The sequence below is a fragment of the Desulforamulus aeronauticus DSM 10349 genome (assembly GCF_900142375.1).
In the GTDB taxonomy this organism is placed as follows: Bacteria; Bacillota; Desulfotomaculia; order Desulfotomaculales; family Desulfotomaculaceae; genus Desulfotomaculum; species Desulfotomaculum aeronauticum.
The window spans coordinates 1-56253 of sequence record NZ_FRAR01000014.1 but is presented as its reverse complement, the minus strand read 5'-3'; the positions used below and the strand labels follow the sequence as shown (position 1 = coordinate 56253).

The 56253-nt window shown below is 42.4% G+C and carries 64 protein-coding genes, 1 tRNA gene and 1 rRNA gene (1 of these 66 only partly in view); 35 read left to right on the top strand and 31 right to left on the bottom strand.

Annotated elements, in window-relative coordinates; genetic code table 11:
- Positions 1-622, bottom strand: the 5' portion of a protein-coding gene (locus BUA78_RS20860; protein ID WP_072913703.1) for a methyl-accepting chemotaxis protein. 230 nt of this gene lie to the left of the window's left edge; the window shows 622 of its 852 coding nt (coding positions 1-622); its start codon is at positions 620-622; its stop codon lies off the left edge, out of view.
- Between the two features lie 366 nt (positions 623-988).
- Here BUA78_RS20860 and BUA78_RS09490 point away from each other — a divergent pair, with 366 nt between their 5' ends.
- The 3 genes from BUA78_RS09490 (at position 989) to BUA78_RS09480 (ending at position 5177) form a co-directional block, all read left to right on the top strand.
- The gene (locus tag BUA78_RS09490) at positions 989-1741 is read left to right on the top strand and encodes a MerR family transcriptional regulator (protein ID WP_072913700.1); all 753 of its coding nucleotides are present in this window, start codon (positions 989-991) and stop codon (positions 1739-1741) included.
- Positions 1742-1928: 187 nt separating this feature from the next.
- Positions 1929-3560 carry a methyl-accepting chemotaxis protein gene (locus BUA78_RS09485; RefSeq protein WP_072913697.1) on the top strand — a complete coding sequence of 544 codons (1632 nt, stop codon included), beginning with the start codon at positions 1929-1931 and terminating at the stop codon, positions 3558-3560.
- A 246-nt stretch (positions 3561-3806) separates the two neighbouring features.
- Positions 3807-5177 carry a VanW family protein gene (locus BUA78_RS09480; protein WP_238456782.1) on the top strand — a complete coding sequence of 457 codons (1371 nt, stop codon included), beginning with the start codon at positions 3807-3809 and terminating at the stop codon, positions 5175-5177.
- Positions 5178-5371: 194 nt separating this feature from the next.
- Here the strand turns inward: BUA78_RS09480 and BUA78_RS09475 are convergent, their stop codons facing one another.
- The 4 genes from BUA78_RS09475 to BUA78_RS09460 all read right to left on the bottom strand — a co-directional run bounded on the left by BUA78_RS09475 (position 5372) and on the right by BUA78_RS09460 (position 8784).
- The gene (locus tag BUA78_RS09475; protein ID WP_072913696.1) at positions 5372-5875 is read right to left on the bottom strand and encodes a GNAT family N-acetyltransferase; all 504 of its coding nucleotides are present in this window, start codon (positions 5873-5875) and stop codon (positions 5372-5374) included.
- Positions 5876-5943: 68 nt separating this feature from the next.
- Positions 5944-6020: transfer RNA gene (locus BUA78_RS09470), tRNA-Pro, on the bottom strand.
- Between the two features lie 141 nt (positions 6021-6161).
- Positions 6162-6947, bottom strand: coding sequence for an exodeoxyribonuclease III (xth, locus tag BUA78_RS09465; protein WP_072913694.1), 786 nt, complete (start codon positions 6945-6947; stop codon positions 6162-6164).
- A gap of 310 nt (positions 6948-7257) precedes the next feature.
- Positions 7258-8784 carry a Ppx/GppA phosphatase family protein gene (locus tag BUA78_RS09460; RefSeq protein WP_072913880.1) on the bottom strand — a complete coding sequence of 509 codons (1527 nt, stop codon included), beginning with the start codon at positions 8782-8784 and terminating at the stop codon, positions 7258-7260.
- A gap of 322 nt (positions 8785-9106) precedes the next feature.
- Here BUA78_RS09460 and BUA78_RS09455 point away from each other — a divergent pair, with 322 nt between their 5' ends.
- Both BUA78_RS09455 and BUA78_RS09445 read left to right on the top strand, forming a co-directional pair.
- Complete coding sequence (locus BUA78_RS09455; protein WP_072913877.1) at positions 9107-9775, top strand: phosphatase PAP2 family protein; 669 nt, start codon at positions 9107-9109, stop codon at positions 9773-9775.
- 482 nt (positions 9776-10257) lie between these two features.
- On the top strand, positions 10258-10740 hold the full coding sequence (locus BUA78_RS09445) for a hypothetical protein (protein ID WP_072913691.1): 483 nt from the start codon (positions 10258-10260) through the stop codon (positions 10738-10740).
- 62 nt (positions 10741-10802) lie between these two features.
- Here BUA78_RS09445 and BUA78_RS09440 read toward each other — a convergent pair whose 3' ends face one another.
- Positions 10803-11426, bottom strand: coding sequence for a LysE family translocator (locus tag BUA78_RS09440; protein WP_072913689.1), 624 nt, complete (start codon positions 11424-11426; stop codon positions 10803-10805).
- Between the two features lie 376 nt (positions 11427-11802).
- On the opposite strand from BUA78_RS09440, the gene BUA78_RS09435 reads away from it, so the two are divergent.
- Positions 11803-11988: an aspartyl-phosphate phosphatase Spo0E family protein gene (locus tag BUA78_RS09435; RefSeq protein ID WP_139257313.1), complete on the top strand. Its 186-nt coding sequence runs from the start codon at positions 11803-11805 to the stop codon at positions 11986-11988.
- Positions 11989-12171: 183 nt separating this feature from the next.
- On the opposite strand, the gene BUA78_RS09430 is transcribed toward BUA78_RS09435, so the two are convergent.
- Both BUA78_RS09430 and BUA78_RS09425 read right to left on the bottom strand, forming a co-directional pair.
- A complete protein-coding gene (locus BUA78_RS09430) occupies positions 12172-12495 on the bottom strand; it encodes a YnfA family protein (protein ID WP_072913683.1) in 324 nt (107 codons plus the stop codon).
- Positions 12496-12511: 16 nt separating this feature from the next.
- Complete coding sequence (locus BUA78_RS09425) at positions 12512-12859, bottom strand: YnfA family protein (protein ID WP_072913681.1); 348 nt, start codon at positions 12857-12859, stop codon at positions 12512-12514.
- A gap of 222 nt (positions 12860-13081) precedes the next feature.
- Between BUA78_RS09425 and BUA78_RS09420 the strand changes: the two genes are divergently transcribed.
- Together BUA78_RS09420 and BUA78_RS09415 are read left to right on the top strand one after the other, a co-directional pair.
- Positions 13082-13585, top strand: a complete 504-nt coding sequence (locus BUA78_RS09420) for an outer membrane protein assembly factor BamD (protein WP_072913679.1) — start codon at positions 13082-13084, stop codon at positions 13583-13585.
- A gap of 119 nt (positions 13586-13704) precedes the next feature.
- Positions 13705-14709 carry a PstS family phosphate ABC transporter substrate-binding protein gene (locus tag BUA78_RS09415; RefSeq protein WP_072913875.1) on the top strand — a complete coding sequence of 335 codons (1005 nt, stop codon included), beginning with the start codon at positions 13705-13707 and terminating at the stop codon, positions 14707-14709.
- 41 nt (positions 14710-14750) lie between these two features.
- On the opposite strand, the gene BUA78_RS09410 is transcribed toward BUA78_RS09415, so the two are convergent.
- Positions 14751-15251 carry a DUF2269 family protein gene (locus tag BUA78_RS09410; protein WP_072913673.1) on the bottom strand — a complete coding sequence of 167 codons (501 nt, stop codon included), beginning with the start codon at positions 15249-15251 and terminating at the stop codon, positions 14751-14753.
- A 469-nt stretch (positions 15252-15720) separates the two neighbouring features.
- Here BUA78_RS09410 and BUA78_RS09405 point away from each other — a divergent pair, with 469 nt between their 5' ends.
- Positions 15721-16179, top strand: coding sequence for a hypothetical protein (locus BUA78_RS09405; protein ID WP_072913661.1), 459 nt, complete (start codon positions 15721-15723; stop codon positions 16177-16179).
- Between the two features lie 73 nt (positions 16180-16252).
- Here the strand turns inward: BUA78_RS09405 and lepB are convergent, their stop codons facing one another.
- Positions 16253-16780 carry a signal peptidase I gene (gene lepB, locus BUA78_RS09400; RefSeq protein WP_072913656.1) on the bottom strand — a complete coding sequence of 176 codons (528 nt, stop codon included), beginning with the start codon at positions 16778-16780 and terminating at the stop codon, positions 16253-16255.
- Positions 16781-16862: 82 nt separating this feature from the next.
- Positions 16863-17219: a DUF5362 family protein gene (locus BUA78_RS09395; protein WP_084082365.1), complete on the bottom strand. Its 357-nt coding sequence runs from the start codon at positions 17217-17219 to the stop codon at positions 16863-16865.
- Between the two features lie 168 nt (positions 17220-17387).
- On the opposite strand from BUA78_RS09395, the gene BUA78_RS09390 reads away from it, so the two are divergent.
- Both BUA78_RS09390 and BUA78_RS09385 read left to right on the top strand, forming a co-directional pair.
- Positions 17388-18578 (top strand): DNA polymerase IV, encoded by a 1191-nt coding sequence (locus BUA78_RS09390; protein ID WP_072913873.1) that lies wholly within the window; start codon positions 17388-17390, stop codon positions 18576-18578.
- Positions 18568-18882, top strand: a complete 315-nt coding sequence (locus BUA78_RS09385) for a hypothetical protein (RefSeq protein ID WP_072913646.1) — start codon at positions 18568-18570, stop codon at positions 18880-18882. The genes BUA78_RS09390 and BUA78_RS09385 overlap by 11 nt, the downstream gene beginning before the upstream one ends.
- A gap of 47 nt (positions 18883-18929) precedes the next feature.
- On the opposite strand, the gene BUA78_RS09380 is transcribed toward BUA78_RS09385, so the two are convergent.
- The 3 genes from BUA78_RS09380 to BUA78_RS09370 all read right to left on the bottom strand — a co-directional run bounded on the left by BUA78_RS09380 (position 18930) and on the right by BUA78_RS09370 (position 21348).
- On the bottom strand, positions 18930-20357 hold the full coding sequence (locus BUA78_RS09380; protein ID WP_072913643.1) for an MFS transporter: 1428 nt from the start codon (positions 20355-20357) through the stop codon (positions 18930-18932).
- Between the two features lie 37 nt (positions 20358-20394).
- A complete protein-coding gene (locus BUA78_RS09375) occupies positions 20395-20613 on the bottom strand; it encodes a DUF1653 domain-containing protein (RefSeq protein WP_072913638.1) in 219 nt (72 codons plus the stop codon).
- Positions 20614-20712: 99 nt separating this feature from the next.
- Positions 20713-21348 carry a YkyB family protein gene (locus BUA78_RS09370; protein ID WP_072913637.1) on the bottom strand — a complete coding sequence of 212 codons (636 nt, stop codon included), beginning with the start codon at positions 21346-21348 and terminating at the stop codon, positions 20713-20715.
- A 128-nt stretch (positions 21349-21476) separates the two neighbouring features.
- Between BUA78_RS09370 and BUA78_RS09365 the strand changes: the two genes are divergently transcribed.
- A complete protein-coding gene (locus BUA78_RS09365) occupies positions 21477-21926 on the top strand; it encodes a hypothetical protein (RefSeq protein WP_072913636.1) in 450 nt (149 codons plus the stop codon).
- 75 nt (positions 21927-22001) lie between these two features.
- On the opposite strand, the gene BUA78_RS20215 is transcribed toward BUA78_RS09365, so the two are convergent.
- Both BUA78_RS20215 and BUA78_RS09360 read right to left on the bottom strand, forming a co-directional pair.
- On the bottom strand, positions 22002-22160 hold the full coding sequence (locus tag BUA78_RS20215) for a hypothetical protein (protein WP_175548996.1): 159 nt from the start codon (positions 22158-22160) through the stop codon (positions 22002-22004).
- Positions 22161-22165: 5 nt separating this feature from the next.
- Positions 22166-22690 (bottom strand): helix-turn-helix domain-containing protein, encoded by a 525-nt coding sequence (locus BUA78_RS09360; protein WP_072913635.1) that lies wholly within the window; start codon positions 22688-22690, stop codon positions 22166-22168.
- A gap of 182 nt (positions 22691-22872) precedes the next feature.
- Here BUA78_RS09360 and BUA78_RS09355 point away from each other — a divergent pair, with 182 nt between their 5' ends.
- On the top strand, positions 22873-23460 hold the full coding sequence (locus BUA78_RS09355) for a peroxiredoxin (RefSeq protein WP_139257322.1): 588 nt from the start codon (positions 22873-22875) through the stop codon (positions 23458-23460).
- A gap of 218 nt (positions 23461-23678) precedes the next feature.
- Here BUA78_RS09355 and BUA78_RS09350 read toward each other — a convergent pair whose 3' ends face one another.
- The 5 genes from BUA78_RS09350 to BUA78_RS09330 all read right to left on the bottom strand — a co-directional run bounded on the left by BUA78_RS09350 (position 23679) and on the right by BUA78_RS09330 (position 28823).
- Positions 23679-24281: an ABC transporter ATP-binding protein gene (locus tag BUA78_RS09350; protein ID WP_072913634.1), complete on the bottom strand. Its 603-nt coding sequence runs from the start codon at positions 24279-24281 to the stop codon at positions 23679-23681.
- Positions 24282-24293: 12 nt separating this feature from the next.
- Complete coding sequence (locus BUA78_RS09345; protein ID WP_072913633.1) at positions 24294-25220, bottom strand: oligopeptide/dipeptide ABC transporter ATP-binding protein; 927 nt, start codon at positions 25218-25220, stop codon at positions 24294-24296.
- Positions 25221-25346: 126 nt separating this feature from the next.
- Positions 25347-26204: an ABC transporter permease gene (locus tag BUA78_RS09340; RefSeq protein ID WP_072913632.1), complete on the bottom strand. Its 858-nt coding sequence runs from the start codon at positions 26202-26204 to the stop codon at positions 25347-25349.
- Positions 26197-27198 (bottom strand): ABC transporter permease, encoded by a 1002-nt coding sequence (locus BUA78_RS09335; protein ID WP_072913627.1) that lies wholly within the window; start codon positions 27196-27198, stop codon positions 26197-26199. The genes BUA78_RS09340 and BUA78_RS09335 overlap by 8 nt, the downstream gene beginning before the upstream one ends.
- An 11-nt stretch (positions 27199-27209) precedes the next feature.
- A complete protein-coding gene (locus BUA78_RS09330; protein ID WP_072913624.1) occupies positions 27210-28823 on the bottom strand; it encodes an ABC transporter substrate-binding protein in 1614 nt (537 codons plus the stop codon).
- Positions 28824-29382: 559 nt separating this feature from the next.
- Here BUA78_RS09330 and BUA78_RS09325 point away from each other — a divergent pair.
- Together BUA78_RS09325 and BUA78_RS09320 are read left to right on the top strand one after the other, a co-directional pair.
- Positions 29383-29562: a hypothetical protein gene (locus tag BUA78_RS09325; RefSeq protein WP_072913622.1), complete on the top strand. Its 180-nt coding sequence runs from the start codon at positions 29383-29385 to the stop codon at positions 29560-29562.
- Between the two features lie 96 nt (positions 29563-29658).
- Positions 29659-30252 carry a superoxide dismutase gene (locus tag BUA78_RS09320; protein ID WP_072913619.1) on the top strand — a complete coding sequence of 198 codons (594 nt, stop codon included), beginning with the start codon at positions 29659-29661 and terminating at the stop codon, positions 30250-30252.
- Between the two features lie 36 nt (positions 30253-30288).
- Here the strand turns inward: BUA78_RS09320 and murI are convergent, their stop codons facing one another.
- Positions 30289-31098 carry a glutamate racemase gene (murI, locus tag BUA78_RS09315; protein ID WP_139257320.1) on the bottom strand — a complete coding sequence of 270 codons (810 nt, stop codon included), beginning with the start codon at positions 31096-31098 and terminating at the stop codon, positions 30289-30291.
- 225 nt (positions 31099-31323) lie between these two features.
- On the opposite strand from murI, the gene selD reads away from it, so the two are divergent.
- The 9 genes from selD to BUA78_RS09270 all read left to right on the top strand — a co-directional run bounded on the left by selD (position 31324) and on the right by BUA78_RS09270 (position 40069).
- Positions 31324-32370, top strand: a complete 1047-nt coding sequence (gene selD, locus BUA78_RS09310) for a selenide, water dikinase SelD (RefSeq protein ID WP_084082364.1) — start codon at positions 31324-31326, stop codon at positions 32368-32370.
- 3 nt (positions 32371-32373) lie between these two features.
- Complete coding sequence (yedF, locus tag BUA78_RS09305; RefSeq protein ID WP_072913612.1) at positions 32374-32964, top strand: sulfurtransferase-like selenium metabolism protein YedF; 591 nt, start codon at positions 32374-32376, stop codon at positions 32962-32964.
- Between the two features lie 385 nt (positions 32965-33349).
- The gene (locus BUA78_RS09300; RefSeq protein WP_072913608.1) at positions 33350-33901 is read left to right on the top strand and encodes a tryptophan transporter; all 552 of its coding nucleotides are present in this window, start codon (positions 33350-33352) and stop codon (positions 33899-33901) included.
- Positions 33902-33920: 19 nt separating this feature from the next.
- On the top strand, positions 33921-34778 hold the full coding sequence (locus BUA78_RS09295) for an energy-coupling factor ABC transporter ATP-binding protein (RefSeq protein WP_072913605.1): 858 nt from the start codon (positions 33921-33923) through the stop codon (positions 34776-34778).
- A gap of 2 nt (positions 34779-34780) precedes the next feature.
- Complete coding sequence (locus tag BUA78_RS09290; protein WP_072913602.1) at positions 34781-35635, top strand: energy-coupling factor ABC transporter ATP-binding protein; 855 nt, start codon at positions 34781-34783, stop codon at positions 35633-35635.
- Positions 35619-36368, top strand: a complete 750-nt coding sequence (locus BUA78_RS09285; RefSeq protein WP_072913598.1) for an energy-coupling factor transporter transmembrane component T family protein — start codon at positions 35619-35621, stop codon at positions 36366-36368. Before BUA78_RS09290 ends, BUA78_RS09285 begins: the two co-directional genes overlap by 17 nt.
- A gap of 17 nt (positions 36369-36385) precedes the next feature.
- Positions 36386-38191 carry an indolepyruvate ferredoxin oxidoreductase subunit alpha gene (gene iorA, locus BUA78_RS09280; protein WP_072913870.1) on the top strand — a complete coding sequence of 602 codons (1806 nt, stop codon included), beginning with the start codon at positions 36386-36388 and terminating at the stop codon, positions 38189-38191.
- On the top strand, positions 38188-38778 hold the full coding sequence (locus BUA78_RS09275; RefSeq protein WP_072913595.1) for an indolepyruvate oxidoreductase subunit beta: 591 nt from the start codon (positions 38188-38190) through the stop codon (positions 38776-38778). The genes iorA and BUA78_RS09275 overlap by 4 nt, the downstream gene beginning before the upstream one ends.
- Position 38779: 1 nt before the next feature.
- A complete protein-coding gene (locus BUA78_RS09270; RefSeq protein WP_072913592.1) occupies positions 38780-40069 on the top strand; it encodes a phenylacetate--CoA ligase family protein in 1290 nt (429 codons plus the stop codon).
- Here the strand turns inward: BUA78_RS09270 and BUA78_RS09265 are convergent.
- From BUA78_RS09265 to BUA78_RS09255, 3 genes are all read right to left on the bottom strand, one after another.
- Complete coding sequence (locus BUA78_RS09265; RefSeq protein ID WP_238456789.1) at positions 40066-41202, bottom strand: hypothetical protein; 1137 nt, start codon at positions 41200-41202, stop codon at positions 40066-40068. The genes BUA78_RS09270 and BUA78_RS09265 overlap by 4 nt on opposite strands.
- Positions 41203-41438: 236 nt before the next feature.
- The gene (locus BUA78_RS09260; RefSeq protein ID WP_238456781.1) at positions 41439-41702 is read right to left on the bottom strand and encodes a hypothetical protein; all 264 of its coding nucleotides are present in this window, start codon (positions 41700-41702) and stop codon (positions 41439-41441) included.
- A gap of 139 nt (positions 41703-41841) precedes the next feature.
- Positions 41842-42930 carry an NAD(P)/FAD-dependent oxidoreductase gene (locus BUA78_RS09255; RefSeq protein WP_072913586.1) on the bottom strand — a complete coding sequence of 363 codons (1089 nt, stop codon included), beginning with the start codon at positions 42928-42930 and terminating at the stop codon, positions 41842-41844.
- A gap of 105 nt (positions 42931-43035) precedes the next feature.
- On the opposite strand from BUA78_RS09255, the gene BUA78_RS09250 reads away from it, so the two are divergent.
- The 3 genes from BUA78_RS09250 (at position 43036) to BUA78_RS09240 (ending at position 44465) form a co-directional block, all read left to right on the top strand.
- Positions 43036-43242 (top strand): hypothetical protein, encoded by a 207-nt coding sequence (locus BUA78_RS09250; protein WP_072913583.1) that lies wholly within the window; start codon positions 43036-43038, stop codon positions 43240-43242.
- Between the two features lie 8 nt (positions 43243-43250).
- The gene (locus BUA78_RS09245) at positions 43251-43478 is read left to right on the top strand and encodes a DUF2383 domain-containing protein (protein WP_072913580.1); all 228 of its coding nucleotides are present in this window, start codon (positions 43251-43253) and stop codon (positions 43476-43478) included.
- A gap of 276 nt (positions 43479-43754) precedes the next feature.
- The gene (locus BUA78_RS09240; protein WP_072913577.1) at positions 43755-44465 is read left to right on the top strand and encodes a hypothetical protein; all 711 of its coding nucleotides are present in this window, start codon (positions 43755-43757) and stop codon (positions 44463-44465) included.
- 55 nt (positions 44466-44520) lie between these two features.
- Here BUA78_RS09240 and BUA78_RS09235 read toward each other — a convergent pair whose 3' ends face one another.
- Both BUA78_RS09235 and BUA78_RS09230 read right to left on the bottom strand, forming a co-directional pair.
- Positions 44521-45834: a PhoH family protein gene (locus BUA78_RS09235; protein ID WP_084082363.1), complete on the bottom strand. Its 1314-nt coding sequence runs from the start codon at positions 45832-45834 to the stop codon at positions 44521-44523.
- Positions 45835-46065: 231 nt separating this feature from the next.
- A complete protein-coding gene (locus tag BUA78_RS09230; protein WP_072913571.1) occupies positions 46066-46542 on the bottom strand; it encodes a MarR family winged helix-turn-helix transcriptional regulator in 477 nt (158 codons plus the stop codon).
- 217 nt (positions 46543-46759) lie between these two features.
- On the opposite strand from BUA78_RS09230, the gene sdaAB reads away from it, so the two are divergent.
- The gene (gene sdaAB, locus BUA78_RS09225; protein ID WP_072913568.1) at positions 46760-47425 is read left to right on the top strand and encodes an L-serine ammonia-lyase, iron-sulfur-dependent subunit beta; all 666 of its coding nucleotides are present in this window, start codon (positions 46760-46762) and stop codon (positions 47423-47425) included.
- Positions 47426-47442: 17 nt separating this feature from the next.
- Positions 47443-48321 carry an L-serine ammonia-lyase, iron-sulfur-dependent, subunit alpha gene (gene sdaAA, locus BUA78_RS09220; RefSeq protein ID WP_072913565.1) on the top strand — a complete coding sequence of 293 codons (879 nt, stop codon included), beginning with the start codon at positions 47443-47445 and terminating at the stop codon, positions 48319-48321.
- Positions 48322-48409: 88 nt separating this feature from the next.
- On the opposite strand, the gene BUA78_RS09215 is transcribed toward sdaAA, so the two are convergent.
- Positions 48410-48628 carry a hypothetical protein gene (locus tag BUA78_RS09215; protein WP_072913562.1) on the bottom strand — a complete coding sequence of 73 codons (219 nt, stop codon included), beginning with the start codon at positions 48626-48628 and terminating at the stop codon, positions 48410-48412.
- A 328-nt stretch (positions 48629-48956) separates the two neighbouring features.
- Between BUA78_RS09215 and BUA78_RS09210 the strand changes: the two genes are divergently transcribed.
- Entirely contained in the window at positions 48957-49700 is a 744-nt protein-coding gene (locus tag BUA78_RS09210; RefSeq protein ID WP_072913559.1) for a class I SAM-dependent methyltransferase, read from the top strand.
- A 10-nt stretch (positions 49701-49710) separates the two neighbouring features.
- Here the strand turns inward: BUA78_RS09210 and BUA78_RS20855 are convergent, their stop codons facing one another.
- Entirely contained in the window at positions 49711-49836 is a 126-nt protein-coding gene (locus BUA78_RS20855; protein WP_274377388.1) for a hypothetical protein, read from the bottom strand.
- A gap of 226 nt (positions 49837-50062) precedes the next feature.
- On the opposite strand from BUA78_RS20855, the gene BUA78_RS09205 reads away from it, so the two are divergent.
- The 3 genes from BUA78_RS09205 (at position 50063) to BUA78_RS09195 (ending at position 52025) form a co-directional block, all read left to right on the top strand.
- Positions 50063-50584, top strand: coding sequence for a MarR family winged helix-turn-helix transcriptional regulator (locus BUA78_RS09205; RefSeq protein WP_238456779.1), 522 nt, complete (start codon positions 50063-50065; stop codon positions 50582-50584).
- A gap of 64 nt (positions 50585-50648) precedes the next feature.
- The gene (locus tag BUA78_RS09200) at positions 50649-51278 is read left to right on the top strand and encodes a flavin reductase family protein (protein WP_072913556.1); all 630 of its coding nucleotides are present in this window, start codon (positions 50649-50651) and stop codon (positions 51276-51278) included.
- Between the two features lie 114 nt (positions 51279-51392).
- A complete protein-coding gene (locus tag BUA78_RS09195) occupies positions 51393-52025 on the top strand; it encodes a CBS and ACT domain-containing protein (RefSeq protein ID WP_072913554.1) in 633 nt (210 codons plus the stop codon).
- Between the two features lie 92 nt (positions 52026-52117).
- Here the strand turns inward: BUA78_RS09195 and BUA78_RS09190 are convergent, their stop codons facing one another.
- Both BUA78_RS09190 and BUA78_RS09185 read right to left on the bottom strand, forming a co-directional pair.
- Complete coding sequence (locus tag BUA78_RS09190; protein WP_072913553.1) at positions 52118-53137, bottom strand: alpha-hydroxy-acid oxidizing protein; 1020 nt, start codon at positions 53135-53137, stop codon at positions 52118-52120.
- A gap of 87 nt (positions 53138-53224) precedes the next feature.
- Positions 53225-54178 (bottom strand): L,D-transpeptidase family protein, encoded by a 954-nt coding sequence (locus BUA78_RS09185; RefSeq protein ID WP_072913551.1) that lies wholly within the window; start codon positions 54176-54178, stop codon positions 53225-53227.
- A 272-nt stretch (positions 54179-54450) separates the two neighbouring features.
- On the opposite strand from BUA78_RS09185, the gene hflX reads away from it, so the two are divergent.
- Both hflX and BUA78_RS09175 read left to right on the top strand, forming a co-directional pair.
- Positions 54451-55704, top strand: coding sequence for a GTPase HflX (gene hflX, locus BUA78_RS09180; protein ID WP_072913549.1), 1254 nt, complete (start codon positions 54451-54453; stop codon positions 55702-55704).
- A gap of 480 nt (positions 55705-56184) precedes the next feature.
- Positions 56185-56253 (top strand): 16S ribosomal RNA (locus BUA78_RS09175); the annotation flags it as partial.

The window sequence follows — 56253 nt, the reverse complement described above, 5'->3', positions numbered from 1 at the left end:
CTTCATTGGCTACTACACCAAAACCGCGCCCATGATTTCCTGCTCGTGCTGCTTCAATGGCAGCGTTAAGCCCTAATAGTTTAGTCTGATCAGCTACTTTTTTAATAAATTCAATGACTTCATCGGTATCTTTAATATGCTTCTCTGCCCCGCTTACAGCAGAATTTAATTTTTCACAATGACTACCCAGCACCTGGGTGACTGCATCAATAGCAGCAGGGACACTCTGTACAGTTACATTCAATTCTTCGGCCATGGTTGCCAATTGCTGGGCCTGGACTCTTAATTCCTGAGCAGTTTCTTCCTGCCCCCGGGCTACAGTATACATTAATTTGGACACAATGGCATCTGCCAGATGGGTATGCTCTTGCTTATGCTCCATTAAAGCTTGGTTAACAGTGGCGTTTCCTGTAACATCTAAGACCACATCTAAGTTAGGAACCTGCAGGAGTTTTTTAAAATCAAGAAAGATAGGAATGCCAGATTCCTTAGCGGCGATTAAAGCAGGTGCATTCTCATTAATATCTGCAATACCGATTAAGGATATATCAGCAAGTGAAGACATTAGACGCAGCATAGCTAAGCCACCCCGACCTCCACCTACAATACCAACTGTGATCATTTTTTGACAACCTCCCCTAAGATCTCCTTCGGATATCTTTCGCAGTTATTCTCCATCATGCCCTAATTATCCTACCAGAGTTTTCGAAAAAGTTTGTCATTTTTTTAAAGAGGCTAGTTATATATCTGATACAAAAAAGAAATTCCGGGTTAGGGTTTCTGAACCCCGGATTTGTTTACTTTTAGAGAAATTAACCCGCTAATCGATTATTTCAAAATCAAAAAATGAATCCATGGTAACCCTAGTAATCATGAGATTGTCTGAAAGTATTGATTATGAATTTTCTTCAGGTAAGCAAAGAAAGCTTAGCTAGGGTTGACTCTACCCTAACAGGAGCCCTTAGAATCATAAAAGAGGTGAAGTTAAGTGCTTTATACGGTGAAGGAGATTTCTGAATTAGCAAAGGTGACAGTAAAAACCATGCATCATTATCACAGGATAGGTCTCTTGTTACCATGTTGTGTTAGTGATGCGGGATACCGTTTGTATGGAGAAAAAGAGCTGGAACGTTTACAACAAATCTTATTTTATCGTGAGCTAGACTTTCCCTTGAAAGAAATAAAAAAATTATTAGATGGAGAGCCGGAACGATTATCAATCTTGGCCTGTCAGAAACAACTCCTATTTTCTCGTATGCAAAGGCTGGAGCGTTTAGTTCAGACAATTGATGAATCAATCCGGTGCACCGCGGAAGGAGTAATGATGGACAAAAAGGCAATGTTTAACGGATTCGGAACTGAACAAGAATGGAAGGAAGCTTTGTCTGAGCAGACCCAGTACTTGAAAGCGAAGTATAACTATGACTTAATTGAAGAGAACCCAATTGATGTGGCATCAATGAATCAATCCGCACAGGATGCCATGCATTTTATGGTAAGAATGGCTAATGCATTAAGGGAGGGAGTAAGGTTTGACGATCAGAAGGTACAGAATCTTATTGAGCGTCACATTCATTCCTTAAATAAGCAAGGACATGTTACCACTGCGGCAAGTTTTGCGGCACAGGCAAAATTCTTTTTGCATGATGAATTTCATCGCAATATGCTTGAAGCCCAACAGACGGGTCTTTCGTATTATCTTTATGTGGCAGCGGAAGACTTAGCAACGAAGAAGGTCTAGAATTAATGTAAAGAGTCGTGAATTGACCGCTGTTATGGTAACGGCGGTCTTTTTACAATGTAAATGACCAATGAATTAAACAGTTATTAGGTTTATAATGTGATAGAAAAATTAGACAATTATATTGTGAAATCTTGTTTCAAGGACTATAATAATAAAAATTACCAATTATCTGGGGGGCTACGATATGTTGCTAAAAAACAAAGCCAATAGGATGTTTTTAATTCGCTATAAGCTGTTGCTTGGCTTTGGTATTATATTACTTTTAACCATGGCTGGGGGTTTGGGCATTCTCTCTATGCTGGAGCGAGTTAATACATCTTATAACCAGTTAATTGAATCTGAAGTTAAGATAATGAACCAAACACAAGCCACTTTAATTAAATTTGAGCAGGCAGCCTTGGATTTAAGAGGATATATGTTAACCGGCGATCCCAATTACATACTTCGCTATCAAGAAGAAATGCAGAGCGTACAGGGAGTTATTAATGAGCTGAACCAGAGCATTACGGTTCCCGAAGGTAAAAATTACGTAAACACTTTGGTAAAAGCATTCCAAGCTTTTCAAGTTTATGCAGATCAGGCTGTAGCGTTAAAACAACAGACCATTCAGATGTCAGATAAGCTGTCCGGTTATCAGCAAATAGAAGATTTTTTAAACAGGGGTAAAGGAAGTATAGAAGGAGTAGTGCAGGCAGGTAATGCCATTGTATTCTTCATGGATGATCAGCTTGCCAAAGGAAAACAAAGAAACAATATCATTTTTCTGGAAATCCAAAAATATGTTGTGATCGGCATTATTTCTTTGCTTTTAGTTAGTTTGTTAGCAGCCATTATCATCATCAAGAGTATTAGCCAACCCATTAAAGATCTTACCAAACAAGTGAGCCGGGTTGCTGAGGGAGATTTATCTAGCGAGAAGGTATGGGTTAAGAGTACAGATGAATTTATGGTGCTAGCCAAAGCTTTTAATAAGATGACAGAATTCCTCAGAGGAATTCTGCTGGAATTAAAAGATAAATCCAATCTGGTAGCATCCAATGCCCAGCAACTAGCGTCCACCATTCAACAAGCTTCTTCCATTGCTGCGACATCAGCGGTAGCTATGCAGCAAATAGCCAGTACCATTCAGCAAGTAACGGGAAATACGCGAAACGTTTCAAGGATGGCTGAAACAACTAGCCAGCAAGCGAAAGAGGGGCAGGCAGCCATAGACAACATCCACTATCAAATGAATCAAATTACTGCCTCAACGAAGGAAGTCGGACAAGCTATAGGAAAATTAAACAGCACTTCCCAACAAGTATTTCAAATTGTTGATTTAATTACAGAAATAGCGGAACAGACCAATCTATTGGCTCTGAATGCCGCTATTGAAGCAGCTCGTGCTGGTGATCACGGAAAGGGGTTTGCCGTAGTCGCTGAGGAGGTTGGAAAACTAGCGGAAAGATCAGCAACTGCTGCGGGAGAAATAAAAGTGTTGATTGCCACGGTACAGGAAGAGTCTACCCGTGCAGTAGGGGCAGCGGGTGCTGGTGAAAAAGAAGTAGCAAGTGGCAGCCAAGTAGCCTTGCAGGTAGGATCTGTGCTGCATTCCATTATTCAATCGGTGGAAGTTGTTGAAAGCCAAATTCGTGAAGTGGCAGCGGCTTCGGATCAAATGTCTGGAGGATTATCTAATGTTGTAGATACCATTCAAGAGCAGAACTCTATTATGGAAGAAATCGCCTCTATGGCCGAGGGTTTTTCAACGATGGCGGCTGAACTTGAACAGATGTCCACAACCTTCCGGCTAAGTGAAGAACCTACTATTCAGTAGAGTAGAAAATAGTAAAAACAAATAGCAAAAGAGGGACAAGAATAATTTCTGTCCCTCTTTTGCTATTTGTCTTTGCTTTATTGCTTTCCGAATGTCCTAATTACCCCTTACCATTATTTAAAGATGCACCAATTACTTTCGAAAATTTATATTGTCGATTTTAAAAAGGGTATGCAACCTTTTGTATTTTTCTGCGTCTTAAGAGATGAACTAACTAATCTATCAAAAATGAAAGAAGGTTTTAACGTGCCAAGGTTTGTGAGGGTGAAGATTTCCCCCTGGCTATTTTTCTTTGGTATCATGATTTTATTAACGGGTGTACTATCGTATGGCTTAGTTTTCAAAATGCAGCCTGCGGAGGCCACCAAAGTGCCCGCTGGAGTATTTGTTCAGGGGGTAGATTTATCTAATCTGGAAAAGGAGCAGGCACGGCAAAGGATAAAGGAAATTGAACAGGATCTACTCAATAAAAAAGTATCTTTCACCTATCAGGGGCAAACTTGGTCTAAGCCTTTAAAGGAGTTAGGTTTTGTAATAAATGTAGAAGATATGGTTAACCAGGCTATGGAAAATAGTGATTCCCTGGTGTGGCGCATTAAAACTTATCTTCAACCAGTGGAGAAAAACATTAATTTGTCCATTACCATAGACAAGTCCCAAATAACATCGATGCTGACTCCTATTGCACAAGCGATTGAACGCCCTGCCATTGATGCTAAGTTTTTTGTCGATGATCACGGTCAGATAGTGATACTTCCTGATCAAACCGGGCTTATAGTAAATAGTAAACAAATCGAAACAGACTTAATGCAGATGGATTTAAGTCAACCGGAGTTGCAAATACCCCTATCAATAAATGAAATTAAGGCAACCAAAACCCTGGCAGATATCGAGAGTATGGGGATCAATGGCAAGCTAGGGGAGTTTACTACCTCTTTTGATGAAAAAAATAGTAACCGTACCACGAATATCAGAATTGCTGCCGGCAAGATCAACGGGACTATTCTCTCACCGGGTCAGGAATTCTCCTTTAATAAAATAGTGGGAGAACGAAGTCAGCAGGCCGGTTACCTTCCGGCGGCGGTTGTTGTGGCCAACAAATTCGAGGAGGGTTTGGGAGGTGGAATTTGTCAGGTATCCACGACCCTTTACAATTCCATTTTGCTGGCAAATCTGAGTCCGGTAGAACGACATAACCATTCCTTAGCCATAAGTTATGTTCCCTTGGGGCGTGATGCTGCGGTGGCCTGGGATCAGTTGGATTTTAAATTTAAAAATCCCCTTCCCTGTCATGTTTACTTAAGAACTGTGGTGGCTAAGAATCACATAACTGTTCAGGTTTACGGTGATGCAGCCTTGAAAAAGAATATCACCATCCGCAGTTGGGTAACTGAAACTATCGAAGCGGATCATGTCTTAAAAGAGATTGACCCTACATTGCAACCCGGTGAAGAGGTTGTGGTGTCTCCAGCCTATACGGGATTTCGGGCGAAGGCAGAAAGAATTATTAAGGAGAACGGTGCAGTTGCCAGTAAGGAACCCCTGTCAGACAGTTATTATCGGCCAGGACCTAAAGTCATCAAAGTAGGTCCAGAAGCAGGTGAACTTAGGCTCTAGAAGGGGGCGGGAGTCAGCCCGGCCTAATCGTGGCCAGGTAAATTGAGTTGCACAACATAAGAAAAAAATCAAGGCTTTCGCGAAATCGAAAGCCTTGATTTTACTGGAGTAATCGTGTAAAAAAGATTTTTATCCTCGGTCGGGATAGCTGTTAATGGATCTAACAAATTAGAATTTGTAAATATCCCGATTTTTCATAGTTCAATTTCAAAGCCATATTCCTGCAAAACAAAATCCTCAATTCTTTCTTCATAGATTCCATCAACCTGCTTAAATCCATTTTTTAAATATAAATTTATGGCTGGTTTATTTATGTCTACAACAAATAGCCGCAAATATTTAGCATTTTTCTGTTTGGCCAGTTCCATGGCATTTTTAAGCATTAACCCGCCTATTCCTTGCCTTAAATACTTCACATTAACCCCAAAACGGTCTAGATATAATGCCTTTTCTTTTGTGTTTTTCCATTTTAGATAATCTTCGCCGTTATTTGATTCGCATAAAACAAATGCGGCTACTATGTCGTCATCCTTAGTTACTATATAAAGTCTTTTATTTTTAATATCATCTTGGAAAAATTCGCAAGGATAAATTTCATCCCAAATCTGTATGTTGTTTTTATTCATATTGTCGATTATTTTTTTATACATCTTTTTAAGTTGATGTAAATCGTTTTTCTTAGCTAATCTTAAATTCATATTCATTCACCTTCAAATCTGTATAAAAAAAGACATCGCTTTCCTTTGACGGAAAACCATGTCTTTACTGGTCGGAGCGACAGGAGTTGAACCTGCGACCTCTACCACCCCAAGGTAGCGCTCTCCCAAACTGAGCTACGCCCCGAACTGTAACTGTCTGTCGTTAGAGCGACTTGCCCCTGTCGACAAATGTTATTATAGCTAATGGGTATGCAAAAGTCAACATCAATCTCAACTTATTTTTATACTTGTTGATGTTTGTATCAACTCCCCGATAAGCCATCTCCTACTCTGGTAAGGCAAACTCTGCCAATATAAAAGTATGATCGGAGGGTTTCGGTTGGTATCTTGGCTCTATATCAATCCACGACTTGATGGAGCATTTTGCTAAAGGCTCGGTGGCCCAGATGTGATCAATGCGCCAGCCAAGGTTTCTCTCCAAAACCTTGGGTATGCGGTAATCCCAAAAGGTAAACTGTTTCCCCTCTGGTTGATGTAGGCGAAAGACATCTTGAAAACCCCAGTCCTTAACATACTGTAACGCCTGGTGTTCAGCGGGATGAAACCCCACTTTGCCGAGCATCTTTTCTGGGTGATGCACATCGATGGGTTCCGGGGCTACATTAAAATCACCCATCCAAAGCACCAGTTGATCGGGAGCGAAATTGCTATCAAAGTAGTCTCGAAGGGCTTTAATCCAGTTTATTTTATATTGAAACCGCTCACTATCCGGAGACTGCCCCTGAGGTATATAGGTGTTTATTACATTTACGCCTTTGACGGATGCGGCAATTAATCTGGCCTCACCTGTTTCTGCCACATCACCCAGGTTACTGTCTATGGGTGTCACTTCGTGGGGAGAAAAGATAGCAACCCCGTTATAGGACTTTTGCCCTTTAAATAATGCTTGATAACCAGCCTCTTTAAAATCTGCCATTGGAAAATCCTCATCCTTAACTTTGGTCTCCTGGAGGCAAATAACGTCCAGTTGATTCTGTTCTAACCACCTCAGCAGCATTTCTTTACGACTGCGGATAGAATTGATATTAAAACTGGCAGCTCGAAAAATCATGCATATCATTCCTCACTTGTTGTTCCGCTTGTATCTTTATTATTTCTTTCCCCAATACAAAATCCCTTCCAAATACACCTCATAAAAAAATTGCGGCATGTTACCGCAATGGAAATAAAACAAGTTTAAGACAACAGGCGAGGATTAGAAATACACCAAGAACCAGCCACATGTAGAGGCTTTCACTCCTCTCGATTCACAACTGCTTGGGAACAACTTCTCTTCTCTATCACTATCTTATTCAGACCATGGTTCTTATATTTCTCCTATGGCTATATTTTCTGTGGTGGTATTTTACATTATACCTGTTTTATGGGGTATCTTTTTTAGGAAACTTAAATTTCGTACCAAATACCTTATTAAAGTTGGTTACTTTCTTATAAAGTTCACGTATTTCTAAATCGGCATTTTCCACAGAGACACAATCAATTTGCACTTCTTTTTCTTTGATTGTACAAACTACATCCTGCACAACCCCGGCTTCAGTTCGATCTAAATTTTCCGCCATGCGGAGCAAAACACCCAGACAACGAACTAAGTTACCATCCTGTGGAAACAGCACATCCGAATGCTGCTGTAGTTTAAACTTAAGATCAATTTTCCCATGACAGGCAGCAATAAGGGCTACCAGTACCAATTCTCTGTGGGATAACCCATTTAGCCGGGAATTGAGCAGTACATACATCGTATGCTTGTGGTGATTATAGTAACTGACCACATTCCCTACATCATGCAATAGGGCAGCGACTCGCAAAATTTTTCGTTCCCATAGGCCATAGCCATGAAGCGTCCTTAGTTGATCGAACAGTGACAGCGAGAGCTTAGCTACATGCTCGACGTGATGTCGCCGTACCTGATGCAAATCCATAAAATTTTGCACGCTATGCTCGGTTACATTATCAACAATGGGTTCGGGCCACTCCCGGAACAAGTGCTCGTAAAAAACACCCTCACGCAGACCGGCACCACTGATGCGAATACCCGGGGCTCCGATAAAATCTACTAAGGAGACTGCCGCTGCAAAGCCACCGATAATAATATCTGCCCGTTCTTTAGACAATCCCGGCGTAGCTTTTCTTTCGTCAATGGTAGTGTCATGTAGGTTATGATAGATTTCTTTGGCCCGCTCTTTATGAATACGGTAATTGTGTAAAACATTTAAACTGTAGCGAGTTCGTTTTCGGTCGACGCGGCCTAAATTTCTGATGGTACCACCTACACCGATAATCTCCAGTCCCTTTGCCGATTCCAACCAAGGAACGGTGGCATACTGACTTTTGATATATTTCTCCATTCTCCTAAGTTCATCGGGCTGTGGCAAAGGTGATAAAAGAAATTCCTCGGTCAGATTCACTGCCCCAAAAGGAAGGCTGGTCCAATGAATGAATTTCCTGTCGCGGCAAAGAATCAACTCGGTACTGCCACCACCGATATCAACGATTAAAGCATCGCTAAAATCCATGCTGTTCACTACACCTATATAGTCGTAATATGCCTCTTCTTCATTGTCCAGGATTCTAAAGGAAACACCTGTTTCCCGCATAATCGTTTCCAAAACTTCCACGCCATTAGCAGCTGTGCGAACCGCAGCCGTACCGACACCATAAACATTATCGGCTTTATTGGCCCGGCAAAACTTCTGAAAAAGTTTAATTGTTTGAACTGCCCGTTCCACAGCAGGAAGTTTAATGACCCGTTCAGGCCCCATATTTTCCCCAATTCTGGCGGTCTCTTTTATTTCATCCAACAATTTATAGGAGCCATTAGCTTCAATTCGCATCATAATCAATCTGATCGAATTAGAGCCTAGGTCAATAATCCCTATATTTTTTGACATACGTTCCTCCATTTTGGCTGTTTTCATTTTTATCCACTATTTTATCAGAATTAATGAGTAGATACTAGAAAGGAAGCTTACCTTATACAGCACAGTATAAAAATGAAGGCAAAAACGTTCTATACTCAGGAAGAATTATTGCCCAGCATGTAAATATTCTGAAGTTTTTTGGGGGGTGCGTAATTATTTTGGTGGATAAAGTAGCTCTATTATAATTTTCTAATCCTAGTTTAAGAATTTTTTAAGAAATATCTAGAGTTTTTATTAAGAATCATCCTTTATAGTAAAACACGTACAGAATATAGAAGGATGAGGAATGAATATGAACAAGATAAAGGATACTGTAAAGCATTTAAGCTTTATGCTATCTATCCCCGCCCTCAATGTGTTTTATCTGTTGCTAAATAATCCGGATCGTGGGGTGCACAGCCTGGTTACGGATATTGACCGAAGTTTACCTTTTCTAAGTATCTTTATTTTACCTTACAGTAGTTGGTACATTTTCATCTTTGCCACATTGGTTTACCTATGTTTTAGAGATCGAAAGACCTATTATAATGCCTTGGCCAGTGTAAATATTAGTCTAATCATCTGTTATCTCATTTATTTTTTTTATCAAACCACGGTACCTCGTCCAGTACTGGCGGGGAATGATTTTTTCACGCAAATGGTCACTTGGGTGTACAAAAACGACCAACCGTTTAACTGTTTTCCAAGTATTCATTGCTTACTCAGTTACTTAATGGTGGTCGCCATCAATACCAGTAAAATAAAGAATAGGAAAAACATTTTTATCATTGGTAGCATAGCGGTACTGATCATACTCTCTACACTTTTTGTAAAACAGCATGTATTGTTAGATGCACTGGCAGCAATGCTCTTAGGTGATATTATTTATAAAGTCGTTTACAACTTTAACCAGGGGAAAGTTTTACAGTGGATAAAAAGACCCTCCTTATTGTGGACAACGAAAAGGAAATACGAAATTTGATAGAGATTTGCCTAAAAACAAGGTAACAATACTAATAAACCGCCCAGATGAAAGGGCGGTATTTTTATGCGAGTTGCCACAGGGGTATTGTGACAGTAAGATGGTCTTTGGGCGTTTGAGGAGAGGGACGACAGGAAGTCGAATTTTATAACAAGGAAAAATTGTATTTAGGAAGAACATAGTACCAGAATACATTCTTGTATTTAAAATATTTATAAATAGCATGAGGAGGTGGCGTGTGAATATTTCAAGTGGCTCCTTACTATTAAAAATGATGCCCAACCTATTCTTAATAATAGTACTGATAGTCGTAGTGGCAACAGTTGTCTTCAAGTGGCTTTGGAATACGACAATTCCACAGATTTTCGGACTGAAGGAGATTACCTATTGGCAGAGTTTACGATTGCTTCTTATTGCTTGGCTTTTATTCGGTCATTTTGGCAATTGATAAGGAAGGAATAGAGTTTTAAGGGAGGGGTTAGGTGTTCTGTCCAAACTGCAAAGCGGAATACAGAGAGGGCTTCAAAGAATGCTCAGTCTGCCAAGTGGCCCTAGTTTCTGAGTTACCGCAGGAACCGGCGCTGCAAAATACATATGGAATAGAAACAAGGCCACACCCAAGCGAATACCTTAATGATTTGGCTGAATGGAACCAAAATCAATATAACCCCGGTTACTGGGTCGGTGGGAATATACCTCCACATGTTAAACTGCTGAATAAGGCAGGCAGTAAAGTAATTGGGATCACGGCATTGATAGGGGCGGTAATTATTTTGGGAGTTATAGTAAATTCTTTAATGAATGCTGACTATAAAAATCCGGAAGGTTTACTTTTAGTTATTCCTGCTACTTTGGTCGGTGGGTTTTTCGTATGTATTCTGACGTGGTCGGGAATTCAGAGAGTAAAGGAATCACGGGAAGGTAAGAGATATAATTCTAAAATGGCAGGCAGGCGTAACTCCTAGCGCTTCAATAAAAAAACCCTTTCAGTTTTTGAAAGGATTTTTTTATTGAGGTAAAAGGTTGCTTATTTTTGACTAAATGCAATTTGTACTCCAATAAACCCAAGGAGTGAGCCTTTTATTATGTTTACTCTTTTTGCTATAGCGGGTTTACGTAATAATACATATCGTATTTTGTCTGAAAACGTACTGACTATTATAAAAATAACGAGTGCTTGAACCATAAAAATTATTCCCAAAATAAGCATTTGTACCGATACGGGACTGCCTGTCGAAACTACAAATTGAGGCAATAAAGCTAAAAAGAATAATGATACTTTGGGATTTAAAATATTCATCAAAATTCCTTTTTTATATAATGATTTATAATTTAGAGATTGCTGGCTACTATCTATTAAAAAGGAATCCTTTTCCTTAAAAGACTGCCATGCTAAAAATAACAGGTAAGCCGCTCCAATATATTTTACTATCGAAAAAGCTAATGAAGATTGATAAACCATTGCCGAAATACCAAGGGTTGCTGCGGTTATATGTACCATTAATCCTGTACAAAGCCCTAATGAAGTTGCTATGCCTGCCTTTTTATTTTGCGAAATACTTTGGGCAATAACAAATAAAATATCTGGACCAGGCATCAAAGTAAGAAATATTGCCACGCCTAAAAAGGATAACACTAACATAAAATCCATTCCTCAAACCCCCTATTACTCCAATTAATTTACAATTTAGAACTATTGTAAATCAATTTCCACCACACGAAAAGTAAAAAAGGCTATTTTATTCTATTTTACTAACGGTAAAAAATTCTGGTACATTCTCCAGGAGTGAAGTTCCAGAGTATGTGAGTTTTGGGTAATGGGAGGTCAAGGAAAATGGAGTCGAGAGTTGTTGGCAGGTATGTCCTAATGATTTTTCATTAAGTTAATCTGGAACTTTACATAAAGTTCTTGAAAATTCTTATGCAAATGATGTCGGAATTTATGTGAAGGATATTTATAGTCTGTGACGAATTTCCAAGATTTGTGGGCCTGTATGCCTAAAAATCTAAGGAAAGAAGTGTTTTGGTTGTCTGATGTTGAAAGATTATTAAAAAAGATTGAGCTTCTTCGGCATGAACTAAGGAATATAGCAAGAAATAAACGTTTTGCGGACCCTGAAGTTATAGCTGCAAGTGAGCGACTAGATAAAGTACTGGTTCAATATTATAAATTTAGGGATATGAGGTTTGTTCGTAAAATTGGTGTGGGATAGTATCGAAATTTGTGTGAAGGTTTAGTCTCCCTAGTGTCGATGTTTGAGGGGAGTAAGTGAAAAGTAGAAAATTATTATGGACAGTATAGGAGTAATGGCTGAATTGGTAAAGTTCGTGAGTTTAACTTCTGTTGTTCCAGATAAAAAGCCATGCCTTCTATCAAGGGTGAGGCATGGCTCTTATTACCTGGGTGTCCATATTATTATTGCTGCTCCTACTAGTGCAATAAAGGATCCTAGCCAGTCATAGAAATCGGGCTTCTTCTTGTCCACACCCCAACCCCAGAGCAATGACAAGATGATGAAGATTCCACCATAGGCTGCATATACTCTGCCAAAATTCGGATACTCCTGTAAGGTAGGAATAACCCCATATAAAACAAGGATTATTCCGCCCGCTATGCCGAGGAAGATATGTTTTTTCTCACGTATCCAAAGCCATATTAAATATCCGCCACCGATCTCAGCTAATCCAGCCAGAACGAATAAAAGTAAGGATTTTATCATTGAGGCACCTTCTTTTTCATTCTTTTAATTCAATATTTTTTCTAGGAGCCCATAAAACTATCGTAGTACCTATAAGAACAATGAAAGTGCCAAGCCAATCAAAAATATCTGGCTTTATTCCGTCTATCCACCAGCCCCAAATAATAGACATGACCACAAAGACGCCTCCATAAGCAGCGTAGATGCGACCAAAGCTGGGAAACTGCTGAAAGCATGGAATTATTCCATAGAGAACCAAAACAACTCCACCGAATAGCCCCCACCCAACACTAACATCATTACGAAGCCAAATCCATATAAAATACCCACCCGCTATTTCTGCCAGTCCCGCCAGAAGGAACAGAACAGTAGACCTCAAAACCATAAAACCCAGCACCTTTCAAGATTTATACAAATCATTATAACACAAATGATAATCACTCTCACTAAAACTACAATTATGTTAATGCAACTTTATTTGTTCTTATTCAGCATTCTAGTTTTAGTGTCTTGTAAAGTTATACAGCAAATAAAGGTCCGATAGCAGAAACGAAATACATTAGTCAGCGTCTAGATAATTATAGAAGTGATTAGGAGGGATAGGGGGATGAAGAAGACTCTCTTAGCATTTATAGCAGCAGTAGCTATTTTTTCAGTGATTGGTTGTAGTTCACAGGAAAATGTACCTAATGATAAGAACGTTGAAGAAAGACAAAGAATGGATTTATATATATCAGTTATGAAAGAAGCTTTTCAGGAGGAAAATGGTGGCAATGGCTTTGTTGCAGTAAAGTTAAATACCTTAATAGGGCTAAGTGATCAGGCTCAAGAGGAAGTATTGAAGGAGCTTACCACTTTATCTCCAAATATATATAGCTTTGAAGAAACTCAAAATGATAAGACCAAATTTGAATTAAACGCAGATGGAAGATTGAACAGGTCAATAGATGGAACATTGTTGTGGGTAGAAGTAGAGGAATATAGTGAAGGTAAGGCGATTATTACAGGAGTGTCCTGGTTTGGTAGTTTAGGAGCAGTTTTTCCAAAATACGAAGCTACTTTTGAAAATGGGACATGGAAGCTAAAACTGATTAGTATGGCTGTGTCTTAATAGGCTTAGAGTCGAGGTGTTACCATATCTTTCTTTATTCAGAAAGGCATGGTAAAATTATCAATTATTAGAATTATCTGAAAGAAGGAATTGATTAGGCAAGGAAGTTGAGGATGCATATGAAGAGAATCATTAGTCTGTTATTGGTAAGTTTGATGCTGCTGGCACTTTGTGCCTGTTCCGACAACGGTGCCGCCAAAACGCAGCTGCCAACACACCCCACTCTTACAACCCAACCTGCCCCGCAAGGCAATGATGCTATCACAATGACGGTCGCTGCCGATGCACTTGGCATTACCGCTAAGAATTATCCAAGAATCGACGGATCCACTTCAACTCTCTCCATCGTACAAGCTGTATACCGGGCTATGTACGGCGAGAACGCGACCGGGTATCCCACACGGGCTTCAAAAACCGTACCCTCTTACCGTCTTTTGATTAACGGGGAGGTAGATATGATCCTCGTGCCCTACGCCTCTGCCGAGGTGCTCAAGGAGGCGGAGAACGCGGGCGTGGAACTTGAATTTCACAAGATTGCCGCCGAGGGGTTAATATTTATTACCTCCGTCGAAAATTCAACGAAGTCCATAACCTTGGAGCAGATCAGAAAAATATATCTCAGCTATGGAATTACCAACTGGAGCGAACTGGGAGGGCCGGACAGGGAGCTCATTCCTATATGCCGAAACTCCGACAGCGGAAGCCAGTCTCAAATGGACAATTTGATTCTAAACAATAAGGAAATGCACCCAGGCATTCAGAATAACTATGTAGAGCTGACTATGGAGGGAATGCTGGAACAGGTTGCATTTTACCATAATGGTGGCCTGTCAGGGAGACCGACCAACAGTTATGCATTGGGCTACACCCTCTATACCTACCTACAGCAGATGAATGAAATAACCGGTATCGGTGAGCACCTGAAAATTCTCTCGTTTGATGGGGTACTACCCACGGCGGAAAACATTGCGGACAGCTATTATCCACTGGCCAACAGCTATTACGCAGTCATTCGCTCCGATCTTTCGGAGGATCACAGCGCTCGGGCGGTTATCACATGGCTTCAGGGTGAGGATGGCACAAAGACCATAGAAAATCTTGGATTGATTTCCTGCACTAAATGAGCATCTTTGGCATGATGAATTGTAACGTACCAATTTTTTCTCTATCTTTTCTTTTTACCCCAAGGCTTAAACACCGAAATAAAAACTGCCAAAATAAGGATCAAAGCCTGCAAGGTACCAAAGTAAATGTTCATTTTAGCATAGTGCAGATAGGTCACATTTTGCAGTGATAATAGTCGCTCAACTTTAGAGATAGCTTCCATCCCATTGACCCAAGGGCCAAGGAAGAAAGTTCCGAACAAAATAGCTGCTATATTGATGATATATTTAACAACAATCCAGTTAAATTTAAAAAATCCCCAATTGGTTAACCATGAAAACAAAATCCCTGTGATTAAACAACCAATTGCTGAAGGTATAATAATAAAATCATCAAGTAACTTTATTGATATGTTTACTGCCCAAAGTTCATCTCCATTGGAAATATGTCCTCTAACAAAAGCAAGAAGCATCATAGATACAGCTGCACCGATCCACAGACAGGCAAAAAAGATATGGAATCCTTTTAGCCATGCTTTGCCAGTTAGACTTATTGTTTTCATTTGCCCACGTCCTTTAAAAATTAATAGTTAGATTGAAAAACGTTATGTATTTTTGTTAATATAGCCGCCGGGCAATTAGATATACAGTGCCACCTACTATTAAAAACAATAGTAATGCTAATTCTAACGGAAGCATATTTGTATACCTCCCCATGAAGGATTAATTTAACATAGTTGTTTTGACAACTATGTTGGTAAAAAATTTTAGGTCTAGATTCTGTGTAGAGTTGGTTAAGAACATCCTTTACCAACCAATTTGATTTTTACAAACCTTGTCTTTCCTAGGTTAATGTTGGATACTTAAAGTATATTGCCGAGACAATTATATAATTAATAAAATATAGATGCAATCTAATAATTTAAATTTTTAGTTAAAAACTCTTCTCACAGTTTTCTCTGAAACTAGTTTACATAACGCTCCTAATATTGAAAGCATGATAAAAAACCTGTAAGGGGGTAGGTTAGATATATGAAAATTATTAATAACCAAAATATCCTCACCAATAAGCAAATAGAAAGCATTATTAAGCTATTGGGTAAGGATTATACACCCCAGAGGATCTTTGTCTACGAAACAAGGTTTGATCTAATTAAATACTATCCGCAAAGCTTTAATTTTTCCCTGGAGGAGTTTCGAGGTGAACTTGAGGGCAGTTATGATCCGGCAGCAGATATTGTTTATTTATGTATTTTTTCACAGACCGATGATGGCGATGATCTGCACAGTAAGCAGTTATATTCATTACATGCTCTGGCCCATGAGTTAAGGCATCGGTATCAATATGTTAACAACCGGCTGTTTCATGATGATGCAAAATCGGAAAAAGATGCAGATACGTTTGCCACAAATTTTATTAATAGAAACTCCAGTAAGATTAGCAAAATTATGGGATGGCAAGAAGAGTGGACAGTTGAGGAAGAAGATTAACCTTCAGAAAAGCTGTAGTATAAAAGATAAAGAAAAAACCAAGGGCATGACAGGATTTGCCCTTGGTTTTATTTTACTCACTTAGGAGAACTCCCACATCCTTAAAAGGATAATAGAGGAACACAGCTTTACCGATGATGTTTTCGATGGGCAAGGTGCCCCAGAAGCGACTGTCGTAGCTGTTATTACGATTATCTCCCATGACAAAAACCTTATCTTCGGGAATGGTAATAGCTGCGAAATCAGTGTTGGGTTTTTCTGCAATATAGGACTCGCTGAGTTCTTGGTCGTTAATATAAACAACACCGTCTTTAACAGCAATTTTTTCGCCGGGCAGCCCAATAACTCGTTTAATCAAGTCTTCCTCTTTTTGGGCAGAGGGAGGGGCTTTGAACACTACAATATCTCCCCGGTGAAGTCCACTCAATTTAAAATAGGCTTTATCAATAATTAAATGATCTCCTATCTTTAAGGTAGGAAGCATGGACTCACTGGGAATCCAGCGGGCTTCTGCAATATAGGTTCGTACGACTAAAGATAATACAACAGCGATTACAAGGATGCCAACCCATTCTCGGAGGAATCTCTTCAACTCTGACATTGGTAGTTTCTCCATTCGTTAATTAATTGATGCTCTTTTTATTATAGGAACTTTTCCCCGAGAAATCAAATTAGTATATTATTTAAAAAGGAATCTGGCTAAACAAGGTAAGGCCAGCCAAGAATCCACCTAATATTCCCAATACAGAAAAAACTAAGGTAATAATTAGTAAAACACCTTGAATCATAAAATAAGAGTTTAAGCTCATTAGGACCATATTAATTTTACTTTCGTTTTCCTCCATTGATAGCATTTCGTCAGCATACTTTTTGGCATTTCGTAATTTGACACCCAGAACAATCATAATAATGCCTGGAATAGCTCCTACGATAAAGGCAAATAAACCACAGATGGCTGAAAAGGCCCCAAAAATAATGTTGAGAATTCCCACCAAGCCGGCCCATTTACTTAATTGTTGTAAGTACTCCCTGTTAACCAAAAAACCACTCCTTTCACTTTTTATCATGTCTATTCAGCAAACACTCCGTTTAAACCTCCGAATTTAATATTTCCTTCCGATATTTGGCAAAAGAGTTCCCCTTGTATTAGAACTGTTGTTTGGTATAATGAGTTTACAGAAAGCGAATGAATGTTTGGTGGTGTAGCTGTGACCAAGGTAATTCTGTTATGCGATATAAACAGCTTTTTTGCTTCCGTTCATCAGGCCTTAGATCCTGGGCTGCAGGGCAAGCCTGTGGTGGTGGGCGGAGATCCTGCTAAACGAACGGGGATTGTTCTAGCAGCTAGTGTAGAGGCTAAAAAAAGATTTGGCATTAAAACTGGCATGACAGTGGCAGAAGCCAAGGCTCGTTCCAGGGAGGTTATTTTTGTTTCTCCTTCTTTTAAAGAGTATGTAAAATTTTCTACCAGCATTAACAAGATCTTAAAGGACTTTAGTGATTTGGTAGAACCCTGTTCCATTGATGAAAGCTTTGTGGATATTACAGGTTGCTTAAAAATTTTGGGCAGCCCCCTGGAAATTGCCGGAAAAATTCAAGGACGCATTAATAATGAAATCGGGGTAGGGGTTAATATTGGCATTGGCCCTTCCAAGTTGGTAGCTAAAATGGCTGCGGAACTGGAGAAGCCTAATAAAATTATCCCCCTTACCTTAGAGGATTGGCCCCACAAAATATGGCCGTTGCCGGTGAAAGAGTTGTTTGGGGTGGGTTCCCGTATCGGACGCTGGCTGAACCAGGTGGGGGTAAAGACCATCGGAGACCTGGCAGTTCTGCCGCCGGACGTGCTTAAAAAAAGATATGGTCTCATCGGAGAGGTTTTGCACCATTCTGCCCAAGGCATTGATTTCAGCCCCGTGGATCCCCAGGCAATGGATGTTGTCAAGAGCGTGGGCAATCAAATTACACTGCCCAGGGACTATCTGGGATTTGACCGAATCAAAGTGGTTATTTTGGAGTTGGCCGAGGAGGTGGCCCAGCGGGCTCGTCGGGCTGGCTGTTTAGGCAACCGGGTCAGTCTAACGATGAAAGACCCCAATTTTTTTACTGAGACCCATTCCAGAACGTTATATTCCTATACAGATATCACCCAGGAAATTTATGATGAGGCAGTATTTTTGCTGCAAAAACATTGGCATGAGGAAGTGAGAGTAAGATTGGTGGGACTAACACTTTCAGGGTTACTCCGGAAGGAAGAAACGCAGCTAAATTTGTTGGTTGAGCGAGATAAACAGGAAAGAATAGATCGGGCCACAGACTTAATTCGTTCCCGCTGGGGTCAGCACAGTATTAAACGGGCGGTGTCTTTGACAGACTGCGGAGTTTACCATGAACGATAAGCTAAAGAATTACTATAAAAATAATTTTCTTTTTACCGGCCACCGGATGATGATGCCCCAGGCAGGTGAAAAGCTCAAACACGCCTGTGGACAGTGCAAGTATTATGTAAACGTAATTGGGCAGCAGGAAAACCGGAGAATCTGTTTAGCTGGGGTCAAAGCTTACCGCCAGCGACAAAAAAGAGTGCCTGAGAGTATCGATATTGTGGAGCTTATGCTCTTGCTAGGCAAAGAAGCTCTACAGGCATTAGCGAGCCAAGGAGGTCATAATACGGCCTGTGGTACCTTCGAACTGCGAATGTAGGATGGAAAACTCCCACCGAATTCAAATAGACAACGGTGGGAGTTATTTTATTTCTGTGGTTGTCCCAAAGGCTGTTGGCTGCCTCGTACGTAGGAGGTCACTACTCCGAAGACTGCTAGTAGTGCGGCCACAAGAAAGGCATCGTGCATTGCGTTGACAAAGGCAGTGGCCTGCAAGTTTTGTCCCTGGTAACCCAATTGGTTATATTTGGTTAGGTAAATGGGCAGACGCCCATTAAAGACAGCACCACTTATGGCAATTCCCATCACCATACCCATGTTGCGCATGCTGGCAATGGTACTGGAGGCAATGCCCAGCCGCTGTTTTGGTACGGAACCCATGATAGCACTGCTGTTGGGAGCCTGAAAAAGGCCGGAACCCAAACCAAAAAGTAACAACGGCAGGATCAGCTGTACCGGGCTAAAGGCAGTTCCCAGGCCACTGAGTAAAAATAAGCTCAGACAGGTTAGGGCCATACCTAAGGAACTTAGCGTACGGGAACCAATCTTATCGGATAAGGTTCCACTGATAGGCGAAGACAAGAGAATCATCAGGGGGGAAACCACCATTAGCATCCCGATGTGAGAGGGATCCAAACCGGCCACATCCTTCAGGTAAAAGGGGATTAGGAAGATGTAAGAAAACATAGCCATGTAGTTAATCAGAGCGCTAACACTGGCTGCGCTAAACAAACGAATTTTAAAAAGATTTAAATCCATGAGAGGTTGAGGATGCCGCAATTCCCACCAAATGAAGAAACCCAGCATCAAGAGGCCAAAACCTAATAGCGACAAAGTTTGGCTAGAACTCCAGCCCCATTGCTGTCCGTGACTGAGAGAGAGCAGAATGGCGAACAACGTTAAGAAAAGGGCTATGGCACCGGGATAGTCAAAGGCCTGTTTGTTTACCTGGATACTCTTGGGTAGGATATAGCTGCCCCATACTACACCCAGAATGCCAAGGGGGATATTTAAATAAAAAACCATTTGCCAGTCAAAAAATTGCACCATGATACCGCCGATAAAAGGGCCGGTAGCCAAGGCTGACGCCACAACCATACCGATCATTCCCAGAGCTTTACCGCGCTCCTGGGGAGGAAAAGTGGCCGTGAGGATGGCGGGCCCAATGGCCATAATCATGCCTGCGCCAATGCCTTGCAACACCCGAAAAGCAATTAATGTATGAATTGTTTCTGAAATAGCACAAAGCAAAGAAGCGGCAGTAAAAATAACAAAACCTGTTAAATAAATACTTTTATAACCCCAAATATCTCCTAATCGACCATAGGCAATGAGCAAGCTTGAAATCACCAGTAGATAGGCCATTACCACCCACTCCAAAGATGCCATATCCACTTCGAAGTAGTTACCAATGAATGGCAGAGCAACGTTGATAATGCTCGAACTCATGGCCGAAAGAAATGTCCCAATGGCTACCGCGAACATTGTTTGCCATTTGTTAGTACCTGTTCGCATTTTTAAAATTCTCCTTAGCTATAAAGATGTCTGCTGGCTACTGGCCAGTTTGTCCAATGTAAGTAAATCGCTTTACTAGCTGTCCCTCTACTTCTACTTGTTCAGTAAACATGGCCAGGGGTCTTACCCACAGGCTGCTGTCCTTATCACTGCGGTAAACCACCAGTGGTTCCTCGGTCTCTGAATGTTTGGCCACGCAAATAACTTCGTAATAATTCCCCTTAAAATGTCTGTATTTACCTGGTTGAAGATTCACGGTATTCCCTCCGTATGGTTTCTTTTTCAAAGAGGCTTCTACAATCCAAGTTAATTTCCTTTATAAATTTAAACCAGCGTACTCCTTTTGGCTAGACTGTTAGCTCATAGCCAAATACTTTTCCAGGAGTTTTACGGCTTCCAGAAACGTTAATGAAGTACTTTCCTTTTCCGCGGAGATGATATCAATTTCTCCTAGGAAGGGGTGTTTTTTAATATCCTTGGCCTTAGCAGGGCGATGAAAGGTATGCTCTCCCACTTGAATCAATAAAAGGTGGTTAATGGATTCCCGTTTTCCCTGGGTGTTGATGATTTGCTTATGGATTCCTAAAATTTCTGCCCTTTCTTCCGCCAGCATCTTCGTTAGAACCTGGGACTTTAATTCATATAATTGATGTTCTCTTTGCTTTAAGCTCTTTACCAAATCATGGTGGCCTTGTTCATAATGGTCCTTTTTAGTATCTCTTTTTCGTTTGGCAAACTTGTTAATAATATAAAGGGCCTCAGAAAGGTTTTCGGTATTCATTTCCAGGTGATCAATTGATATTTGGTAATTTTCAATGGGTATGCAGCGTTCCACGTCGTATAAGTGTTCTCTCTTGTAATAAGAACCACTATAAAAATGAATAATGCCGTCTGGGGCATCAGCCTGTTTGGGCTGTAAACCGAGCCTTGCTAACTGGGATTTTTTCATTAAGTAACCGGGAACCTCAGACCAACGTTTATATTGCAGCATCTGTCTCACCCAATTTCATTTTTCCAAACACTCCACGCCTGGCTGGTTGTTTTTTTGCGTACAACTATGTATTATTAAACACAGTGGACAAAATAGAAATGTAACTGCTCATAAAGGAGGAACCACCCTTGACCACCGATTCTAAAATTAAAGTTATTGAACCCTTTGGCGGGAGCATTGGTACGATTAAACCAAGAAAATCTAAAGAGAGCATAGGGATTATTTTAGAGCATCCAGACTTTGCCATTCCCTATCAGGCTATTAATCCTAACAATCGAATTGCACCAGCCCACACGGGTCGTTTTGAATACCGCTGGGAGTATGACCAAGCAGAAGATGCCTATTTGCTTTATTTAGCATATCCCGATGCGGTTGGTTTTGCTATCAAATTTCAAAGAAACAAGGCTGGACAAATCTTACAGAAACTGCAGGAGTTAAATACTAAATCCCCCATGTTCGGCATCATTTTAAGACATAAGGAACACCACAGCCCCGATATCTTTGACGATTCAGTAACTCTTATTGGACTCGAATTTGATAAAGACCCGGCTGCCGATTGGCCGCAGGAAAGAGTGTAAACTAGTAACAAAAGATACCCACCCAATCACCAGGGTGGGTACCTTTTTATTTTACTATCAGATGTACTAACTGACTTATTTTTTCTTTTTGAGATACGGCGCCAGCATAATAAAGACAATGGCCATCAGAATAGTATATGCCCAGTCAATATGTTGATAAAGCAAGTACTGAGTAACGGAACTGCCTACTAATACAATGGTACCTATAATGGCACTCTGCTTGTCTATTTGCATCAGCTTTACCTTCTCGTCTCTTCAATAAAGAGATTATTCAGACGGGTCTTAGAAATAATGTGATATACACCCTCCTGGGCTTCAATTTGTTTGACAACCCCACTTTTAAAGGCATGATATTCAATGACCTCTTTGTTTTGCTGGTCCAGAATATTTACCATCTCATTGATCATTTGTTTCAATTGTTGAAACTCTGGGTTGTCTCCTAGGCTAGCACCTAGTTCATGGGTTAACAAGACCGCATTGGACATCAGCTTACTTACTTCATCATCACCAATATAGATGAAGGCGCTTCGGTCAGTGAGCTCTTGTCCCCGTTCCTTAACTTTAATGGTTCCCTTTTCTTCCAACTTAGCCAGAGCATCTACCACAATGGTAGGCAGCAGCAGACCCATCTCATCGGCTATATCAGCAATACTTTTCACACAAATACCATCCACGGATTTGTCACGGATGAAATTACCTACTCTGGTGAGTAAGCCTTTAGATATTTTGCGAGGTTTGCAACCACAGGCATTTTTTTCTGTCATTTTAAGAACCCTCCTACAAAAACCTTCTTTCATAATTAAACCAAACAACACATGGGCTGTAAATAGAAATCCCCGATTGTTTTGACATGTGTCAAATGATAACCAGACATCATACAATAAATGGAAACAATGTTGGGGGTGTTTTTATGTCAGATACCAAAGAAACGAAGCCTGCTTTGGAGATGCCCCCCTGCGGGTATCCAAATATTATAGTAAAACCGGAGGAACCGGCTCCAGACTTTACGGCAGAAGCCTACTACCGAGGAAATCGGGTTACCGTGAATCTAAGTGACTATAAAAATCATTGGGTCACCCTGTTCTTTTATGCCAGTGATTTCACCTTTGTTTGACCTACCGAATTGGCAGCCGTGGCTGCCCGTTATGATGAATTTCAGAGACTGGGTGTGCAGGTACTGGCTATTAGTACAGACAGTGTCTTTTCCCACAAGGTTTTTGCGGAGGTATCACCCTCTGCCCGCATAATCCAGTACCCCTTGCTTTCCGATCGTTCCCACAAGATTTCACGCAAGTACGGTGTTCTCCGAGAAGAACTGGGCTTTACGTACCGTGCCACCTTTATAATATCCCCCGAGGGGAAGGTAAAATATGTTTCCTTATATCCGCCGGAAGTAGGACGTAATGTGGATGAAATTATCCGGGTCATCCAGGGTCTGCAGTATGAAGCAGCCACTGGGTTAGGGATTCCTGCCGGTTGGCGTCCGGGCATGGCCGGTATTCAAAAAGAGTTTAGCATGGTAGGGAGAATATAATTGGGTACGAGGCTCCTCACGGGGCCTTTACATTTTAATCATCATTTAGTAATTCTTTCACTGCTCGGTATTACGAAGAATAGAGCCGAAATACCTTGGATGACCTCAATAAAAAATGAAGGAAGAGGCCGCTCACCCTACGAGTAACACGGCCACTTCCCAACATACAGATATCTTAAAGACATAAAATATATAAATATTATAACTGTGCAATACTGCTACTTCGTAAGAATTTGTATTCTTGTACACACCTTTTCGGCCAAAGCAGTATTATGAGTGACCACAATCAGCCCCAATTTTCGCTTTTCTGTTTCCTCCAAAAGAAAGCTCCATATCTGCGCCTGAGTAATCATGTCCAGCATAGTGCTGATTTCGTCTGCAATCAAAAATCGCGTACGTTGTCCCAACGCACGGGCAATGCAAAATCTTTGCAGCTCGCCGCCTGACAGTTCGCCTGGGAATCGGTTTAGCCAGTCGTGTTCAATGCCAAGTGCATTGATGATGCGTTGCTCAATCTGGTCACCTTCAGCGATGGTTTCTTTCAATCGTAACCGTGGATTTACAGAGGTTTCGGGATGCTGCCAGATCATTTGCACAGGATGATAGCCTTTCATCCCATATACATCTTCGCCGTCCAAAAGCACCTGTCCGTTAGAGGGCTTACTATATCCCGCTAATATTTTACACAGAGTCGTTTTGCCAAATCCGCTGGGCGCAACAATGCCAACCCTTTCGCTGCTTTCAGCGGCAAAGGAGATGTTATTTAGTATATGATAGCCCTTTTTATATCCAAAGCTGATTTCTCTTGCTTCTAAAAGCATAGCTTTATCTCCTTACTTTGCACAAGCGCACAGTACACTGCCATTGCGTATGGTCTGCATAGGAATTTTACTGTTACATTTTGACGAATACACTGAACACCGCGGAGCATAAACACAGCCTTGCGGCTTATCTTTTACATAGGGCTGTACTCCGGGTGTAGGTGCAAATCCGTTTTGCGGCAAGGCCCGCCATAAAGCTTTGGTATAGGGATGTCTTAGTAGGTTCTCTGACTGAAAATCCGACGCAAAAGCTTCCTCCACCGTTGTTCCGGCATAAAACACGGCAATACGGTCGCTAACTTCCAGCGCAAGCTCAATGTCATGGGTAATCAGCAGTACGCCGCCCCCTTTGTCCGCAAACTCACGAAAATGCTTAAGGGAGTTTTTTGCAGCTTCCAAGTGCAATCCCGGCGTCGGCTCATCTGCTACAATTAGTTTAGGGGTTTCCATCATGGCGGCGGATAAAAAAACACGTCTTGCCATCCCGCCCGAAAGCTCGAAAGGGTATAGGTTATCGGTTTTGGCAGGCAAATCATAGAAGGAAAAAAGCTCCTGTTGTTTCCGGTAGGACTCTATTACTTTTTTATCCTTCCGTACCTGCGAGCCGACTTTTTTTAGTGGGTCAAGGTAAGTAACGCTTTGAGGCACAAAAGCAATTTCTTTACCCCGAAGCTGGTTTATTTTCTGAGCGTTCAGCAATTCCCCCTCAAAATAAATATTGCCGCACGCCGTACTGTTGGGCGGCAATATCCCAAGCAGGGTGTGAGCCAAAAGGCTTTTACCTGAACCGCTTGCACCCACCACCGCCACCATTTCGCCTTTTTTGACGGTAACATTCAGATTTTCGATTACCTGTAAATCAATTTGCCTGAATCCTCTTTCATAGCCGGTAAAGGATACCGAAAGATTTTCAACTTTTAATAATTCTTTTTGACTCATCCGCTATCCCCCTCGTAAATATGTCTTGCAAACCAAACCTTACTGAATTTCCAGCTCGATTTGGTATAGTAAATAACTCAAAATAACCATTACCATACTACGACAGCCCGTTCATATTACCCTTGACTATTTATTTGCGCTGTGGGGGTCAATCAGGCTTCTTAGACTGCTTCCCATTAAATCAAACAGCAAGACCGTAGACAGCAGGGCAAGCCCTGGGAATACGGCAAGCCACCACATACCAAGCGACAGATACTTCATGCTTTCGGACAGAATTATACCAATTCCCGGTTGTTCCGGCTTAAGCCCAAAACCAAGAAAAGTGAGAGCTGCTTCGTGTAAAACCGCATGAGGGAATAACAAAATAAATCCTACTAAAAATTGCGGGAATATATGAGGTAGCATATGCTTTCGCGCAATTTTTAGGTTATGTTGCCCCAGTTTTTTCGCTATTTTAACATAAGGAGCTTCTTTTATAGCCAGAACCTCACCGCGGATAACACGCGCCAGCATCGGCCAATGACTGACCGCTACAGCTATTACTACACCGAACATACCCTTACCCAAGGCGTAGGAAATCAGCAGTAACAGCAAAAGATGCGGGATGCCCAAAACTACATTGATTAAAAATTCAATGACTGCATCGGTCTTTTTTCCGAAAGATGCGGCAAGAACGCCCAAAATGCCTGCCAAAATTGCACTGATTACCGAGGCTAAAATTCCGATAACAATACTGATAGAAAGTCCTTTGAGGGTTCTTGCCAGCATATCACGCCCCAGCCAGTCTGTTCCGAATGGGTGAGCCATGCTGGGTAAGAGGTTTTTTGCGTCAGAGCGGGTTGTGATTGCTATCTCACCCATTAAACTTCCGGATATTGCTATGCACAGCAATAAAACTACGGCAAAGATAAAATAGATAAGCGTCTTGTGTCGTTGATTCAGGCGGGGCTTTTTGTATTGTTGCAAAATAGTAATATCAGTCATTTTTCAGCCCCCTTCTGATGCGTGGGTCAATAATACCATACAGGGCATTTGCTATGAAGTTACCGGAAAACACCAACGCAGCGCTGATAACAGCAATACCTAGAAGAAGCGGGGAATCTCCGCTCAGCCCGGCGTTTACTGCCGCCTGCCCTAAGCCCGGATATGAAAAAACTTGTTCTACAAGTACAGAACCGCCAAAAATTTCTCCGATTGAAGCAAATTGAAGGGTGATTGCCGGCAGGATTACGTTACGGATACCATGATGGCGAAGAATAGAAAAGGTACTCTTTCCACGCGCTTTGGCATAAAGCACGTAATCTTCTGCCATAACATCAATCATCTTTTCGCGGGTATGCAGGGCAATGTTGGCCACGCCGATTACGCTAAGGGTCAATGCGGGAAGGAACAGGTGATGCAGAGTATCAAATATAGTCACTTTTGAAGCATCTACGCCAATTGGCACGCTAAGTCCTATCGGAAACCATTTAAGCCAAACGGCGAAAACCATCAGCATAACAAGTGCCAGCCAAAAGGTGGGGGTGCTGGCCAAGAGGAGCGAATATCCCTTAACCAGCTTATCCGTCAGTCTGCCGCGCCGGATGCCGGCAATAACGCCGAGAAAAAAACCCAATATCCCCGAAAACAGCCATGCGGTAAGCATTAGGGCAAAGGAATTAACAAACCGCACACCAATTACGTCTATTACGGGCTGACGGTAAATCAGTGATGTACCCATATCTCCGCGTACAAAATCTGAAAGCCAATTGAAATACCGTATCGTCAGCGGTGTGTCCAATCCAAAATAGGACTCAAGTTTGGCCAGTGTTTCCGGCTGGATATTGCGCATTCCCACTTCACCCACATACATGCGGATAGGATCAACAGGTGAAACCGAAATCAGGACAAAGCAAATAATGCTCACGGCCAGCAGCACCAAAAGCAACTTTACTAAAATTTTTACTAAATATACAGCTACTGCATGTCCTGTTTTCATATCAGCACGTCCTAATTCCAATACCACTGGTCTGCGTTATTGGTAATCGTCCATCCGTATCCGTGTGGATGAATCTTTTTATCTATCACGTTCAAGCCGTCTTTTACAAAATAGATATGGTCAATTTCAACCAGCCATACCCAAGGCGAATCGGCGGTAGGTGTAACGCCTACCGTGCCGTCCCATTGGGCCTTACTCCATAAGGGATAGGATGCCTCAACAGAGGGAGCAGCAAGTGCATCATCAATATGTTTATCCACGGCGGGGTTTGAATAAGACGCACCATTTTTTTCGGTATAGTAATGGCTAATGATTCCTGTGGGCGAATGCATTCCTGCCCCAAATACATGGGGAGTTTCGTAATACAGCTTTGAGATTTCATCCCAACTTGAGCCTTTGGGATTAATTTTTATACCAACAGCCTTCGCCTTTTCAGCTACCGCCATGGCAAGGCCGGTACGCGCAGAGTTTGAAGACATGTAAAGCAGGTCAAACTCCGCTTTCTTTCCGTTTTTCTCATAGATACCGTCAGCGTTGAGCTTCCAACCATCCGCTTCCATAATGCTTTTTGATTTTTGGGGGTCGTAGGAAACCTCTTTCATAGCAGGGTTTTCCCAAGGCTCTCCGTGGCTTTCACTGTAAGCTGCCGAACCATATCCATATAGAACATCTTTTACGAGCGCTTCTCTGTCAATGGCAAAGGACAATGCCTGACGTATGGCTTTGTTTGAGGTAGTATCATTGCCTGCCGGAAGAGTTTCCCCGGAAGCATCCGGCGTTGTTTTGCCGCCGGAAGGGATGCAGGGTAGGTTAATACCGCGCACGTCCACGCTGGCAAAAGATGTAATTTTATATCCGTTTACCTGTTTTAAGGTGTAGTTTGGCGCTGTATAGGCCACATCAACCTGACCGGCCTGTGCAGCGGCATAGGAAGCATCCTCCGACATAAAAACAATGGTAATACGTTTCATTTTGACCTTTTCACCGTAATAGTCAGGATTTGCCTCTAAAATTACCTGTTCGCCCTTATCCCATTGTTTCAAAATATATCTCCCTGAGCCAATTGGGTTTTGCCCATAGGTTGACGGGTTATAGGCATGTTCAGGAACAATTCCTACAACCGCCGCTATGTATGCAAAAGCAGAATAAGGTTTGTTAAAATGAAAAACAGCAGTTTGGGCGTCAACAGCTTCCACAGAATCAATCATAGACAAATCGGTATCCGTAGCCTGTTCTTTAGCGGTGTTATAGGTAAAAGCTACATCCGAGGCGGTAAGGGGCTTGCCATCGGTAAATTTAACATCACTGCGGATTTTGAAAGTCCAAGTCTTTCCATTATCAGCAATAGTATATTCTGTTGCAAGGTCTTTGCCGATTGTAAGGTCATCATTTGTGACCAGAAGGGTGCTTTGGAAAAGCGGGTCATGGGTATGCTCTCCGGCAGCCCAGCCCATGATGGGGTCAAATCCTGCGGCAGGTTCGGACTCTGCATCCATTGAAATAACAACGCTGTCTTTAGGGGTATTAGTTTTTGTGCCTTCATCGGCGGGTTTAGTTCCGCAGCCCGCAAGTGCAACAACAAACGCTAAAAGCAGGGGCAAGCCAAACCATTTTTTATTTTTCATAGTAACCATTCCTTTTCAGCTGTTTATATTATTATCAAACAGGCAAAAACCTGTTCTGTATTGTTATTTGTGCAAAAATAAAAGAAGGTCAGAAAAAATCCAACCTTCTGGTGGTAAACAATACATTCATTGTATCCTTGTAGTTATCACGATTTCTGCAAAACATACTTTTGGGAGCAGGGATAAAGTTTTTATGTACCCTTAAGCGGCTTGTGCCTTCGTGGCACAATTATTAGCTTTGATAATAATTGGTTATTCATACTTTGTCAATAAATTTCTTAAACTTCTTACAATTTTGTTAATCTCACTTATATATGGCAAGAAGAAAAAATATGGCTGTTGGAGTAGGTTAAACCAATATGAATCACTGGAGGTTCATAGATGAAATTATCCGGGTCATCCAGGGTCTGCAGTATGAAGCAGCCACTGGGATGTCTGGAATATGATTGGGGGTAAGGCCTCTCACAGGGCCTTTATTTATATTTTAATAATTTAGTAACAATATGTTTATTGCTTTGTTATATATTTTTGGTATGATCTCAATCAGGGAGGGATATCAATGAGCATTACTTCAATGGAACAATTTATGAATATGTTTGGCCGGCATCCTGTCTCTGTTTTTTTAGAAGACCCATCTTTTTTCGCTTGTCAAGATTATAGTTTTACGGAGGATTTTCTTGACCATGTGATGATGCTGGCGGAAACCTTTTGTCGTACCTTTCGGGAGGTTTGTGAGTAATAAGTTATTATAATGTAAGGAAGAAGTAATAAATAACTTGCATCGGTGTATTATAATACAGTATAGATAGTTAATATTTGGAATGGAGGAAAAAATATGAAACATGAATTACCTGCTTTACCCTATGCTTATAACGCTTTGGAACCTTATTATGATGAGCAAACAGTAAAATTGCACCATGATGCCCACCATAAAGCGTATGTGGATGGCTTAAACAACGCTGAGGCTAAATTGCTGGAAGCCAGAGAAAAGGGAGACTTTGCTCTGGTAAAACACTGGGAGAGGGAATTGGCCTTTCATGGGTCCGGCCATATCCTACATACCCTGTTTTGGGATAATATGGCGCCTCAAGGTGGCGGACCGGCTACAGGTTTGGTGGCCGAAGAGATTACTAAATATTTTGGTAGCTTTGATACTTTTAAAAAGCAGTTTTCCGCCGCTGCCGTGGCAGTGGAAGGCTCCGGCTGGACACTTTTATGCTATAACCCCATCTTTAAGAAGTTAGAAATCCTAACTGCGGAAAAGCACCAAAACCTCACTCAGTGGGGAGTGGTTCCCTTGCTGGCTTTGGACCTCTGGGAACATGCCTACTACCTAAAGTATCAAAACAAGCGGGCGGCCTTTGTGGAAGCTTGGTGGAACTTGGTCAATTGGCAAGATGTTAATCGCAGGTTAGCTGATTGCCTTTAGAAAAATAGTTAACGCGGCAGTGATCTGCCGCGTTAACTATTTTTCTGGGTGTAGTGGGATACTTTTAACAACAATATTATCCCTTAGCCAGAGATCACGAATTACTTTGGCCACCAGAGCCTCACTGCCGCTGGTGAAGAATAAATCCCTGCCGGCGGTGCCTTCTGTTACGGCCAGGTTGTGCTCATCCAATATTCGAGTTACCTGGTGGGCCACTGCCAGACCGGTATCAATTACCATGACATCGGGGCCGGCCATTTCTTCTATTAAGGGGCGTAGGAAGGGATAGTGAGTACAGCCGAGTACCACCGTATCTACCCCCTGTTCCAACATCGGGGACAGGAATCCCTGAAGAATCTCCCGGGTTTTCGGATCATTTAGCTTACCTTGTTCAATAAGCTCCACCAGACCAGGGCAGGGTTGATTAATGACGACGTTATTTTCCGCATAACGCTTTACCAGAGAAGCAAAACGGTCACCAGCAATGGTGACACTGGTGGCCAAGACACCGATTTTACCATTTCTCGTGGCGGCTATAGCCGGTTTTACACCTGGTTCCATGCCGATAATGGGAAGGTTACAAAGTTCACGTAGTTCCTCCAAACCGGCGGAAGAAGCGGTGTTGCAGGCCACCACAATCATTTTGGCTCCCTGCTGCAGTAAAAACTCGGTAATAACTCGTTCTCGCTGCCGGATTATGGCAGGGTCCTTATCCCCGTAAGGACAATAGGCTGAATCAGCATAATATAGGATGTCTTCTAAAGGAAGTAGTTGACGAATTTCTTTGGCTACAGATAAACCGCCAACACCTGAATCGAAAATACCTATGGGTTGGGTCAAGATAATCACCTCAAGGTTTGGTTGTTGGTAAATGCTGTAATTTATTATACTCTGCTGACTAAGTAGAAGCAAGTAGAGGTTGGCTGGTCATCAATTATAAACGTTAGATATATTTCTGATTAGTAGTTGTGCTTTATAACTAAAAGTTATAAATGGCGGACAGGAATGTACATAATTACTGGCGAAGCGCTAAATAATGGGAAGGATAGTTAAACGGAAGGGGGGATAACCATGGCAGAGATTAGACTAACCCAAATGACTAAAGCTGCGGGCTGAGCGGCTAAGTTAGGACCGGACGTCCTGTCGCAGGTGCTGCGGCATTTACCCAAGCAGACAAATGCAAACCTACTGGTGGGATTAGACACTTCCGATGATGCGGCAGTCTATCGTTTAAATGAAGAAATAGCCACTATTCAAACTGTGGATTTTTTTACACCAATGGTAGACGATCCTTATTTTTTTGGCCAAATTGCAGCTGCCAACGCTTTAAGCGATGTTTATGCCATGGGTGGGACGCCCCTATTGGCCTTAAATATTGTATGTTTTCCCTCCTGTCTGTCGCCGGACATACTGGCAGAGATACTAAGGGGAGGGGCAGATAAAGTTGCCGAAGCCGGAGCTATTGTGGCTGGTGGACATAGTGTACAAGATGACGAGCCCAAATATGGTCTGGCGGTTACCGGCGTAGTACACCCGAAGCAGGTCTACAGCAATGCTACGGCTGCGCCAGGGGATCTGCTAATTGTAACCAAGCCCCTGGGGACCGGGATTATTAACACGGGAATTAAGGCGGACTTGGTGGAAAAAGCTGTTATTGACAAGACTATTTCTACCATGGCTGCCCTGAATAAGGAGGCGGCCCGTGTGATGCAGCAAGTCGGGGTGTCGTCCTGTACGGATATCACTGGCTTTGGCTTGCTGGGGCACAGTGCTGAAATGGCCCAAGCCAGTGGCTTGAGTTTACACCTATATGCAGAGGCAGTTCCCGTTTTACCCGGAGTTAGAGAGCTGGCCAGAATGGGCATTATTCCTGGGGGAGCCTACAACAATCGCAATCACCTGGGAGACCGGTTGTTTATCGAAGAAAAGGTAACCAGAGAAGAGATTGATATCCTCTGCGACCCTCAAACTTCTGGTGGTTTACTCATTGCTGTACCAGCCCCCCGCGCTTCCAGGCTGTTGACGGAATTGCACAATAGTGGTGTGGCTGAGGCTGCTATTATTGGTGAAATGATGCCGCAAGATAAATTTTTAATTACTGTTGGAAGGGGAAAATAGAGCATGGCAAAAGAGATTAATAACCGTGGGTTGGCCTGTCCCCAACCGGTAATCAATACCAAAAGAGCATTGGAAGAATTGGCTCAGGGCACGCTTATCTCTATTGTGGATAATGAAGCAGCCCGGGAAAACGTAACCAGATTTGCCGAGAATGCCGGCTGCCAAGTACAAGTGGCAGAAAAAGACGGAGAATATTATCTTACCATTACCAAGGGCGAAGCCTCGGTACCGGCAGAGATCGTAAAATCTGCCGGAGAGACGGGAGCGATGGTATATTTAATCACCAGTAATACCTTTGGCAGTGGGGCCGAGGATTTAGGGGAGATCCTAATGATTAGTTTTTTTAACAGCTTATTAGAAAAACCAGCTCCCCGCACCATCATGCTGGTTAACTCCGGTGTGCGTCTGGCTATTAAACAATCCCGTGTAGTAGAGCAAATAACCAAACTGGCAGAACGGGGTAGCGAAGTGATTTCCTGTGGCACCTGTCTGGAGTATTATAAGTTAAAGGAAGAACTGGCAGTGGGCCGGGTTACCAATATGCTGGAGATATTGGAGAACCTGTCCGGTGAAGGGAAAGTCGTTACCCTGTAATAAAATATACATACCAACTATATTTGACATGATCATGTCGCAGTGTATGGTGTTATCCTTTCAGTTATTATCAGGATAGAAAAACTTATGTTTGCGCTAATTTATGAAACGGATCCGGCAAATATCTAAAAATCTAGTGACAGCAATTGTTTTCTATGCTACACTAGTTCCCATAGCAGAGGTTTTAGCGTAGTAGAGAGGTTTTGTCAATTACATATGGAGGTGAGTTGAGTTGAGCTGAGCTAGGGGAGTATAGTGGAGCTTTCTATTCCATTGTCCTAAACCAGGCGTACTCACGTCTGGTTTTTTATTTACCCGATAAGGCATAACCAGTTAAAGACAGGCGAGAAAGCCAAGTTTTTCATTGAGATGAGGAGAGATGATGATGAGTAATCAATCCACCGCTAGTCAAGTGGTTGTCGGTAAAATGAGCAGGTCCAAAGAAATTGCAGTTATTGCCTTTTTGATTGCCATAGGTGCAGTCCTACGCATGTTTTCCCCAGCCATTTTAGGCATTACCCCGAACTTCATAATTGCTATGTACTGTTTAGCGATACTTCTTCTGCGACCAGCCATTGGTCCTGCCCTGGGTATTGGTATTGTGGCCGGGGCGGTCAGTATGATTTTTTCTAAATCACCCATTCCCTATCTGAATCTAGCCACTGAACCCACCGGGGCCTTGGTTTGTGCCCTTTTGGCAGCCTATCTGCCGGAGTTTTCTCTGAAAAACTACTCCTTCAAGCCCTGTTTGGCTACCTTTGTAGGCACTTTAATCAGCGGGGGTCTCTATGTAGTGTTGAATTTTCATCTAGCTTTGCATCTACCTGTAACTGCCATGAAAGCCGCTTTCATTGGTGTAGTTATTCCGGTAGCTCTCATCAATGCAGTTATCGCCCAGGCTTTATATGTCCCAGTAAAGAAATTTCTTTTTCGTTAGGGAAGGGGCAGGGTAAAAAATGACGACTTCAAATAATTCCCTTATTCAGTTAAATAATTTCAGCTATCAGTATCCGCACACGGCAAATAATGCCTTAAAGAGTATTAACCTGTCCCTTAAGAAAGGTTCCTTTGTTGGTTTTGCCGGCCCCACCGGGGCGGGTAAAACCACTCTTATCAAATCAATCAATGGCATTGTGCCTCACTTTGAAGGAGGCACCTTTAGTGGAGAAGTCCTACTCAACGGGAAGGCAGCAGACACCATGTCCACAGCCGAAATTGGCCGCTCGGTGGGAACCGTGCTGGATGATCCAGAAGCTCAAATTATTTGTCTAGACGTAGAACAGGAATTAGTCTTTGGCATGGAAAACTATGGTGTGCCACCGGCAGAAATGGAGCAACGGATGCAAAAAGCCCTGGCCAGTGTCGGTATTGCTCATTTGCTTGGGCGTTCCACCGCGTCTTTGTCCGGCGGGCAGAAGCAGCGGCTGGCTATTGCAGCAGCGCTAGCCATGTTACCAGAAGTATTGGTTTTGGATGAGCCCACCTCAGAGCTAGATCCCCTGGGCAGTGAAGAGGTTTTTCGAGTGTTAAAGCAGCTTCACCAGGAGCAGGGTATGACCATCCTGGTAACAGAGCAAAAAACAGATTTATTGGCCCGTTATTGCGACCAATTGGTTATTCTCCGGGAGGGCGAAATGGTGTTGTCCGGTACGCCGCGAGAGGTGTTTCAACACCCAGATATTTTTGAATTAGGGGTAGCCTTACCCGAAGTAACGGAACTGGCCCGTAGATATTATCCGCAGGCCGAACCACCTATTACACTGGATGAAGGGGTTCAGTTTTGTCGCAATGTAATTCAAACTTTCGGAGGTTAATAATGAACCCTGTCATTAAAATAGATGGACTATCCTTTGGCTACGAATTTGGTGATTCGGTTTTGAAAGACATTTACCTGGAAATTTCCCCCGGTGAAATGGTAGCCTTGGTGGGTCAAAATGGAGCCGGTAAAACCACTTTGGTAAAACACCTGATTGGCTTACTACGTCCCCCTGCGGGCAAGGTAAGAGTGGCTGACTTAGATGTAGCGAACACTCGGGTATCTAAGTTGTCACGGCAGGTGGGTTATGTCTTTCAAAACCCCGATCACCAAATTTTTCATGACACCGTACAGGCTGAAGTGGCCTTTGGTCTAAATAACCTGGGTTTGCCTCGGGAGGAAGTTGAGCCCAGAGTTACTGCAGCTCTCAGTGATGTTGGCTTAGAACATTTGGCCAATGAAAACCCCCAACGTCTAAGTCGGGGACAGCGGCAGAGGGTGGCTTTGGCTTCGGTGCTGGCCCTGCGTACTCCTGTTATTGTTTTGGATGAACCCACCACTGGACAGGACTATCAAGAGAGAAAACAGATCATGGCTTTGGTTGAGCAGTTAAATAAAGCGGGGCATACCATTGTTTTCATAACTCACGACATGTCTCTGGTGGCGCATTATGCCAGTCGAGTGGTGGTTCTTTGTCAAGGTCAAATCATTTTAGATGGCGACACCAGGGAGGTTTTCCGACAAACGGATAAACTTGCAGAATCCCTGCTGTTACCACCCCAGGTAACAGTATTGGCCAATCAATTAAATGAACCGTTAAATACGTCTGTTTCTCCAGTCATTTTATCAGTTGATGAAATGCAGGAGTATTTGCAAAGGGTAAGGGAGGTCAAAAGGAATGGCGCGGGTGATTGAGTATATTTACCGAGATTCCATCATACATCAGCTAAATCCCTTAAGCAAATTGGCCTGGGCACTGGGAGTTATGGTGTTGGCCTTGACTTTCAATGATCCCTATTACCTGTTGGCTTTATTAATATCGGTGGGACTGGTTGGTTTAACAGGACGAGTGATGAAGGATTTATCCGGTGTTATGAAAGGCCTGAGTATCTTTGCTTTGATCCTGGTTCTCTTACAAGTGGTTTTTTACCATGGAGCATACCGGGAAGCTGTCACTTTGGGCATAGCCATGGGACTTCGTATGATGACGGTGGTGCTGAGTTTTTTAGTTTTCCTGAGTACCACCCAGTATAAAGATATTATTCTGGTACTTACTGAAAAAATGAAACTCCCCTACGACTATGTGTTTATGTTCATGACCTCGCTGCGTTTTGTACCCACCTTTCTAAATGAAGCCATACAAGTGGGTTATGCCCAGCAGGTTAGGGGATGTCCCATCGATAGCGGCAATCCCTGGCGCAAGATGAAAGCCTATATCGCGGTGGCTCTCCCCCTCGTTTTAATCTCTCTAAAAAAAGCGGAGAGGTTGGCCATTGCCATGGAAACCAGGGGTTATGGCAGTAATAACCGGACTTACTATAAAGAACCAATCATCAGCACTTTAGACTATTTTGTAATATTTCTGGTGGTTGTCCTGATTATTGGTGCAATTATCTTGAGATGTAAGGGTTTAGGAGTTCTTCACTAGTAATGGAGGTAGTTTTTATGAAAAAACTATTAATGGGAAACGAAGCCATGGCCTATGGTGCTATAGAAGGAGGCGTTCAGGTAGTAACCGGCTACCCGGGAACTCCCTCTTCAGAGGTATTTACGAGCCTAGCAGCAATGGCTAAGGAAAAGAAAATTGTTGCCCAGTGGTCGGTAAATGAAAAGGTAGCTTTGGAGGTAGCAGCTGGAGCGGCCTATGCCGGAGCCAGAGCTATGGTCACCATGAAACAAGTGGGGCTTAATGTAGCTGCCGATCCTTTAATGACACTGGCCTATATTGGTATTAAAGGTGGTTTGGTACTGGTGGTGGCCGATGACCCGGGTCCCCATAGTTCTCAAAATGAGCAAGACACGAGAAGATTTGCCAGCTTTGCCAAACTACCGGTGCTGGACCCCGCGGATCCCCAAGAGGCGTTGATCATGGCTAGAGAAGCTTTCGAGATATCCGAAAAACTAGGATTGCCGGTGCTGCTTCGTCCCACTACCCGTACCTGCCATGTTTGCCAGGATGTTGAGGTGTCCGATGCCATAGTACCGACTCAAGAAGTAACAGGCTTTGAGAAGAACCCAGGGTGGGTCATTTTTCCAAGCCTTGCGTCCAAAAGGCATAGTTGGCTCAATCAACAGCAGGATGAAGCTCGCCAATTATTTGAAAGCAGTTCCTTTAACCGCATTGACCCTGGAACTGGTCGACAGGGTATTATTGCCGGGGGAGTAGCCTACCATTATGTAAAAGAAGCTTTGGATTTATTAGGTTTAGACATTCCGGTGCTCAAGATAGGTACTCCTTATCCCCTGCCGGTTAACTTGGTGATGAAATATTTGGATAAATTAGATCGGGTACTGGTGGTGGAAGAACAGGAACCTGTACTAGAGGATCAGTTAATTCAAATGGTCTTTCAACATCGGAGACCGGTGATTTTGCGAGGGAAATACAATCGGTTGGTGCCCCGGGAAGGGGAGTTGGATACCGGTAAAGTGAAGGAAATAATAGCGAACTTTTTAAAAATTGAGCTGTCAGATCATAAGAAAGTATTGAATTCACCCCCGCTACCAGTTCGGCCGCCGATATTATGCGCTGGTTGTCCCCACCGTGCTTCCTTTTATGTGTTTAAGCAGGCAGCTTTAGGAACGGATGCCATTTTTACCGGAGATATTGGCTGTTACACTTTGGGCAATATGGCCCCACTTCATGCCGTGGACACTTGCTTATGTATGGGTGCCAGTATTACCATTGGCAGCGGCTTACAGATGGTAGAACCAAATAAAAAAATTGTAGCTTTTCTGGGGGATTCAACCTTTTTCCATACCGGCCTGCCGGGTCTAATCAACGCCGTGCACAATCAGGCGAAACAAACTGTGGTGGTGTTGGATAATCGTACTACGGCTATGACCGGGCACCAAAGCCATCCAGGCTTACCGCGCACCGCTATCGGTGAACCAGTAGAACCCCTGGATATTGCTCGTTTGGCAGAGGCCTGTGGTGTTGGCTTTGTTCGTGTGGTTGATCCCTACGATTATGCAGCTTCCCTGGAAGTAGCTCGGCAAGCACTGGCCTTTGAAGGGGTTGCCGTGGTAGTTATGCGGCGGGAGTGTGTGGCCTTGGTGAAGGGTGGCCAGACAGCCAGAGTGATTGACTCCGAAAAATGCTTGGATTGCGGTTTATGCATAGAGGAACTGGGTTGTCCGGCCATTGCCAGAGGAGAGGAAGGCCCAGTCATTGGAGATACTTGTACCGGCTGCGATCTGTGTCGTCAATTGTGTCCTACCGGAGCCATTATCGAAAGAGGTGGAGCAGAATGAGATTAGACATTGTGATAACTGGTGTCGGAGGTCAAGGGAATGTGCTGGCTTCCCGTATTTTGGCAAAGGCAGCCATGGAATGGGGTTTACCCGTCCGCACCTCCGAAGCCATCGGCATGGCTCAGCGAGAGGGCGTGGTGATGAGCCAGGTCCGCATGGGAGAAGGAGCTTACGGTGCTCTCATTCCGGATGGCAGTGCGGACATTTTGCTGGGTTTTGAACTGGCGGAAACCATTCGGGGGTTAGCCAAGTTAAAGACCGGAGGCGTGGTCATTGCCAATCGCCAGACCATCTTTCCTGTGTCTGTTTCATTGGGGTTATCTCAATATGAACCAGAGCAGATGATCTCATATCTGGAAAATACCGCCGCCCAGTATCATTTGTTGGATGCCACAGCACTGGCTGGTGAGGCCGGTACCTACAAATGTACCAATATTGTCATGTTGGGAGCCCTAGCTTCCTTGGGGATACTGCCCTATGATGAAGAACATTTAAAACAAGTCATGCTGGATGTAATACCACCGAAACTGCGTGATATTAATTTGCGGGCCTTTGCGTTAGGACGACAGGCTCTGGGGGGTGAATAGGTTGTCTCTAATTCTTAGACAAAAGGAAGCCCACTTTGACTATGATCGTCTTCATGGGGAACAAGAAAAAAAGCTGCAGACACTTATCCAGCGGCTTTTTCAAAAATCTTCTTTTTATCGGCAAAAATTAGAAGAAGCAGGAATTCGACCGGGACAGATAAAAACCGTTCAGGATTTGTCGATGGTACCCTTTACCACCAAAGCAGAATTGAGATCGGTATATCCCCTAGGGATGCAGGCAGTGCCAGATGAAGAGGTGGTACGCATCCATTCTTCTTCCGGTACTACGGGTAAAGCCATCATTGTGCCCTATACCTCAGGGGATGTGGCCACCTGGGCCGAGATGATGGCCCGCTGTATGGAAATGACCGGTGTTACCAGGAAAGATAGGGTACAGGTAACCCCGGGGTATGGGTTGTGGACCGCAGGTATTGGTTTTCAGGCTGGGGTAGAGCGGCTTGGTGCCATGGCCATTCCTACCGGCCCTGGTAATACAGAGAAGCAACTGGAATTAATGGAAGATCTGCAAACCACCGTACTTATTGGTACATCTTCTTACGGTTTGCTTCTGGCAGAAGAAATTGATAAACGGGGTTTACAGAGTCGCTTACATTTGCAAAGGGCTATCTTTGGTAGTGAGCGCTGGGGAACTAAAATGCGCCGCCGCATAGAAGAACTTCTCGGTATTGATACCTTTGATATTTATGGTCTTACTGAAATTTATGGCCCAGGCATCGCCATCGATTGTCCCTATCATCAGGGCATGCACTTCTGGTCGGATCACCTGCTGTTTGAAATTATCGATCCCGTATCCGGGCAACCTCTGCCACCTGGTGAGCAAGGAGAATTGGTGATTACTACCTTGAGTAAAGAGGGGATGCCCCTGCTGCGTTACCGTACCCATGATATCACCCGGCTTCGTACAGATAGCTGTCCCTGCGGTTCTCCTTTCCCGAGGATCGACCGTATCCTGGGCAGAACAGATGACATGGTTAAAGTGAAGGGTGTTAACATCTATCCCGGACAGATTGATCATGTTTTAAAGCAAACAGAGGGTGCGGGCAGTGAATATCAATTAATTCTTACCCGCAGTGAGGGAAAAGACCGTATTTTGGTCAAGTTGGAGGCCCAGGAAGGGGCGGCATTTGAGAAGGTAGCCCAGGATATTAAGCGCAATATGAAAACTCGTATTGGTATTCAGAGTGATGTGGAAGTTGTGCCCTATGGCAGTTTACCCCGTGTGGAAAAGAAGAGCAAACGGGTTTACGATTTAAGGGAAAATAGCAACTAATTTGTAACCCTTTCTATCATGGGCTTGGCTTCTTGGCAGAACTCACAAACCAGACTGAGACCGGCTTTTAAGGGCATTTTTAGCCGAAACCTTTCTAGGGAGCGCTTGTCCAAAACGGCATTCGGAATGTATACCGCACCGGTCAGATGGTGAATTGACTCCGGGGTGTTCTCCCGTTCCACCCGGTACAAAAACCTCTGTACCTGTTGATCCGCTGTCGGTTCAATCTGGTGGGTTTGCATATGTACAACATCTAGGGGCTTATAGGTAGTGGCTGTAGCTACCGTTTTAATGGTTCTGATTTTTCTTTCATAAATGGTTAAAGCGGCATCCACCAGCGCTTTATAAGCCACATTATATTCTAATACTACTGGATAACCGTTAATGGTCGCCAGGGCGGTTCTTTGCAAACTGCGGGCTAGGGATGAAAGTTCCGCGGTACGTAACAAATCATTAAAAATGGTAAACAAGTCATGACTGTGTTCTGGTAATAGTTCAAAGTCAGTAGCTTGCTGTAGCTGGGTAAGAAGATTTTTAAAATCACCCAGCTTTTTTGTTTTTTTCAGCAGGCCAGGTAGAGTGACATTTCCATCTTGATCCAGAGCGTCAGAAAGGACAGAACGAACTTTTTCATACCAGTTGCTTATTGGTTCACCAGCAATGGCTTCCGGCAAATGGACTACATAAATACCGTGAGCATTGGCGTATTCCCAGGCGGGGTAAGAAAATTCCCCGGCTACAAAGATACCTCCTACATAATTCACGGTGAGGGTTTCTTTTACTTTTTTTCCTCCATATATCCGGTGAAATAAATCTCCCCGGTTGTTGTCCAGCAAATCTCGGATTAGCTCCCGGCGGGAGGGCAGAGTTTGTTCCAGATCCAGTAGAGTGGCTTTCAAATTTCGTACTAACTGCATATCATTGTCGGGGTCTGCCAATTCCGGCCCTCTGGCAGCGACCAGTAGCACGGTATTTAAACTGAAGGGGCTGTTGTTTAAGTCAATGCCTATTACACCAACCTGATGCTGGGTTCCACGACCACCTAATTTACGGCGAGGTACGCCAGCAATGTAGCCGTTGTTCCGCAGGACGTAGGCTACCATATATTCAAAGATCTTGTCCCCGGCAATCATAAGAGACAATGGACACCTCCAAAGATGATAAATGATTATTCTAAGTATGACCAGTTTGCTAAACTCTATGTCAAAGTTCCCAGCTATTGTTAGGGCAAAACATAAATAATCTTACGGTATTAGGATCATATTATAATCACCGGACTGGTTGCGCAACCTAAAGGCTTTTGCCTTGGTCCGTTAAAAGAAACCCTCCTAGGATTGGGAGGGTTTCTGGATTTTTAGGGTTTATATTGCTAAAAGCCACCCCAAGGCTTTGCCTTGGTATAGGCAAAACCCTTAGCCCATTGTTCCGCTTCGGAGGAAGCTTTAAAAACCCTCCGGTCCCCGGCACCCCTTACACAAAACTCCGCCAACCACATGTGCCCATCATGATTCACTTTCCAATAGGTATTTAAGTGATTGTTACTGGTCTCACCATAGCCCTGTTCTTCTATGATGGGAGTTGGTTTAAAGTATTGTCGGTTACGGGGATTGATCGGAAATAATTTATTGATCAAACTAAACCACTTCCTCGTGTAACAATTTATATGATTATAAAAGATATGTATTGGGAATTGTCCATAGTTCTGTTAATATCCGGTAAAGCTTTTTCGAATAGGTAAGAATTTTTGTCACCTTATGTTTCGTTACTTTTGGTTAATGCATTTGTTGCTCGTCCCTCGAAATTTTAGTAACCAAATACTGCATAAGTGGGTCAATAGCCTGTAAAATATCTAGATTCGTATGGAACAAGGGGTATTTAACCGGAGCACTTCCCAAGAGTGTAATAATTCTATCTAAATCCTTGTTATCCAAACGATCCCATAACTGACGGATACGAGCTTGCCTTTCTAAAATGTTATAAAATAAACTCATATTTTTTTCAAAGTTGCTTCCCAGAGCAATGGCACGGGCTGCTTCCACACCACTGGCAACGGAAAAATAAACGCCTTGTCCGAAAAAGCTGGTAACAAACCCACCACTGTTACCAATCAAAAAAGTGTTTCCTACCCGATGTGGGAAAGCCAGACCCATTTCATAATCAATATCCCAGTGCAGGACAATCTCTGGATTTATTTTTTTCCCTTGGATAAACATAGACCAGTATTTGGACAATTCTTCCTGGGTGATATAGGGAACCATTAATTGTAAAGAAGCTCGTTCAGTGCCGAGGGGTACCATATAGGCAAAGCCGCTTTTGGTATAACAGGTATTAAACCAGTAGCGAATTTCCTCGGGATTAAAACGACCTAAAATGGTAGCACCCCGTATCCAGGTCTTAAGTTTACTTTGCCAAATACCTAGGCTTTTGGCGTATTCTTTAGTACCGTCGGCTACCACCAGATAGTCAAATTTCTTTAACAGGCTTTCTATGTTAACGTGCTGTTCAAAATAAATGGGTGTTTTTAAACCAGCTGCCAATTGGCATTCAATAGAGGATTCTTCTTCGCCCCGATAAACACTGTGACCTAAATTGCCCGTCACGGTGTATTCAGCATTGGGACCCTGCACCCGCAGCATAGTAATTTCACTAATGGGTTTAAGCTCTATTCCATACTGTTTTTTAAGTGATTGTATTTGATTTTTCACTGGCCTCAGGAGAAAATTTAACAGCACCGGTGAGCAGGGAAAGGGGCTACCGATACGGCTTTTTTGTTCAAAGATAACCGGCCGGATACCCTGTTTCTCCAATTCTAAGGCACAGGAAAGTCCGGCTACTCCTGCCCCAACGATGGCAACTTTCATGTTTAGCTCTTTCCTCCCTGTAATTTAGCATTATTAAATCATTTAATATTTTTCGCTGAACGGCTAATAATATGCTTAAGAACATATTTTGGGGGTGTGTACCGATTGTCACAGCTTACTCAAAAGGATATTCAAAATAATACTTTTAAAAGAGCCTACGATATGGAGGTATTGCTTCAGGCTAAATTTGCCTATGTTGCCAAACAAATACAGAATAAAAGTCTTAAAAAATTATTAAAGACTCTAGAAATGACAGCCCAGGGCCACCTTGCAGAGCTAAAGCAAGAAATGAATAAATTAGATATAAAATAGGAGGTTCTATGGATAGCTTAGAGTTTTTAAATGATGTGTTGGAAGATAAAATTAGAAGCCAGGCCTTTTATAATGATGCTGCCGTAAAAGTGAGAAATCCCTCGGCCCGACAATTATTTATAAAATTAAGGGATGAGGAAATGCGGCATATTGAAATTTTACAAAAAGAAGTAGTAGCCATGGAAAATAAACCCTTCGTAGTAACTAAAATATTAGCCAAAATTAAAAACCAATAATTTTTATTCATGCTGAGATTATTGAAAGCATGGTTAAGCAGTTCTTTAGCGATTATCTAAGTAGGTAAGTAGCTTAAACCAAAAAGCCACGGCTAAGCCGATTAAAGAGGTCAACAGAGTAAAAAGCCAGAGATCCATGGACCAAAGTCTCCTTTCAAACATATCTTAGAGTAATTTACCCTCTGGTATGAGATGTATGCATGTAACATTTGAGGCATTTTTTCGTACTATATACCAGGGTAAATTTTTAGTTTTTAAAGAAAGGGGTTATAGGCAGTGGTAGGTGAACGTGGGTCAGGTTCAAATGCCTTTAGTTTATTTTTAATTTTAGTTCTGCTTTACTTTGCACAGCGGGGAGTCTCTGTAAATGCATACTCAGAAAGCAGCAAGGCACAAGATATTCCGGAGCAGCCTGAAACACCGACGGAAGGAAAACTTGCTGTGGGTCTATCGAACGGTGAAGTAACAGAATATATTCCAGATTCAGTAGTTTATTTCGAAGAGAATGATCTGGAACCAGTTGTTCCTATTGAGCAACTTGAGTTTGAACAAACGATGGCCGATCCTGCAGAGTTGACAGAAGAGGAATGGGTAGCTGCGGAAGAAGTAGAAGAGATAAAAGAAATATTTGAAGAATCATCAGAAGAGATTGAGCTTGAGGAAGCATCAGAAAAAGAGCCAATCGTAGATGTATTCTTCCAAGTACCAGAAGAAAACCTTCTCGATTCTATTGAAGAAACGCAAAACGAGTTTATAGCACCAGATGAGGTGACAGAGGAACCACTTGGCTGGAGCAGCAGTGAAGAGGAGTTTATCCAAGACGAGCAGGAGGAGCAACCTTTTATGGAAACTCCATCCACACAGATTACGGCTGAACCGCTCTTGGGGGGACAGGATCATTTATTCTTAAAGCCGTTAATAAATGATATTAAAACTCAAAAAGTAAAACATGCTGGACCAAAGATTTCCATAAACTTTGGTCGCTAAGTAAAACAGGTGTTGGCAAAAAAACCAACACCTGTTTTGGCGTTTTCTTTTAAAATTAAGGTAGTAATTCAACACCAAGGGCTGCTAAACGGCTACGTTCAGTTCGGCTTAATGTGATGTGAGCATATAAGTCTTGATTTTTAAAAGCTTCAATGAGGGTAACAAAACCATTACTGGTGGCCGTTAATCGATAATTATCGATTTGTTGAATATCTCCTGTTAGAACAATTTTACTGCCCATACCAGCTCGGGTGATGATGGTTTTGATATTTTCCTTGGTTAAGTTTTGGGCTTCATCAATTAAAATCCACTGTTTGGGAATAGAGCGCCCCCTAATATAGGTGAGAGCCTCTAATTCAATGAAACCTTCTTCCATAAACTTTTCCACCCGTTCTGAGGGGGGACACCTTTCTTCATGCTTGGAAGCTACAAAATTTCTGGTTAGGTATTCTAAATTGTCATAGATAGCTGCCATCCAGGGCGTTAATTTTTCCTTTTTCGTTCCCGGTAGTGCTCCTAAATCCCGGCTATGTGGAATGAGGGCTCTGGTTACAATAAGTTTGGAATACAGACGTTGATTAACAACTTGCTGCAGGCCGGCGGCTAAAGCCAATAAGGTTTTCCCGGTTCCTGCAGGTCCTAGAATACTAACTAGCTCAATATCTGGGTCTAATAATGCATCCATTAAAAAAGATTGCTCCATATTTCCTTCCGCCGGGCCCAATCCAAAGGCGTGGAGGTCTCGGCGCAGTGGATAGATACCCCTTTTTTTATAACGGCCTAAGTGTTTGCCTCCCAGGTTATCTTGCATGCAAACATATTGATTTTCCAGCAATCTTTCCTTTGCTTCGATGCGGCGAAGCTGGTAAAAATCCTGCACTTGATCGTAAGATATTTCAATCTGGTTCCACCCCTTGTAAAGACAATCCAAATTAACCTGTTCAACGGCATAATTTTCAGCAGCTACGCCCAGAGTATCCGCTATTACTCGCTGGCATATATCTTGACTGATTAACGTAACGGGGCCAATTTCTTCTTCATGGAATCCTTTGGCGATGGCTAAGATACGAGTATCTACTTTGTCTTTGGGCAAATATTCCGGCAATGCTACATGACAATGGTTGACTTCGACTAGAATTTGATGACCCGTGGGAAGTAAAACGCCCTGGTGCAACTGTGGACGCAGGCTGTCCAAAAAACGAATTGCCTGTCGGGCACAGTGTCCCCGGGCATCTTCTAGCCCCTTAAAACGATCCAGCTCGTTTACTACGGCTAAGGGGATAATGATCTTGCAGGGTTTAAAGGATGAAATAATCTCTTTAATTGGCCGATCCAATAATACATTTGTATCGAGTATCCTAACGTGCACGGCTTCCCCTCCTGCTAGAATTTTTAGCCTTACTACTATCATCTTACAGTTTTAATTTTAAGGTTGGGTAAAAGAGAGGTTAAGCAACAGTAAAAGTAAGTTTTCCTTTGTCTTTTTACAACTTATCCAAGTGTTGAATTAATTAGAACAAATTAGTAAGACTTATCAGCAAATGATGATGGGATAAAAACAAAAAAAAACCACCATAATAGTGGTTATGTAGGTATTTTATTAATCTAAATCCGGGTCGGCGGCTCCCGGTCCATCGGTTTCCTGGATCATTAGTTGGTTAATTTTTATTAGACCAATAATCAGGCCCTGAATTTCTTCCTGATTCATAGAATTCATTAAACCCGCAAGATAATTTGTCCTCATTAAGGAAATATTTTCGCCTAACTGTTTTTCACCGGTAGAAAGATCGATATGCACCACTCTACGATCGTTATCATTACGTTTCCTAACGACTTTACCCTGTTTTTCTAACCGGTCAACAATACCAGATACCGTACTTTTCGCGAGACCCAATCTTAGGCTTAATTCGCCGAGGGTAATGCCCGGATTTTGATATAATTCTTGCATTAAATGAATTTGAGGAACCGTTAAACCACAACCTACTGTTTGAGATAACATATATTGCCGAAATTTTCGGTTAAGAGTTCTGATTAGGTCCTTTAATTGTTCAGCCTGCTGGACCAGGGCGGACTCCATATAAACCACCTCCATTGCCAAAAAATATAAAATTGTTTTTATATTTAGAATATCACTAATTCGAATCGTAGTAAATACTAATAGTAAAAACATAAACAATATTCAGAATTATATGTCTATTAAATTGTGGGCCACGGGCGTAAGTGCTTCGGTCTTGAGAGAGAGTAGGAGAAGTGTTATTATTTTAGTAAGTTTTTGAGAAGAGAGGGGAGATAGTATGCCGTATACCTCAATATTTGATATTATAGGACCAATCATGGTAGGCCCCTCCAGTTCCCACACAGCCGGTGCCGCGAGAATTGGTAAGACTGCCAGAGAAATCTTTGGTAGATGCCCCCAAAGGGCAAAGATTACCTTTTACGGCTCCTTTGCCCAGACCTATCGGGGGCATGGTACGGATCTGGCCATAGTAGGTGGGATTCTAGATTTAAATGCAGATGACGAGAAGATTATTCGTTCCTTTGAGATAGCGAAGGAACAGGGAGTCGCTATAGAATTTATCACTGTTCCCGAAGAGTCCGCCTACCATCCTAATACGGCCAAGGTGAGTCTGGTTGACGACCAAGGTTCCTTTGAATTAGTTGGTATTTCGATCGGTGGCGGGAAAATCACGATCAAGGAAATAGAGGGCTTTAAAATATCCCTCAGTGGAGAGAATCCTACTTTATTAGTTTTTCATCATGACCGTTATGGGGCCATTGCCCAAGTAGCTCAGAAATTGGCCCTTAATAGAATTAATGTTGGACATATGGAGGTGGCCCGAAAATCAAAGGGTGATTTGGCTTTAATGGTAATTGAAACTGATCAGGAAATCCCGGGTGAAACACTGGCAGATGTCAAGAAAATTGATCATGTATATAATGTAGCATTGCTTAATCCTTAAGTGAGAGGGGAAGACCATTGAAATATCGCACCGTAGCTGAATTGGTTCAGCTTGCCTGCCAAAAGAATAAAACCATTGGAGAAGTGGTACTGGAGCAGGAGATACAAGCAACCGCTCGTCGATCTGAGGAAATTTGGAGCAACATGGAAAAAAGCTTGCAAATCATGGAACAGGCTGTAGAAAAAGGAATCCAAGAGGCTGTATATTCCCGCAGTGGGCTAACCGGGGGAGATGCTAAAAAATTAAAGGATTATGCCAACACTGGCCAAAGCCTGAGTCAGGGAGTCATCCTGGATGCCGTAAACTTTGCTTTAGCTACTTCAGAGGTTAATGCATCGATGGGGCTCATCGTAGCGACTCCCACAGCCGGATCAAGTGGTGTTCTTCCAGGGTGTATTTTGGCCGCAGGCAAGCAAAGGAATAGTACCAGGGAACAAATGATTCATGCATTATTTAATGCTGGGGGAGTTGGCTTTGTGATTGCTAACAATGCCACGATCTCTGGTGCTGCCGGAGGCTGTCAGGCGGAGGTGGGTGCTGCTTCAGCTATGGCCGCCTCTGCGGTGGTGGAATTAGCGGGTGGTACGCCACAACAGTGTTCAGAGGCAGGCGCCATTGCCCTAAAAAATCTGTTGGGGTTGGTCTGCGATCCAGTAGCTGGATTGGTGGAAGTACCCTGTGTGAAGAGAAATTCCATGGGAGCAGCGGTGGCCATCGTGGCTGCAGATATGGCCTTGGCTGGAATCACCAGCGTAATTCCCTTTGATGAAGTGATAGAAGCGATGTACAAAATAGGTGCCATGCTGCCTTCCTGCTTGAGAGAGACTTCCCAAGCCGGTTTAGCAACAACACCCACTGGTATCAAATTGACTGAAAAGATTCATCCTCAAGTTTAATAAAAAGGGCCTGTCGCCGTACGTTTACTCATAAACGTTTTGCGACAGGCCCTTCTTAGTTCATATTTTGGCTGGTTTTCTATTTTTTCTACCCAGTCGCTACCTTTAAATCATCCAACGCTGCCCGAATCATGGCCTCGATGACTCTTGAGATTGGTAAACCGGACTCCTTGGATAGCTTTTTAATATGGTTAACTGTTTCTCGGTTACTAATGATGTTTATTTCTTGAAAGTTAGATAGATTGACAACTTGTTCCTGAGATATTTCTGTAATATGTTTTTCTACGTTACTGAGGTTTCTTTGCATGAAATGATTCCTCCAATTGTTATTTTGTTAGAAAAACTGGCTTATTTACCTGTAACCTTAGGTTATGATCTCTAGAGTCATAACGTTTAGGCCAGATAACCTAAAGGTTATCTGGGGTCAGGCGGAAGCCTGGTTTTTCGTATACTTTCATCAATAAAGTTTTATATTTCTGAAAGTGATATAAAAGTGATTCCCTGTAGGGGAGTAATATACCTTCGGAGAATTGTCTGTTGAAATGTCGATATCGCGGAACCATTCGACACAAATTATGTGATGATATTTTATATGTCGAGAATAAGGTTGGTAAAAACTAGGTACAATACAGAATATGGAAGATATAATTTACCTTAATATGGTTGAGATGGAACGAAATCACTGGTGGTATAAGGGTAGGCGGGAAATAATTGGTAAAATAACCCGTTCTTATATGACATCACCGGTAAAAATTTTAGATGCCGGTTGTGGTGCTGGTGGAACAATGGAATATATGTCAAGATATGGTTCTCCTATAGGCGTTGATATTTCGCAAAAAATGGTGGAACACTGTCGGAAGATGGGGATGTCCGCTTATCGTACCAGTGTTAGTGAACTACCTTTTCCGGATCAAGAATTTGATCTGGTGTTTTGTTTAGATGTTTTAGAACATATTCCGGATGAGAAACAGGCATTGGCAGAGCTTATTAGAGTAGTTCGTCCTGGTGGGATTATGGTTTTTACGGTACCTGCTTTTACCTGGCTGTGGGGACATCATGACGTTCTAAATAATCATTGTAGGAGATATAATGTTGGGGAACTACAAGGGCTTCTTACTGACTGTAACTTATCGATAGAACGTGTAACCTATTTTAATTTTTTCTTACTGCCACCTATATGGGTAGTAAGGAGGTTAGGGAGAAAAGTTACTGCTCTTATGCCCAAAACCGATTTTCAACTGGGGTCTAGATCTTTAAATAACTTTTTTTATTCATTTTTAAAACTGGAAAAACTATTGTTAAGGTATATGAATTTCCCGGTGGGAGTTTCACAGGCAGTTATAGCTAGAAAAAAAGATTCCCTCCGCCCTGGAGGGTAATCTTTTATCACTATTTCTTTGGCTTTGTATCTGGTTTGCGGCAGCCGCCATAGCCTGCTTCGGCATAAACTTCCTTAGGTGTTATTTTATAGGGTTTTGGTGGGACGGTTGATTGGCCATTCGTTTTTTCCGGCATGGAAGATTATACCTCCTTGTATTTTGTTTATGATAGTTTATCCGAATAGCGGCTAGCTATACCATTTTTAATAAATTTAGAGGTTGGATTTTTAGGAATAAATAGTATACAAATGCAGGAAGTTTATTCAAAGTGTGGAAATACCTTTATATTAAAAAGATATAAATACATAATTTTAACCAGGCTCTTATAAATGGAGTATATGTTTATGATTGGGGGGAGCATGTTGAGTCAGGAACAAGTCGAGAATTATCGTAGATTGCACGTACTTTTAAATTTAATTCGTGGACTTTATAAAGCACTGGATAGTGATTGGAGAAAAGCAGCTTCTGAGGTAGGTCTTACCCCCTGTCAGCAGCATTTATTATGGATTTTATCTTTTAGAAATGGTAGCACTTTGACAGAATTAAGTGAAATTGGGGTGTGGCACGTTTCAACGGTCATGAGTATGGTGGAACGGATGGAAAAGAATGGACTGGTTACTAAAGTAGTAGATTTGAACGATGCACGTACCAAGCGTATTTTTGTCACAGAAAAAGGTTCCCGGGTAAGAAAGGAAACTTTAAAGGGCGAAGAACATTTTCGATTATTATCTTTAATGAATAACATGAATGAACAGGAGGTTAAAGAAGGAACTAAGATACTTCAATATCTGGTGTCCGAACTCCTTGGAGAAAGATTTATTGAGTTTGTTAATTCTTCCTCAGAACAAATACTGAATAAGAAAGAAGAGCTTGCGCTAGAATAATAAAATAGAATCCCCGGAAATATCCGGGGGTTATTTTATTCGGCTAATCATAGGGGAGATATGGATGTCCTACAAAGGCCCAGTTTATATTTGGAAATGCACAGTATGTGGTGATAAACATTATGCTAAAAATCCTCCGGGTAGTTGCAGAAAATGTCATAGTGAAGCAAATCGCTATATTTTGTTGCCCAATAACGGGCAAGGTAGCGGAGAGGAATTGCAAAACTACTTTGGCATTCCCAGTTTAAATAGTCTATTATATCTAATAGGATCAACCCGGAAAGACATCCCGAATGCCATGTGCTGCAGCAGTGTTACACAAATTACCTATGGTCCGCCCCAAGTGGCTGTAGCCATTAATAAAAATACCCTTACCCACGATAACATCAAAGAGACCGGTGTGTTTTCTCTGGTCCCCTTGGGCCACAGTCAAACGAAAATGGCCCATCATTTCGGTCGAAACTCTGGTCGACAAATAGATAAATTTTTGGATTATCAGCAAAAGCCAGCCAAGACGGGCAGTCCCATTATAGAAGGGTGTGACAGTTATTATGATTGCCTGGTGGATCATAGTGCTACCATAGAATTGGCGAGCCATACGCTTTTTGTGGCTAAGATTATCGAAGCAGCGGTAAAAACTAGCGAGCCACCGTTGACCTATCTGGATTATATAAAGAATATGTCCAATTTTTAATCAATCATTGAATTATTCTTAAGTGAACAATTATGAATATTTTCTTCTTGCGGGGATTATGGGTTTAGATTACAATGATTGGTAACAAGAAAGCTTTTTAAGGAGGTTGGGCCGGTGTTTGTTAAAGATTGTATGACTACTTCCCCAATTACAATTGTCAAGAGTACACCTATTTTAGAGGCATTGGAAAAAATGAAAAAGTTAAAGATCCGTCAACTGCCCGTTATTGATAAGGGCAAGTTGTTGGGCCTCGTTACAGAAAGAGAGTTACTAACCGTTACTCCCTCACCTGCCACTACCCTAAGTATTTTTGAAATGAACTACCTCCTTTCTAAAATGGTTGTAGGGGAAGTTATGGTGAAAGATCCTATCACGGTAACTCCTGAGACAACTATTGAAGAAGCTGCTCTGATTATGAGGGAAAATAAGATCGCCTGCCTGCTGGTTTTGGAAGGGGAAGAATTGGCGGGGATTATTACCCAGACGGATATCTTTGATGCCTTTATTGAATTTTTTGGCATAAAGAAAGCAGGTACCAGACTGGTACTAGAAATTCGGGACCGAGTCGGCGCAATTGCTGACATCACAGAAATTATGAAGACAATGAACGTTAACATTAGGGCCATGGTTGTCCACCGCAGAAATAATGATTTATTCCATATCATTGTAAGGGTAAACACCGTGGAACCAGAAGCATTGGTCAAAGAGTTAGAAGGAAGAGGATTTCCTGTTCTTTCAGTTAATTAAACACAAAGAAACCTACCTCACATTATTTGATGAGGTAGGTTTTTTTAATATCAGAAAGTATAAACTTCTGTAACAAACATCGGAGGCTTTAACTAACCTTGTTGGATAACCTTACTATCAATATCCTTAATGGTTTGACAACCGGTAAGAATCATTGCTTGCTTTAATTCGGCGGTCATTTTGTCCAGCAGTAGTTTAACACCCTCTGCACCACCACCAAAGGCGCCTACAACAAGGGGTCTGCCAACCAGAACACCTTCAGCACCTAGTGCCAGAAGCTTTAGTACATCCACGCCGGTACGAACTCCGCCATCCACCAAAATCGTAACTTTACCCTTCACCGCAGCGGCAATGGAAGGCAGTACGCTAGCTGCTCCCGGAGTAAAATCAAGAATACGTCCACCATGGTTTGAGACAACAATGGCACTAACACCGGCTTGAGCGGCCATTTCAGCTTCGTCTACGGTCATAATACCTTTTAAAATAAAGGGTAGTTTTGTAGAAGCCACTAACTCTTTGATTTCTTCCTTAGTTTTGGGACCCACAGGTTGACCTTTCAGAGCCATGGTTACTAAGCCTGCACCGTCAATATCGACTCCTACGGCTTTCGCACCTGCTGCCTCGGCTCGGCGAATGCAATCAATAATTACCTTTTGTTCACGAGGCTTAATGATGGGAATACCCTTACCTTGCTCCTCGGCAATGGCTTCTAAACCAGAGGTATACATAGCAGGGTCAGCACCATCACCGGTCCAGCCCAGGGTACCTGCCTGACGACTGCCTGAAACGATCATACCAATAAATTCACGCTCGCTAATGGTTCCGCCCATATTATAAGGGGTGCCCGTCATGGGAGCTCCCATAATAGGACTAGATAGCTTGGTACCGAATAATTCAGCTTTTGTATCAGGGTCCTTAGCACCATGCAGGGTACGCATGTTTAAGCTATAGGAAGCAAGAGCATGTAGGTTGTTTTTAAAGCTAACTCCAGTACCTGTGCCACCCATGCCAGGAACTTCACCGGCGCAAGCCCGACCGTCACAAATTGGGCAAACCCGACAGTAACCTTTCAAACTTTCCTTTGCTTGGGTTCTAACGGTTTTTAAATCCATTGCTGAAGTCACTCCTGTCACTTATTAGTTGTAATAATGGTATTGTGTAAATATTTCGATTGTAAATAACGATCTCCTGCATCAAAATTATGGAGAAACTGACTTCTCAGAAATTTTGGTTGTGCTTTGCATGATGGACGCAGTACTTGCAGGGCTAGGTTCAAAGTTAACAGACTGTGGAGAAATATTCATTGTTAGGTGCAATTCCCGGCTTTTAGGTAGCCAATCTACCTGGACATGGAAGAGTTCTTCGATTGTAGATTTTGTTAAATAAGTGGTACCTTCAAAGATAAGAGGCGGTTCTGTTAACGATATAATTTGACCGTTAAAGCTGGCGTTCTGCTCGTTAGGCCTTAATTCTGCAGTAAAGTCCGGGGATTGTAGCTCAATAGAGTTAGTTTGGTCATTCCAGAAAATGGTACAATTCAATAACTGGCTGAAAATCTTTAATGGAATGTAAGGGCTGTTTTCCTTGGTAAAGGTTTTGTATTGATTTTCTAAGGTCATTACTTCTTCGTTAACGTATACTTTTATTGGTGTGTTGTCAATAAAAGCTACCTTTAAATTAGTGTCATTCCAGACGATAGTAACCGGGGTTCCCACAGAAACCTGGTCATACAGCCATAAAATATCTTGATTGTACAAACGAATACAGCCTTCAGAGGCATAAGTACCAATGGAGTTGGCATTACTATTACCATGAATGCCGTAGGCCCCACCAGCGCAACTCAAGCCTAGCCAACGTGGACCTAATGGATTGGAGGGGCTGCCTCCGGGAATACGCTTCTTATAATAGGGTGGGTTGACAATTTTGTTAATGACTCGAAATTGTCCTTCTGGGGTAAAATTTCTGTGGAGACCAGTGGCAACGGGGAAAACCTTTACCAAGACACCGTTTTGATAAAAGCCTAATTGGTTCGTCTTTTTATTAATTATAATCATGTTATTTTCCTGGGCATTTGCCACCGGTGTAAAAATAAAAAAAGATATACCCCCAAGCAATGCTACTGTAATCAAGAGATGAAAAAACCTTCTGTACAACGTGATGAACCCCTCCCTAAACGTTATCAATACATGACTATTAAGGAGAGGGCTTGTCTATGACCTTAAAAACGAATATTTTTTATGTCAAAGAAAGGAATTGCAGTTGCTTATTTGGAATGGTTATACTATTTTTATTATAAAAAGCGGACAAATATTTGTCCGCGACAGCGGAAAATAGTATCTACTAATCCGCTTTAGGGGAACTAATTAAATGCGGATTAGTATTAAAACTATAATGCTGACAGAAGGTTTGACTGAGGAGGATACCAGTGGAGCAAATTATAGATATTCATGAAGAGCGGGCTGTATTAGTTGGGGTAAGACTGCCTGATGATTACGACTGGCAATTGGAAGAATCAATGCAGGAATTAATTAGCCTCTCGGATACTGCCGGCGCCCGGGTAGTGGGAGAGTTTATTCAAAATCGACAACGACCGGATGCCGCTACTTTTATCGGTAAAGGAAAGGCAGAAGAATTAAAAGAGTATTGTGAGGAAGTTGAAGCTAATTTAGTGATCAGTGACCGCGAATTATCTCCAGCCCAGTCCAGAAATCTCGCAGATAAAATTGGCGTTAAGGTGATAGACAGAGCCCAACTAATCTTGGATATTTTTGCCGGGCGAGCGCAAACCAAGGAAGGCCGGTTACAGGTGGAACTGGCACAATTAAAATATATGCTACCACGTCTTATTGGACAGGGAACAAAGTTATCAAGATTAGGGGGAGGTATTGGTACCAGAGGACCTGGTGAAACGAAGTTAGAAACTGACAGACGGAGAATTCGGAAAAGGATCTCCGATTTGGAAAGGGAACTTAAGGAAGTGCAACGTCACCGGGCTTTACTAAGAAAGGACCGTAAAGATGAACCTTTTCCTTTGGTGAGCCTGGTGGGTTATACCAATGCTGGCAAAAGTACACTACTAAAGACCCTGACAGGGGCGGATGTTTTAGTAGAAGACAAACTTTTTGCCACCCTAGACCCCACTACTCGTCGGGTAGTACTGCCTAATAATGATACTGTTTTACTTACCGATACGGTTGGTTTTATTCAAAACCTACCGCACCATTTGGTTGCAGCCTTCAGAGCAACCTTAGAAGAAGTTATCGAGGCGGATCTTTTGCTACATATGGTGGATGCATCTCACCCCAACAGTGAAAGGCAGATTAAAGCAGTGCATGATGTACTACAACGCCTGGGAGCCTTAGAGAAACCAATGATTATGGTCTTTAACAAAATTGACAACGTCACAGATTTACTTAGCCTGCCGCATTCCGATTCTCCCGTTGTCAATATATCCGCCCTGTCTGGCGAAGGGATCGAAGAACTATTGCGAATGGTAGCAGATGTGTTAAAGCAGAGATACTCTTTGATTAAGGTAACGATTCCGTACGCTAAATCAAATCTTGTTTCACTGCTACATCAAAAGGGTAAAGTATTGCTCGAAAAATACCAGGAAGACGGCATTACACTTGAAGTAGAAATTAGTCGTGTTTGGGCAGACCGAATAGTAAGTCAGTTGTAATTATTTTGTATTTTGTATTTTTTTTGATTGATTTCTTACGACAAGAGCTTGACCAGTGTCGAATGTTATGATAATATTAAAAACGTTCTCAGCGCTACTCCATTATCCCCTAAAGGAGATAAGATTAGGATGCGCAGCAAGAAATTTACTATTGCATAATGTTTTGCGCAGTGGTAAGATAACAAATGTCGCCGCTGAGCGGTGGCAACGAGAAAGACAAGTTACCAAAAATTTCACTTGCAAGAAAGTGAGAGACGTGGTAAGATAAGATTCCGGTCGCGAGATTGGCCAAAGCAAAATGGTCTTTGAAAACTAAACAGAAGATGATGGATGCATAAGGTCAAGTCAAAAGTCAGCGGAAGCTGAAACTAAGACGACCACAATGAATCCTCGTCAAGCGTTATATAAAAAACGCTAGCGAGTAATTCCTAAAAAGAAGTAAACTAAGAGCTAATCAACTCTTAAAATATTGCAAGATATTTTATGGAGAGTTTGATCCTGGCTCAGGACGAACGCTGGCGGCGTGCTTAACACATGCAAGTCGAACGG

Coding starts and splice junctions, on each gene's coding strand:
- BUA78_RS09430 (WP_072913683.1), bottom strand. CDS start 12,495: ATGATAAAATCCTTACTTTTATTCGTTCTGGCTGGATTAGCTGAGATC.
- BUA78_RS09345 (WP_072913633.1), bottom strand. CDS start 25,220: ATGAGTCAAAAAGAATTATTAAAAGTTGAAAATCTTTCGGTATCCTTT.
- sdaAB (WP_072913568.1), top strand. CDS start 46,760: ATGCCGTATACCTCAATATTTGATATTATAGGACCAATCATGGTAGGC.
- BUA78_RS09385 (WP_072913646.1), top strand. CDS start 18,568: ATGAACGATAAGCTAAAGAATTACTATAAAAATAATTTTCTTTTTACC.
- BUA78_RS09330 (WP_072913624.1), bottom strand. CDS start 28,823: ATGAAAAATAAAAAATGGTTTGGCTTGCCCCTGCTTTTAGCGTTTGTT.
- BUA78_RS09485 (WP_072913697.1), top strand. CDS start 1,929: ATGTTGCTAAAAAACAAAGCCAATAGGATGTTTTTAATTCGCTATAAG.
- BUA78_RS09245 (WP_072913580.1), top strand. CDS start 43,251: ATGGATAGCTTAGAGTTTTTAAATGATGTGTTGGAAGATAAAATTAGA.
- BUA78_RS09340 (WP_072913632.1), bottom strand. CDS start 26,204: ATGACTGATATTACTATTTTGCAACAATACAAAAAGCCCCGCCTGAAT.
- BUA78_RS09210 (WP_072913559.1), top strand. CDS start 48,957: ATGGAAGATATAATTTACCTTAATATGGTTGAGATGGAACGAAATCAC.
- BUA78_RS09300 (WP_072913608.1), top strand. CDS start 33,350: ATGAGTAATCAATCCACCGCTAGTCAAGTGGTTGTCGGTAAAATGAGC.
- BUA78_RS09425 (WP_072913681.1), bottom strand. CDS start 12,859: ATGGTTTTGAGGTCTACTGTTCTGTTCCTTCTGGCGGGACTGGCAGAA.
- BUA78_RS09455 (WP_072913877.1), top strand. CDS start 9,107: ATGAACAAGATAAAGGATACTGTAAAGCATTTAAGCTTTATGCTATCT.
- BUA78_RS09420 (WP_072913679.1), top strand. CDS start 13,082: ATGAAGAAGACTCTCTTAGCATTTATAGCAGCAGTAGCTATTTTTTCA.
- BUA78_RS09190 (WP_072913553.1), bottom strand. CDS start 53,137: ATGGATTTAAAAACCGTTAGAACCCAAGCAAAGGAAAGTTTGAAAGGT.
- BUA78_RS09265 (WP_238456789.1), bottom strand. CDS start 41,202: ATGATTGCCGGGGACAAGATCTTTGAATATATGGTAGCCTACGTCCTG.
- BUA78_RS09350 (WP_072913634.1), bottom strand. CDS start 24,281: ATGCTTTTAGAAGCAAGAGAAATCAGCTTTGGATATAAAAAGGGCTAT.
- BUA78_RS09380 (WP_072913643.1), bottom strand. CDS start 20,357: ATGCGAACAGGTACTAACAAATGGCAAACAATGTTCGCGGTAGCCATT.
- BUA78_RS09405 (WP_072913661.1), top strand. CDS start 15,721: ATGAAAATTATTAATAACCAAAATATCCTCACCAATAAGCAAATAGAA.
- BUA78_RS09275 (WP_072913595.1), top strand. CDS start 38,188: ATGAGATTAGACATTGTGATAACTGGTGTCGGAGGTCAAGGGAATGTG.
- BUA78_RS09200 (WP_072913556.1), top strand. CDS start 50,649: ATGTCCTACAAAGGCCCAGTTTATATTTGGAAATGCACAGTATGTGGT.
- BUA78_RS09325 (WP_072913622.1), top strand. CDS start 29,383: ATGAGCATTACTTCAATGGAACAATTTATGAATATGTTTGGCCGGCAT.
- BUA78_RS09440 (WP_072913689.1), bottom strand. CDS start 11,426: ATGGATTTTATGTTAGTGTTATCCTTTTTAGGCGTGGCAATATTTCTT.
- BUA78_RS09335 (WP_072913627.1), bottom strand. CDS start 27,198: ATGAAAACAGGACATGCAGTAGCTGTATATTTAGTAAAAATTTTAGTA.
- lepB (WP_072913656.1), bottom strand. CDS start 16,780: ATGTCAGAGTTGAAGAGATTCCTCCGAGAATGGGTTGGCATCCTTGTA.
- BUA78_RS09255 (WP_072913586.1), bottom strand. CDS start 42,930: ATGAAAGTTGCCATCGTTGGGGCAGGAGTAGCCGGACTTTCCTGTGCC.
- BUA78_RS09475 (WP_072913696.1), bottom strand. CDS start 5,875: ATGAATTTAAGATTAGCTAAGAAAAACGATTTACATCAACTTAAAAAG.
- BUA78_RS09415 (WP_072913875.1), top strand. CDS start 13,705: ATGAAGAGAATCATTAGTCTGTTATTGGTAAGTTTGATGCTGCTGGCA.
- BUA78_RS09290 (WP_072913602.1), top strand. CDS start 34,781: ATGAACCCTGTCATTAAAATAGATGGACTATCCTTTGGCTACGAATTT.
- BUA78_RS09285 (WP_072913598.1), top strand. CDS start 35,619: ATGGCGCGGGTGATTGAGTATATTTACCGAGATTCCATCATACATCAG.
- BUA78_RS09370 (WP_072913637.1), bottom strand. CDS start 21,348: ATGCTGCAATATAAACGTTGGTCTGAGGTTCCCGGTTACTTAATGAAA.
- yedF (WP_072913612.1), top strand. CDS start 32,374: ATGGCAAAAGAGATTAATAACCGTGGGTTGGCCTGTCCCCAACCGGTA.
- xth (WP_072913694.1), bottom strand. CDS start 6,947: ATGATTTTTCGAGCTGCCAGTTTTAATATCAATTCTATCCGCAGTCGT.
- BUA78_RS09295 (WP_072913605.1), top strand. CDS start 33,921: ATGACGACTTCAAATAATTCCCTTATTCAGTTAAATAATTTCAGCTAT.
- BUA78_RS20855 (WP_274377388.1), bottom strand. CDS start 49,836: ATGCCGGAAAAAACGAATGGCCAATCAACCGTCCCACCAAAACCCTAT.
- BUA78_RS09460 (WP_072913880.1), bottom strand. CDS start 8,784: ATGTCAAAAAATATAGGGATTATTGACCTAGGCTCTAATTCGATCAGA.
- BUA78_RS09410 (WP_072913673.1), bottom strand. CDS start 15,251: ATGAAAACAATAAGTCTAACTGGCAAAGCATGGCTAAAAGGATTCCAT.
- BUA78_RS09230 (WP_072913571.1), bottom strand. CDS start 46,542: ATGGAGTCCGCCCTGGTCCAGCAGGCTGAACAATTAAAGGACCTAATC.
- BUA78_RS09215 (WP_072913562.1), bottom strand. CDS start 48,628: ATGCAAAGAAACCTCAGTAACGTAGAAAAACATATTACAGAAATATCT.
- BUA78_RS20215 (WP_175548996.1), bottom strand. CDS start 22,160: ATGCAAATAGACAAGCAGAGTGCCATTATAGGTACCATTGTATTAGTA.
- BUA78_RS09320 (WP_072913619.1), top strand. CDS start 29,659: ATGAAACATGAATTACCTGCTTTACCCTATGCTTATAACGCTTTGGAA.
- iorA (WP_072913870.1), top strand. CDS start 36,386: ATGAAAAAACTATTAATGGGAAACGAAGCCATGGCCTATGGTGCTATA.
- BUA78_RS09360 (WP_072913635.1), bottom strand. CDS start 22,690: ATGACAGAAAAAAATGCCTGTGGTTGCAAACCTCGCAAAATATCTAAA.